Below are 46833 nucleotides of genomic sequence, written 5' to 3'. Positions count from 1 at the left end.
GCGGGTACCCCATCGCTGCGCGATGGGCAAGCGAACCACCGGGCTGCGTCCGGTGGTTGCGCTCCCGCTCCGCGGTTCGCGCTGCACCTCGCTGCGCGAGGTGCTCACCACCCGGACTGCGTCCGGGTGGTGACGGCCTGTCCGCTGCGCTCCCAGGCCGGGCCTTGCTGCGCAAGGCCTGACCGTTTCTCCGCTTCGCTCCGCACCGGGTTGGGCCGGTCCGCTGCGCTCCCCCGCCCAACGGCCCTTCCGGCTTCGCCTCCAGGGCCAACGGCCCGCTGGCGCGGGCCGGGCTGGCTACGAGAATCCGGGGTCGCTCGTTCGTGTCGGGTTCTAGTGTAGTGGCTGTCTCAGATAGATGCAGCATGTATCGTTAGCAGAAATCTGAGACACCCTCCAGTCACTCGGGAATCTCCCAAGTTCCGAGAGGATGGTCAGATGACCGGTCACCGCCAATCTGCCGGACCAGATTCCGCGCTGAGCAGCGATTTGATGCGTCGGGTGACACAGTATCCGGCGGGTGCGAGCGCCCGGTTGGGACTGTTCGCACTCCTGGAGCGCCGGGTGGGTGCCCGCGAGCGAGGCGGACGACCTGGTGGCCGGGGCGCAGTGCGAGGTTGTGGAGCTGGACGGCATGGTGCCGGCTTCTCGGGTGGGGCCAGCGTGAACGGGCGGACCTGGGGCGGCTGGAGGGGTTCGTCCGGGAGTCCGTGCTGCCGCGCGCCCATCCACACACCACGGCGCGGCGCCGGGTGCTGGGCGAGGCCAGTGGAAAGCCCGGCCGGCGCAGGGCGGGTGCGTCGATCTGGAACGGTTCGGGTGCGGCCTGCGTTCCGCACGCGGCCATCGAAGGACCACAGGAATAGGAATCGGGGAGGGCTTAGAAATGATTTTGATTCCGCTCAAGGAGCACCAGGTCGACCAGAAGTCGAGCTTTCGTAACTGGGCCGGATTTCCTGCAAGATCTTTTGTGCCTCCGGAGGGTGCGCGTGCGATGGGGGTGTCCGCGACCGGGTCCGGCAAGACGATCACCAGCGCTTCGTGCGCTCTGGAGTACTTCCCGGGCGGGCGGATTCTGGTGATGGTGCCCACGCTGGACCTGATCGTGCAGAGTGCCCAGTCCTGGCGGCGGGTCGGGCATCGCGCGCCGATGGTCGCGGTCTGCTCGGTGGACAGAGACGAGGTCCTGGAGCAGCTCGGAGTACGCACCACCACCAACCCGATCCAGCTCGCGCTGTGGGCGGGGTCCGGGCCGGTCGTCGTGTTCGCCACGTACGCCTCTCTCGTGGACCGTGAAGACCCCGCCGATGTCTCTGGGCGTGGGACTGTCCCGGGGCCGTTGGAATCGGCTCTGGCGGGCGGGGAGCGGCTATACGGGCAGCGGATGGCTCCGTTTGACCTGGCCATTCTGGACGAGGGGCACATGACGGCTGGGGACATGGGGCGGCCGTGGGCGGCGATCCATGACAACAGCCGGATCCCTGTCGACTTCCGGCTCTACCTGACCGCGACCCCGCGGATCCTCGCAGCGCCCCGGCCGCAGCGTGGCCGGGACGGCCGGGAGCTGGTGATCGCTTCGATGGAGGACGACTCCAGCACCTACGGCACCCGGATTTTCGATCTCGGTCTGGCGGAGGCGGTGGAACGCTCGATCCTTGCGGGGTTCGAGATCGACGTGCTGGAGATCCGCGACCCGGACCCGATCCTGGGCCTGTCCGAGGACGCCCTGCGTGGCCGGCGCATGGCCCTGCTCCAGGCGGCGCTGCTGGAGCACGCGGCGCAGCAGAATCTGCACACCACCATGGTGTTCCACCAGCGGGTCGAGGAAGCCGAGGCGTTCGCCGGGCAGATGCCGCGCACCGCCGCCGAGCTGTATGCCGCTGAGGCATCCGCGGCGGCGCTGGCCGGGGCGGAGGCGCTGCCCGCGTCGTCGATCGACGCTGAGCTGTACGAGCTGGAGGAGGGCCGTCATGTGCCTGCGGACCGGGTGTGGGCGGACTGGCTGTGCGGGGACCATCCCATCGCGCACCGGCGTGCGGTGATCCAGCGGTTCGCCAACGGCATCGACGCCCACAACCGGCGGGTCCACCGCGCGTTTCTCTCGTCCGTACGCGCCCTCGGGGTCGGGGTCGACATCACCGGCCTGCGCGGCGTGGAAGCCGTGTGTATCGTCGGCTCGCGCAGCTCCCAGGTCGACGTCGTCCAGAACATCGGACGTGCCCTGCGCCCCAACCCCGACGGCACGGCCAAGACCGCACGGATCATCATCCCCGTCTTCCTCCAGCCCGGGGAGGACCCGAAAGACATGATCGCCTCGGCCAGCTACCAGCCCTTGGTCGACATCCTCCAAGCCCTGCGCTCGCACTCGGAACGCATGGTCGACCAGCTCGCCTCCCGCGCCCTGACCCGCGGCACCGAACGGCGGCGCGTCCACGTCCGCCCCGCCCCCGCGGCCGGGCCGGGGGACGAGGACATGCCCGGGGAGACCAGCGAGGCGCAGCAGGAGGTCGACCGGGTCACCTCCATCGTGGTCAACTTCGCCTCCCCCCGCGAGGCCGCCGACATCGCCGCCCTCACCCGCTGCCGCGTCATCCGCCCCCAGTCCCTCGTCTGGCTGGAGGGCTACCAGGCCCTGGTCCGGTGGCGTGCCGAGAACGGGATCACCGGCCTGTACGCCGTGCCTTATGACGTCGAGACCAAGGCCGGCACGACGAAGGCGTTTCCGCTGGGGCGATGGGTGCACCAGCAGCGGAAATCATTGCGGGCCGGAGAGCTCGATCCTCACCGCAAAGACCTCCTCGACGACGCCGGGATGGTGTGGGAGCCCGGCGACGAAGCATGGGAGAAGAAGCTCGCCGCACTCCGGTCCTACCAGCGGGCCACTGGGCACCTCGCGCCGCGTCAGGACGCTGTCTGGGGCGAAGGCGAAGGGGACGGCGAGCAACTGGCCATCGGACAGCTCCTCGCCAACCTCCGCCGCAAAAACGGCCTCGGCAAAGACCCGCAGCGCGCGGAAACCCGGGCCGTGCAACTCGCCGAGATCGACCCCGACTGGAACTGTCCCTGGCCCCTCGACTGGCAACGCCACTACAAGGTGCTCGCCGACCTCGCCGCCGACGAGGCCGGCGGAGTACTGCCCCACATCCAACCCGGGGTGCTGTTCGAGGACGATGACATCGGACGATGGCTGGAGCGCCAGAAGAACCCGGGCACCTGGAAACAGCTCTCCGAGGAGCAGCAGCAGCGGCTGTTGAAGCTGGGCCTACAGCCCGACCAGGCCCCGGCCCCCGCCCCGACGGCAAGCCACACGGCGAAGGGGCCAAGCAAGGCGCAGCAAGCCTTTCAACGCGGCCTCGCGGCCCTCACCCAGTGGGTCGAGCGGGAAGGCAATCGGCCGGTCCCACGCGGCGCAGTCGTCGAGATCGAGGTCGATGGCCAGGACGAGCCGGTGCCGGTGAAGCTTGGCGTGTGGGTCTCGAACACCAAGTCGAGGCGGGACAAGCTCACTCAGGAGCAACTCGTTGCCCTACGGGAGCTCGGTATCGCTTGGGCATGACTCTGGCACCGACCCATCGGTGCGCTAACCAGACAGCGCCGAGCCCGCAGTCCCCAAGGGAACGTCTGCCGGGACTGCGGGTTGCAGATTCGACTGGTGTCTCAGCTGCTGTCGCCACTCTGATCTATTTTTGTGTCCGGGGCCCCTTGCCCGGCGGTCGCTTCTGGGACGAGGCGATCGGTGTCCGACAGTTTTAGCGCGCGGTGAACTCCCGAGATGGGCGGGGGATCGTTGTCCGCCACGATGATCTGCAGGTCATCGATATGCTGGAGGGCAGCGCTGAGCAGGGTGGTGTACATCTTGCGTAGCCGCTCGAGATCGATACCTTCGTGGCCGACGTTGTTGCTTAGGCCGTCGATGATCAGGATGTTCGGGAGCGGAATGCTGTTGTCGCGCAGGGCAACAAGTTGGTGTGCGAGGACGTGCGCCACGTTGACGAGGACTTCCACTCCCTGAGAGCCGAGGTCTGAGAAGGACCGGCCGTCGACGATGGGCAGGTACGTCTTGCGACTGATGTACGTGCCTGCCGGTTCTTCGAATCGTGGGGTGTCGAAGGCGCGGAGGATCGTCTCGAAGGCTTCGTCGAGTTTCCGCAGTCGTTCTTGGACGGCAGGGTTGCTGTGCCTGGAAGCGTCGATGCTCGCGTTGAGAGATTCTTGTTCCTGCTCAAGCTCGGCGATGCGGCGTGCCTGCTTCTGGGAACGCTCGTACAACGAAAGGGCTTGTTCCAGGCTGATCAAGCGTTCTTCAAGCCGGGCTTGTTCGGCGGCGGTGGCGCGGATGCGGTCGGTCTGATCACTGACGAAGGCTGACGTGGCTCGGTCTAGCTGTGCTCCGAGGTCGCTGCGGAGACGGGCGTGGCCTGCGCGTGCGGCCTGGAGTTCTTCGATCCTTTTCGTGCTGCGCTCTATGAGTTGCTTGGTTTCCGAAACCTGCTCAATCACCCGGTCCTGCTCGCTGGCGAGGGATGACGGTGCCGCGGTCTGCGGAGGGGTCTGCAGGCACAGTCGGCAGGTGTGGTCGTCACCGCGCTCTGGGATGCCGGACCCGCAACGGGGACAGGTGTGGAACTCGAAGTCGTTGAGAAGCCGTTCCGCGACGAGTGCGCGGGTGAGGCGACGGCTTTGGGCGATGAGCTGGTCGTGTAGCTCGCGCAGGTTGGCTACCGCTGCAGATTCTGCGGCGGTAGCCATGTCGATGCGCGCGAGTTCGCTTTCAGCATCAGCAATCCGAGAGCGCAGGGTCACCGTGGAAGGGTCGGTGAGCTCACTCGTTAGTTGCTGATCCGCTGTGCGTGCCGCCCGAAGCTTGGTCTCAGTGGCTGTGCGCTGCACCTCCAGCTGGGCTTGTGAGCCGAAGGCTGTCTCAGCCAAGAGTCGTTCCAGGGTGACGGAGTCCGCAGTGAGGGCCTTGAGCTCCGTGGACACTTCGCGAAGCCGTTCCCGAAGTCCGGTGGATTCAGGGTCATGGATGCCGTACAGAATCTCGAAGACGTAGCGGCGTTTGATGTTCTTCGCGTGGTTGTCAGCGGTGCCGAAGACAGAAGCGTCGATCTCCTTCTGTCTCAGGACGCAGTACATGAGGTAGTCGCTTGCCGTCACGGGGACAAGCGGGCTCGTTTGGTCGGTTGGGGCTCGCGGCACCTTGATGCGAGGCAGGCCGAGGCGGTCGAGGAGCCAGTCGCGGAAGGTGTGGTCGTAGCCGGCTTGGAGTTCGCTGGCTGGCAACCGCCAGGCTTCCTCTTGGCCTCCGATCTCGGCGATATCGACCTTGGCGGTCGTCGTGGTGACAAGGGGGCGGACGATGCGGAAGCGGCGGTCGCCGATGAGTACGGTACCGGCCATGGTGCGCCCTCGGAGCTCGGGGACGACGCTTACATCGGCGCCGAGCAAGGCCCGAAGGCAGCTGATCGTCGCCGTCTTACCGCCGCTCATGGCGCCAGTAATGGCGTTCATCCCACGCTCGAACCGGATGCGGCGGCTGGTTCCGACCAGGTGCAGTTCTTCGATCCGGATTCTCACAGTTGTGTCCCCCAGTCCGCCTCGACGATGTCGGGGAACGCTCGATAGATCATGTCTTTAAGAGTGGTGCCGGTGAGGTTGAAGTGCCGGCGCAGGAGCCGGGCCCTCTCGCGTACGGGGCGCCAGCTTTCGGATTCGGCAAGGGCCTGCGCGGCCCTTCTTCCGGCTGGCGTGGTGCGGTAGGTCGCGACCGCGTTCTCGTGCTTGGGCTCGATGAGGCCCTTGCCTGTCAGAGCACCAAGGAGGGCGTAGTAAGCGGGGTCCCAGGGGCCATAGCGATAGCGGATCATGCTCTGCTCGATGGCTCCTGTCAGCCACGGATCGTCGCCTGGGTCGGCGTCGGGTCGGCGCTCGGCCATCAGATGGTTGAAGTGCTCGGGGTAGCGCAGGAGAAAGTCAAGTTTGGCGAGCTTCATCCTGCCTTCGATGCCTTTGGACGCTGCTGTCTCGGAGAAGGCGTCGATGAGGACAAGAAGCCTGGCTTGGGCGTCAGCGGAAGGAGGGAGTCCGTCTGGATACTCCGGGGGCACGGTGGGGGGCGGGGCGATATCAGGCAGGAGACTCATGGCCAGTCCCCCAGTCGAAACGGCATTCGTCGGAGATGGCGCACGCCCGGCCCATGAGCAGCACGCTGTCCCGGGCATAGAGGGGCCAGCGGTCGTGGGTAACGGCGCTGGTTTCGAGAGTGGTCTGGAGGCCGTCGAAGATGGCGTTCGCTGGGTGAGGATCTGCCGCGTGCCTGCGGATGGTACGGCGCGCGACCAGCAGCAGCCGCTCGTCCAGGTCCACCTCGATGGCCGGGTCAGCCGGCCACGTGCCCAGGGACTGCTGCTTCATACGGTGGATGTCGGCATGTGCGCGGACCATCTGAGCTTCCTGGATTACATCGTCCGTCGCCGCGCCCCGGCGCAGCTTGCGGACCAACGCTGTCTCGACTCCGCTGAGACGCTGCGATACATCAGTCAGCAGTACGTGGTCAGGGCGCATCAGACGCTGTCGGAGGTCTGCGACGGTGCCGGGGCCGATGCGCTTCCTCAGCAGTTTCGCAGGCAGGTCCTGCACCGCTAGCTGCTCGGCCCACCGCGGGCCCAAACGGCCCTGCATTGCCTCCCGAGTACGGCGTACGAGTTCGGTGTAGAGGCCGGTGATCTCCGCACCGGTCAAGGACGGGCCGAGCTCGTGGAGGAAGGCGGTGTTGCGCAGCTCGATGTCCTCGCGTCTGGGCAGTTCCCGGATGCGGACCAGGCCCAGGAAGGCTGAGACCTCCTTGACGTCGGCCTTCAGGTGGGCTGTCACCCGCTCCAGGCACCGCTCGTTATCCGTCCCTCCCCCATGTGCGAGAGCGGTGACGAGTGCGTCGGCGGGATCGAGGTAGCCCTCCAGCCCAGCTGTGAGCCCGTATGAGAGCGTCTGGTCCTTCACCGCCCGGTACGTGCGCCACAAGCTCTTCAACGGTCCTTTGGCGAGAACGTCCGTAAGCGCCCAGGGCGTGGTCGTGTCCCGTGTCTTGATCTGCTGAAAATCCCAGAAGAGGCCGCCCTTGGTCTGCTCCTCGCTGCCGCGGGCAACGATGACGTCCTCGATGTGCTCGCAGGTCACATGGCGTACCGGCTCGTCAGCGAGCATTTCCAGGATGGCCTGCGCAGCCACATGAACCTGATACTCGTACCGCCGCAGCGTGACCGAACCAGAATCGTCCGGAGCAACGGTCTCAATCGGATCAGCCATATGCCCCCCAGCCCACTCTCCCCAAGCACGCAGCGTAAGCGGTACAACACTGGCCAGTCGATCACTTCGACGGAACTCGCGGAGCCACTGTTCCCTCACTGAGGACGGTTCCCTCTTCGGCGGACGCCTACGGCTCGGGCCTCCAGCTCATCACCACCGACAACGACACCGCCCCCTGGCCGGACGAAGCCCTCAGCACCATCGAAGTCGACTACGCCTGCCCATGGTTCCCAGCGTCACTCGACCCGGCCCAGCCACACCGGGGCGCGCTGAAGACGAGGTACCGGGCATAGTCGCGCCGCCCCCTACGTTGACCCGGCGGTGCCGGTCGCGCCCGGCGGAGGTGGTGAGACTGCCGAGCGGATCCGGTGATCGACTCGCATTTCGTTGGCCAGTGAGAAGAAGTGGCGTGCGCAATCGGGGTGGTCGCGCAGCGCTCCTGCGACTGAGCCGGCGGCATCCCCTGTCAGGGTGCGCAGCCAGGGCCTGATCTCATCCTGCGGCCTCCACTGGTCCCACAAGGCGTCCCAGGTGAAGGCGCCGTTGCAGCAAACTTCCAGGAGATCCAACTGCGCAGCATTAGCGGCGTGGCGTGCGACGGTGAACAGCCACAGGATGACGGCGTCGACTTCACCACGCTCTATTGAGCGGTGTGTGCCCAGAAGGTCGGGCATCGCCCGGACAATCTCAAGGGCTCGGGGAGGGTCAGCCAGCAACGCCGGCATGAGCGCCACAGGATCAACATTGAGAAGTACGTCGCAGTACAGAGCAGCGTCGTCGGGGTGAGTAGCCGCCAGGGCCACCAACTCCTCTGAGGCATTCGCTGCTCCATCGTTCAAGGCATCACGGAGCGTTTCGGCATGTACTACGGGCGGCGTGGGGGGTGTGTCGATCTCCTGGGCGATGAGGTCAAGGAACGCCTGCACCGTTGCCGGCCGTCTCCCGGGGTCCGTACGCGTTGCTCCTCGGACGACCGCGCGCCAGGGCCCAGAGTCCGGTATGAGTGGAATATTCTGCTGCGGGTTCCTGCGTGTGATCGCCCAGCCGATCAACTGCCCCAAGCTGTAGACGTCAGTCGGCGGACCGGCACTGTGGGCATCGAAGCTCAACTCCGGAGCGGCAAAGCCCTCAGATCCCATGCTCGCCCCAAGCCGAGTGCGCTGCGCATGCGTGGTCTGGCCAGGCGGACGACGCACAATGCCCCAGTCGGCAAGAACCCATCGCCCATCAAGCCGAAGTACGTTAGACGGCTTGATGTCTCGATGTATCCACCCGTGGGGGGAGCCCGGTGCCTGCATCCCATGCGCAGCGATCAGCACCGAACACAGGCTCTCAATCAGGTCCCGTAGTACGGCCGGATCCTTGAGGTCATCGAGGCATTCCGTTGCGACAGCCTGCGCCTTGGGCATGACGAACCACGTGCCGTCGGCGCTGGCGTCCCAGACCGGCATCGCATTCGGATGGTCGCTCAGAAGACGGCCGACCTCGATCTCACGGGTCATCCGGGCTTTCTTGTCGAGGTGCGGGTACTGGCCGCGTAGCTTCTTGAGGACGACGGGCGTGCCGGTCGGCTTGTGCGTCGCGTAGAAGACGTCAGCCATGCCGTCCTCTTGACGGTGGAAGGGGAACTTCTCGCAGTCATAGTCCTTGCGCAGACCGCGAGCCTCGTACGGGGCTGCTGCGCCACTCCGCACTTCACTGATCTGCGCTGTGTCGACTCCTCCGCGCTGTGAGAAGCCGGTCAACAGCATGTGATCAGGTAGTTGCAGGCGCTGACGGATATCGGCAACCGCGCTGGGCCCGATGCGCTTCCCCAGCAGCCCCGCAGGCAGGTCCTGCACTCCTGACTGCTCAGTCCACCGAGAATCCAGGCGGCCTTGCATCGCCTTCCTGACACGGTGCACTAGCTCGGCGTAGAGACCGTTAATTTCAGTACCGGTCAAAGGCGAGCCCAGTTCGTGAAGGAACGCGACGCTACGTTCCTCGATGTCTTCGCTCCTGGGAAGTTCCTGGATACGGATCAGGCCCAGGAAGGCAGAGACCTCCTTGGCGTCAGCTTTCAGGTGGGCAGTCACCCGCTCCATACAGTGCTCGTTGTCGGCCCCTTCTCCGTGCGCAAGAGCAGTAACGAGCGCGTCGGCAGGATCGAGGAATCCCTCAACGGCAGCCGTTAGCCTGTAGGAGAGCCCCTGGTCTTTCAACGTTCCATACGTACGCCACAGGCTTTGCAACGGCCTCTTTGCGAGCACGTCTCTGAATGCCCAGGGAGTGGCCGCTTCCCGCATCTTGATCTGTTGAAACTCCCACAACAGACCGCCCTCGGCCTGTTCCTCACTGCGGGCGATGATGACGTCCTCAATGTGCTCGCATGTCACATGCCGTACTGCCTCATCAGCGAGCATCTCCAGGACGGCCTGTGCAGCCACATGAGTCTGGTACTCGTAGCCTCGCAGTGTCACCGAACCCGAATCGTTCAGGGCAGCAGTCGCAATCGGATCAACCATGTACCCCCCAGCCCACTCTCCCCAAGCACGCAGCGTAAGCGGTACTCGACTGGCGAGTCGATCACTTCGGCGGAACTCGTGAAGCCAGCATGTCCTTCCCTCACCGAGGTCTCCCTCATCGGCAGCGGATTGCGTTCACCCGTTCGGGGTGGGAGCAGCCGGATCACGTACCCGGCCGCCCGGCATGCATTTGGCTGTCAGACGTGAGGCGACAAGGCGGCGAGGCAAGCGGAGAGTTCGCGGAGGTAGCCGGCGATCACCTGATGGCGCGCTTCGTCGATCCTGCGGGCGGTGACCGGCTGATGTGCTGGCGAGACGTCGCACGGGAGGTCGCGTTGGAGGACTGCGGTCCGGTGCGGCCCTTTCCCGTGCGTTCTGGCCGTCGTTTTGCGCCGGGTTGGTGGTGGTCGGCAACGACCGGGCGGCTGGTGCACTACGAGTCTGGTGTCATACGGAACCAGGTGATGCAACTGGACCGGGATCCTTCGGTCGTGGCCATTGCATGCCGCCCGGTGGAATTCACCTGGCGTAGGCGTGACGGAACCTGGGTCCGGCACGCACCGCATCTGATGGCCCGGCTCGCGGAAGGCAGAAGTCTGCTGGCGGACTGCGCCGGGCACGGGGACATCTCACCGCGCCTGGCCTGTCGGGCGGCGGTGATGGAGGCCGCGGCCGCGGCAGCGGGGTGGCAGTACAGGGTTCTGCGCCCTCCGGATCCGGTTCTGGCGGCCAATCTGCGCTGGCTGGCCGGGTACCGGCACCCCCGCTACAGGGGCGGTGAACTTGCCGGGAGCGCGGCCGAGGTCTTTCGGCGACCGCGGCCTCTGATCGAGGGCGTGCGTGAACTCGGCGATCCGGTGCAGGTCTTCCCGGTGGTCTTCCACGCGCTGTGGCACGGCAAGTTGTCGGCCCCCCTCGAGGTGCCCTTGCACGAGCGGGTGACCGTGACGGCGGACCGCCCCAGACGGGGGCAGGCGTGAGCGGCACAGTGCTAGAGCCCGGAACACAGGTGCGTTTCGCGAAGCGGACCTGGACAGTGGTCATGCTGGAAGGGTCATGCGTACGGCTGGTCGACGCGGACAACTCCGTGGCCACTGTCCTGGCGAACTTCCTGTTCACCGAACCCGACTTCGAAGTGGTAGGCGCCCCGCAGCGCGGCGTGCCTCCGTTCGGGCTCCTGGAGGAGCTGCCTGAACAGGTGCGCGCGCGTGCGTACGCCTGGGAGCGGCATGTGCGTGAGGTGGAGACCGGGTGCCCCGTTCCGGGTCAGGACCAGCCGCCTCGGGCCGAGTTCGATCCGGCCCTGCGCACCATGGCGGAGCGGGAGGAGGCCAAGGCCGCCGAGCTGACGGCGGCCGGGCAGCCGACCAGTGCGGTGACGGTGCGGCGGATGCGGGCCCGCTATCGGGAGCAGGGCCTGTGGGGGCTGGTGGACGGCCGGGCCGCCCGGCGGCGCTCGCCGGTAGGGCGCGCGGACGAGCGGGTGGTCGCCGCGATCGAGCAGGCACTCCAGGCGCAGCGGGAGCGGTCGACCGGGACGCTGAGCCAGCTCCGGCGCACCGTCGGCTGGATCCTGGAGGACGCCCACGGGGCGGGGGCGGTGAAGGTGCCGCCGGCCTCGACGTTCAACCGGCTGGTGCACGCCCTCGCCGACCGCCAGGGACTGCTGGGGACAGCGGCGCAGCGGCGCCGTCACTCCTCACGGCCGGCTCCGCCGTTCACCCCGACGGTGGCGCTGCGGCCCGGTGAGCTGGTGATGCTGGACAGCACCCCTTTGGACGTGATGGTGGTCCTGGCCGACGGGGTGGTGGGCAAGGCCGAGCTGACGATCGCCCTGGATGTGGCGACGCGCAGTATCTGTGCGACCGTGCTGCGGCCGATGGGCACCGGGTCGGTGGACGCGGCGGTTCTGCTGGCGCAGATGGTGACGCCCATGCGGATGCGCCGAGGGTGGGAAAAGGCGCTGGCAATGTCGCGCTCGGTCATCCCCTACGAGCGGCTGGTGTCTCTGGACGCGCGGCTGGAGGGTGCGGCAGCCCGGCCGGTGATCACGCCGGAGACGGTCGTCGTCGACCAGGGCCGGGTGTTCATCTCCGCCTCGTTCACCGCGGCGTGCGACAGCCTGGGGGTGTCGGTGCAGCCGGCGCCTCCGGCCAACGGCCCGGCCAAGGGAAATGTCGAGCGGATGTTCCGCACCATCGGCGACCGGTTCTCCCAGTACGTGGCCGGTTACACCGGCTCCGACATCACTCAGCGCGGCTCTCACGTCGAGGACGAGGCGTGCTGGACGCTGCCGCAGGTGCAGGATCTGCTGGACGAGTGGCTGGTCGCAGACTGGCAGCACCGTCGGCACACATCCCTGCGTCATCCTCTGGCCCCGAAGCTCGCGGTGTCGCCGAACGAGATGTGGGCCGCGCTGGTCGGCGTGACCGGCTATGTGCCGGTGCTGCTCAGCGAAGACGACTATGTCGAGCTCATGCCGGTCAAGCGGGTGGGCATCAACGATTACGGCATCCGCTTCGACTACCGCACCTACGACCACGAGGTCCTCAACCCGCACCGCGGGTTCCAGTCGACGGCCCCGGACGGGATGTGGGAGGTGCACCACAACCCTTATGACCCCCAGCAGATCTGGGTGCGGCTGCCTGGCGGCTGGGAGGAGGTGCCCTGGATCCACAAGGAGCGGGTAAGCCTGCCCTTCACCGACTTCACCTGGCGGCACATCCGCGCGACCGTCGAGCGCCGCGGCGACCGCGACGAGCACGAGCAACAGCTCGCCCAGGCCCTGGACCGCCTCCTGCGGCGGGCCGGCAACGGGGAAGGCACCCGCCGCGAGCGGACTGTCGCGGCACGTGCCAGCGCCGCAGCCTCCCTCGCCGGGCCCGCCCCAAACCAGCAGGAGCCGCCCGACCCCCTCACCGCCCCGACCCTCTCCTACGGCCTGGTCGGCGCCTTCACCCCAGCAAGCCTGGATGAGCCCGACGACGAAGAGTTCGAGGACGGCTGGGACGAGGACGAAGACCCGCTCGGCACATCAGACGATGCCGGCGGCGGCCCCGCCGGAGACGAGCAGCCATCCGGGCGGGCCGCAGTCCCCCGCCCGTCGCGGATCTACGACGCCCGCCAGGAGGCAACCCAGTGGTAGCAGTCCCCGAAGCCGGTCCCGTCCCGGACGAGGAGCAGCAGATGGCGGCCTATGCGCCACCGACCACGCGGGAGGGCTGGCAGCAGTTCGTCGGCACTCCCCCACTGCAGCCCCCGCCAGACGCCGGCGCGGACTGGTCGCTTGAGGAACGCCTGGACTACCACTCCCGGTTCGTCGTCCTGACCACCCCGGCTATGGAGCGCATCTCACTGTCGGTGCGGCGGCTGATGCTCCTCAACCGCCGCCAGCAGGGCACCGCGCGCCGCGGGCTGATCGTGTCCGGGCCGCCCACCACCGGCAAGACCACCACCCTGCTGGAGATGGGCCGCACCTTCGAGCTCGCCGAGCAGCGCCGCCACCCCGGCCGCACCGACCGGCTGCCTGTGGTGTTTCTGGCGGTGCCGCCCGCCTCCACTCCCAAGATGCTGGTATCGGAGTTCGCCCGGTTCCTCGGTATCCCCATCGCGGTCCGGATGAACCAGGCGCAGATCACCGACGCCGTCTGCCACCTTTTGTGCCAGCTGGGCACCGCGCTGGTCCTCGTCGACGACGTCCACCTGCTCGACACCCGCACCCGGGCCGGCTCGGAGACCTCCGACCAGATGAAGCACCTAGGCGAGAGGATTCCGGCGACGTTCGTCTACGCAGGCGTCGACGTCGAGGCATCCCCCCTGCTCAACGGGCCGCGCGGCGCACAGTTGGCAGGCCGCTTCACCCTGGTCCGCAACACCGCCCTGTCCCGCGGCACCGCCGAACAGCGCGCCGTCTGGCTGGACCTGGTCACCGACATGGAAAACGCCCTGCACCTGCGCCGCCACACTGGGGGCACTCTGGCCCGGCACGCCGACTACCTCCACCAGCGCACCGGAGGCGTCATGGGCAGCCTCTCCCACCTCATCCGTGAAGCCGCCCTCACCGCCCTCCTCGACGGCAGCGAAAAGATCACCAAACGGCTCCTGGCCGGCATCCAGCTCGACATCCGCGCGGAGCAGCAAGCCCGTCCGCCCCGAAAACGCCTCCCGCGCCCCCGCAACAACGGCACTGGATCCTGACGAGGCGGACCAGCGGTGAAGAAGACCACCAGCCCTCTAATGGAACCTGCCGTCAGGGATCATTCGCAGCCACCACAGCGCGAGCAGAACGAACTGCCCCTGCACAGACCGCCTTCGGGCGCGGTGCGTGTCGCTCCACTGATCGGCGAGACGACGCTGTCGTTCATGAGGAGAGTCGCCTCCCGGTACAAGCTCACGGCCAAAGAACTCATCGGCGCGCTCGTGGACGTGGGGCGGCGGCCCAATCTGTTCACGGTGCGGCCCGACGGAGAAGTGGTCTTCAACGCCGGGGCCCGGGCGGTGGTCGCCGCTTTCTGCCGCATACCCGAGGAACACCTGCACCGTGCCCTGCCGGCCTGGGGCAGGGACGTCCCTTCGAGCAGGCTCGGCAGCGGGCCGGCCGCCTGGGTCCGCACCGCAGCCACGATCCCGCCGACCGGCCCCGGATGCCGGGCCTGCACCGCGACCGCCACACGAGGCCGGGAGGAAGCACGCCGCTACCTGCTGCCGCACGGCCGGGTATGCGTCAAGCACCAGTGCTGGATGCTGGAAACACCCGTCGTCGACGGGGCAGCGGCCGTCCTCGGGCAGTTGGACCTGCGGTATGTGCCGCAGAACGGGGCGGCCCAGCGCCGTCATGTACGACTGCTGCGGCGCTCTGCACACGCCGGTGAAGCGTTCACCGTGGCGCAGGCAATCATGGCTTCGTGGTGGGACGAGCCCTGGCCGGAAGAGATCCTCTGGCCCGACCGGCTGCGGCTGATGGCACCCGGCAACGACCTCGCTTGGCGTGCAGCGGCGCGGGATGCGGTGACCTATCCCGAAGCCGTCACGCTGGCCGCGGCCCTCGCCGACCCGATCCTGCAGCAGCGGCTACTCGATGACGCGGGGCGGCATCAGCCGCACGCGCTCGCCGATGTCCCCAGCCTCGTGGACGAACTGGCTCGGCGCCTTGAGCGGCCATGGATGGCCGGTCGCCTCAGCGCCCTCACGACAGGCCCGCTGAACGCCTGGGTACGCGCCTGCGTACGCACCCGCGCCGGGCACAAGCCGAAGACACGCAGCATGTGGCACGTCTCCCCGCCCCACCGGCCCGCACCGATCACCCGGCTCCTGGCCGAAACCCGGCCCGTCGACGAAACGCCCGGAAAAACGGAGTCGGCAGGGGCGTCGGCCCCAGACGTGGTCGAGACCGCCAAGGGGTTCGCGCGGGGTCTGCGCCGCGCCCGCATCTACGCCACCGAACACGGCCACCTCTGCATTCCTTACCGGTACGAAGAGGACGGGTTCCAACTCGGCCTGTGGCTGTCCAACCAGCGCGCCGCAGGCCCCCAGCTCTCCCCCGAGCGCAGCCAGGCCCTGGCCGCTCTTGACCCGTGGTGGAATCCTGCGTGGAGCACGCTGTGGCAGCGCATCTACCTGCGCGCACGACGGCTGCTGGACTCAGGCACTGACATCAGACCCGAGCAGGGCTTCCCGGGCACCAGCGAGAATCTCGGCACCTGGCTGTACCGGCAGTGCCAGGTCTACAGCAGCCTCCACCCCCAGCAGCGCAGACTACTGGCACAGATCGGCATCAGTGCCGAAGCCGCCCGCCACGCACTGCCGCGGCGTCGCAACCTCGCCGAGGCCCGTGACCAGGGCCTGACCAACGCACGCGCCTACTGGAAGCAGCACGGGCACCTTTGTGCGAGCGCTGCCGATACGCACGCCGGCTTCCCCATCGGCCAATGGCTGACCAACCACCGCGTACGCGCCCGACGCGGCATTCTCGATCCCGCCCTCACACAGCAGCTGGACGCAATGGATCCGTGGTGGGCACCACCCTGGCCCTCCGACTGGCAGCGAGCCTGCTACACGGTGACCGAACTCGTCCGCTCCGGCCACCCCTCGCCCCCGAAAGCGCCTTTGCAGCCTTCGACGACGAACTCGGTCAATGGCTATACACCCAATGTGTGTCCTACCCCGGCTTGGCAGTGGAACAGCGCCGACAGCTCGCGGCCGTCGGACTGACTGAGCAGACTGTCCAAACCGCCCGCCCCAACCCCGCCACCCACAGGCCGTCCCTGGAGACCGGTCTCCACTACGCCCGCTCCTACGCGGCACTGCACGGCGACCTCAACGCATCACCCTCCGACCGGCACGAGGGATTCCCCATCGGAAAGTGGCTGGCCCGCCAAAAGCACCAGGCCGACCTTCACACCGCCAGGTCCGCCGCGCCCTACCCGGCCGGCCCACTGCTGGCAGCCGTCGACCCATGGTGGAACCCACCGTGGAACGGGGACTGGCAGATCAACCACCGCGCCGCCCGCAAACTCGTCGAGAACGGGATCAGACTCCTCCCCGACCAAGGCTTCCCCGGCACCCCCGACTGGACTGGGCAGTGGCTCTACACCCAGTGCGTCGCCTACCAGAACCTCCACCCGGGGCAGCAACACAGGCTCACTCAACTCGGCATCACCGCCACCAATGCCCCCACCGCACGGCCCCGCCGCGTCACCCAGCAATCCTCATTCGACACCGGCCTGGGCCACGCCCGCACCTACGCCGCCCAACACGGACACCTCGCCGCGCCCAGAAGCGCGAACCACCACGGCTACCGGCTGGGGACATGGCTCGCCCACCAACGCAAACGGGCTGCCAACGGCCGACTGCCCCACCACCGCGCCGAGGCCCTCGACGTCCTTGACTCATGGTGGAACCCACCCTGGGGCCTACCATGGCAAATCACCTACCATGCCGTCAGAAACGAGATCCACGGCCACGCTCTGAACGCGGCCGCAGGCTTCCCCGGACTCCCTCCAGCCGCCACCAGATGGCTGCTCACCCAGTGCACCAACTATGGCGACCTCCACCCTGGCCAGCAGGAACTCCTGACCGGACTCGGCATAACGCCCCAGGACGCACACGCCGCCCGCCCCCAACAGGAAACACGCACGCACCGCAGAACCGGCGCCAGCCGGGCGCGCCCCACAACCGTCTCCTCATCCATCGACGGCGGCCTGCCCTACGCCCGCTCCTACGCACACACTCACGGCGGACTCGGCACCGCCCACTACACCACCGAACACAACGGATTCCCCCTGGGTTGGTGGCTATACGAGCAGCGCAAACGCGCCGTCGCCCACCTACGCCGCACCGGTCGGCCCTGGCCCCACGACACACAGCTCACCGCACTCGACCCGTGGTGGAACCCACCCTGGCGGGCCTCCTGGAACCACAGCTACCACCAAGCCCACATCCACCACACCGCCGGCCGCCCATTCCCAGGCACCACGACCAAGTGGATCCGCACCCAGCAGCACGCCTGGAACCAGCTCCACCCCCACCAACAACACCTCATGACCATCATCGGCATCCACGGCCCCACACCCCTGTGCCGGTACAAGCCCGTCCCAGCGAACAATCAGCCGCTCGTGATGCCCAGGAAAGTCGGCACCTGCAAGATCACAGTTTGTCGCATGAAGTAGACAGATCCTGTCGCATCGAGTAGCCTAGCCGGGTGCAGAAACGAGTACTGCTCCGGGAACTGCGGCGAATCGCCGCCGGCAAGGGGGCGGATCTCGTACTCGCGAGACAGGGAGCACGTCATGAGATCTACACCCTGCAGGGTGTGTCTCTTCCCGTCCCGCGACACCGAGAGATCGCCGAAGGGACCGCCGAGACTCTGATCAAGGCGGCGGAGGGAGCGTGATCGACGGGGGGCCGAGTCCAAGTCGGCCCCCCCACCGATCAGGATCCCACCACTTCGGCGAGGCGTACAAGAAGGGAAGGAGAAATGGGCGACACAACGACATACAACGCGATTGCGAAGCACGATGGCTCCCACTGGGCTGTGACGATCCCCGACCTACCGCAAGGCTTCGTCGGGGTCACTCAGGGGCGCACTTGGAGCGAGGCGAGCAGGATGGCCGCCGACGTGGTGGCGATGCTGCTAGAGATCCCCGAAGAGTCATTCAAAGTCGTGATGCGACCGGCCGATCCCGAAATGGCCGAAGCGATCATCACGGCCGAGGAGGCTAGGGAAAAAGCCGAAGAAGCCGCCAAAGCGGCCACTGAGGCTCTCATGGCCGCCGCACGAACTCTGACCGCGAAGGCCACGGTCAGAGACGCAGGAGCCATGCTCGGTGTCTCACACCAATACATCGCCAAACTCGCACCCAAGAAGGGCTGACGCTGCTCCACTCAAGGTCACGGCGCCCCCGCAGGTTTGTGCACCTGCGGGGGCGCCGCAGTCACCCCACTAGTGAGCAAAACGTCCGACGACCACCGCCGCTCCGACCACCGCAAAAGCCACCGAGCGATCATGAGCACTCACCCAACTAGCTGATCAAGCACACCATCAGCCGCTCCCCCGCAAAGAGCCCCAGCTCAGAGCCCACCTCAGGCATCACTCCCCAGAACGGCACCCCAAATACTCGGCAGACACAGCAAATGAGACACCAACCAGCCAACCGATCAGCCCAGCTCCACAGCTCGTGAACCGATCAGAAAGAACGGACGGCGACACCGCGACCCCTCCCCCGCCCTCGGGGAATCGGAGGAAGCGCAGCGAGGCCGGCGCCTGGCCCTGCTGCAGACCGCGCTCCTGGAGCACGCCGCCGCGCACAACCTGCGCACCGTGATGACGTTCCACCAGAAGGTGGAGGAGGCCGCCGCGTTCGCGGACAAGCTGCCCCAGACGGCCGCGGCGCTGTACGTCAACGACGCCTCCGACGACGACCTTGCCAAGGCGGGCCGGCTGCCGAAGTCGTCCATCGACGCGGCCTTCTACGAGCTGGAGGCCGGCCGCCACCTTCCCCCGGACCGCGTCTGGTCCGCGTGGCTGTGTGGCGACCACCTCGTCACCGAACGCCGCGAGGTGCTCCGGCAATTCGCCAACGGGATCGACGCCATGGGCCGGCGCGTCCACCGGGCGTTCCTCGCCAGCTGTCGCGTGCTCGGGGAAGGCGTCGACATCACCGGCGAACGAGGCGTGGAAGCCATCTGCTTCGCCGACACCCGCGGCTCCCAGGTAGAAATCGTGCAGAACATCGGCCGAGCCCTCCGGCTCAACCGCGACGGCACCACCAAGATCGCCCGCATCCTCGTGCCCATCTTCCTCCAGTCCGGCGAGGATCCGACCGACATGGTCGCCTCCTCCTCGTATGCGGGACTGGTCGCTGTGCTCCAAGGCCTCCGCTCGCACGATGAACGACTCGTTGAGCAACTCGCCTCCCGCGCCCTCACCAGCGGCAAGCGCAAGGTGCACGTCCGGCGTGATGAGGAAGGGCGGATCATCGGCGCCGACGGTGACGGGCAGGACCAGAAAAAGGACGGCACCGAGGCCGCTGCCGAGTCGGCGCTGCTGCACTTCTCCAGCCCGCGCGACGCCGCCACCATCGCAGCGTTCCTGCGCACCCGGGTGTACCGGCCCGAGTCACTGGTCTGGCTGGAGGGCTACCAGGCCCTCCTGCGCTGGCGGAAGGAGAACGAGATCACCGGCCTCTACGCCGTCCCCTACGACACGGAGACCGAGGCCGGCGTCACGAAGGACTTCCCCCTCGGGCGCTGGGTGCACCAGCAGCGGAAGGCACTGCGGGCCGGGGAGCTCGAGGAGCGACGCAAGGAACTGCTGGACGCTCCGGAAGCCGGGATGGTGTGGGAACCCGGCGAAGAGGCGTGGGAAGCCAAGCTCGCCGCGCTCCGGACCTACCGAAGGGCCACCGGACACCTCGCACCCCGCCAGGACGCCGTCTGGGACGACCCCGCTGGCGTTCAGCCCGTGCCCATCGGGCAGCACATGGCCAACCTCCGCCGCAAAGACGGCCTCGGCAAAGAACCGGAACGGGCCGCCGTGCGCGCCAAGCAACTGGCCGCGATCGACGAGGACTGGAACTGCCCCTGGCCACTCGACTGGCAACGCCACTACCGCGTCCTCGCCGACCTGGTCGACGCCGACGGCCACCTGCCCGACATCGCACCCGGCGTGACCTTCGACGGCGACGACATCGGACGGTGGCTTCAGCGGCAGAAGCAGCCCGGCACCTGGAAGCTGCTGTCCACCGAGCAGCAGGAGCGGCTGACCCAGCTGGGCGTGCAGCCGCTTCAGGCGCCGTCTGGCGCCCCAGCGACCAAGCATGCGACGAAGGGCCCGAGCAAGGCACAGCAGGCGTTCCAGCGCGGACTCGTGGCCCTCGCGCAATGGGTCGAGCGGGAAGGAGCCCACCGGCCTGTACCGCGCGGCCACAGCGAACAAATCACGGTCAACGGCGAGGCGGAACTGGTGGTCGTAAAGCTGGGCGTGTGGGTCTCCAACACGAAGTCGAGGCGCGACAAGCTCACCCAGGAGCAGCTGGACGCGCTTGCCGAACTCGGCATCCGATGGGCATGACGTCATCCCGGCCGGTGTGCTGACCGGACACGCCAGCGCCCGCAGCGTGGGTTCAACCCGGCCCGCACCGGGGGCGGGTCGGGGAATCGCCACCGTTCAACGGCTCTTGTTCTCTGCTCGGATCATTCGTCGGAGGCTGGTGCGTGCTGCGCCCAGGTCGGCCTCAAGGCTCGTCATCCGGCTGCGGAGCGCGTGGTTGTCTTCGGTGACCTGCCGAAGCGTGTCTTGGAGTTGTTGGTTGTTTCGGGTGAGCTCGTCGACGCGTTCGGTCAGGTCCGCGGTGCTGAGGGCGTCGAGTCGCTGTCCGAGCTGGCGCTGGATGGCCTGCCGCATCCGGTCTCCGTCTCCCCGTAGGGTCCGGATCTCCTGCCTGGCCAGCTCGAGCTCGGTGCGCAGCGTGGCTGTGGCGTTCCGGGTGTCCGCGGGCCGGGGACTGGTGGGCTGATGGCGTTGCTGAGCGGCTTCGATGTGCTCGCGGATGCCTTCGGCATAGGTGAGCCAGGTGGAGACGCCGGCTGTTCGGGCGACCGCGGCGTGAGTGATCTTCTTGCCCTGTTGTTGCAGGGCGGTGAGCGCGGTGAGGACACGCTGGCGTTTGTCGAGGCTGTCGCGGCGGCGGGCCTCGGCGAGGGTGTGCGGGTTGCCGTGTGGGTTCATGCGGGGCCTGTGCTGGAGATGACGGTGAGTGGCAGGAGGGAGTGTGCGTTGCCGGCACGGGCTCTGCGCAGGACGGTGCTGGCTTCCTCGATCTCCTGGCGTTCTGCGGCGGGGAGAGAGGCGAGGTGGCGTCGCATGCGGTCGGTGACTTGCTCGAATGCGGTGATCTGGGCCGTGAGGTTGGTGATGACGAATTCGGCGGCGTCCATGGCTTGGGCTGTTTCGCGGTCGGTGCGTAGTTCGTTGAGGTGCTGCTCGATTGCCGGGAGGTAGGAGGGGTCGGGGCGGTAGAAGCCGCAGCCGGGGCACTGGAAACGGATCGGGCAGGAGCTGCCTCCGGCTTTGACGTTGCTGGGTTCGGTGCAGCCGCTGTAGGGGACGGCCACGGAGCGGAGTTCGTAGGCGGCCTCGGAGCAGGGGCTGGGGCGGCCGTGGTTGTCGACGACGTGGGCCGGGAGTTTGGTGACGGCGTCGCGTTTTCGCTTGAGGGAGACGGTGTAGTAGCGCTGGGTGGTGCTGACCGACTTGTGGTCCATCAGCTCGCGCAGGACGTCGAGGGGGTGCCGGCGTCGGCGTGGCGCTGGGCGTAGGAGTGGCGGAAGGCGTAGGCGTAGATCAGTGAGCGGTCGAAAGGCAGCGGGTGGCCCTGTGATTCCGTGCCCTCGTCGTACAGGTGGGGGATGGAGTCGGTCCAGTGGCGCAGGGTCTCGCTGAGGTAGCTGGTGCAGGTAGGGGCGGGTGGCGAGGTGAGTCAGGGCGGGGAAGAGGTAGTCGGCGCCGGCGGGCGGGAGACTGGGCTGGAGCTGGTCTCGGCGGGTTCGCCAGGCGCGGATGGCCTGAGCGGTGGGTGCGGTGATGGGCAGGCGGTGGCGGCGGGCCTTGTGGTTGTTCCAGACCAGGGATGTCTGGTCGTTGCGGCTCTCCAGGCAGTCACGGGGCAGGGAGAGGACTTCCAGGGGCCGCCGTCCGGTGTCTCTGAGCAGGATGTACAGCGTGCGGTACATCAGCTGCAGGTCCGCGGGGGCGAGGGTGCGCTGCCCGCGGGCGCGTCCCTGTCCGAGGAGGTCGAGGTGGGCGTCGAGCTGGCGGATCACCGGTTCGGGGATCGCCTTGCCGATCTCGTCCTCGCCTGCTTCTTCCTGGGGGATCCGGTGGGCGGCGGGGTCGCGGACGAAGGCAGCGGAAAGGTTGTTCGCCGCTCCGGAACGGCGGCCGTAGTCGATCAGGGCGAAGAAGTGGCTCGCGATGGACATCCGGTAGTTCCAGCCGGCTCGCTCGCCGTCCAGCTTGAGCGCGGTGCGGAGCGCCTCGACCATGGCGGTGACGTAGTCATAGCGCAGCCGTGCGGGGTCGTCGGTTCCGGGGCGGAGCGCGAGGGCCCAGGATGCGAGCTCGACACCACGCCAAGTGCGGCCGAACTCGTCCGCGCCGGGGCGCTGCTGGATCGTCCAGGTCCGCAGCAGATCGCGCAGCCACCGCTGCTTGATCGTGCGCAGATCGACGGTCTTGGGGGTCCTGATGCCCGCCGGGGTGCGGGACCGCTGGCCCAGCGCACGCAAATCCAGGACGTCGTCCTTCGCCGGCGCTGTTCCGATGTGCTCTGCGTGAGCGGCCCGCACCGCGGTACGGACACGGCCGAGCATCCGCAGCACATCGCTGGTGGAACGCGGGCACATCTGCTGGTCCGTGATGTCACTGATGAGCGTGGTGACGCCGTTCAGATCGCGCACCATACGGCGAACGTGCGGAGGGTTGAGGGTACGTAGCCAGGGGTCCGCCTGCTGCAGGCCGTAAAGAACCTCGTAGCGCAGCGGCTCGGGCAGGGGAAGAAGGCTGAACTGGTGCGGGGCCAGATACGGGGGCTGCTGCGCCGCCCACGGCGCCACGGTGGCGTCCGGGTGGGTGCGGCGGTGCTGACGGAGGCGCTGCGCGTGGTGCCGGCACAGGCCACGGATCTGCAGGCTCGGCAGCGGACAGGCCGGAACCGGGCAGGCGGGGGTGTCGGCGTAGGGGACGGCGGTGTCCTCCCACTGGCCGGCGAGCTTGCGGGTGGTGTGGGTCTTCCACTGGGTGTAGTGCATGACGCACAGCCCCCTGCAGTGGCGGGGCCGGACACAGCGCTGCCCGCCTTTCGTGAAGCGGCACTGCTCCGGAACACTGCCGAAGGCAACCCGGTTGCGCACCGGCACGAAGGTCCGCGCGAACTCTGCCACGGGCAGCGGCGACCTCTTCTGCCCCTCCTTGCAGAAAGGGCAGAAGATGTTGGCCGGCGACACCACTGTGTCGCACGCAGCCGTACGGCACAGCGACACCGAGCTGCGCGGCTCCTGCACGCTCCCGGTGAACAGCCAGCAGTCCGACCGCCACTCACTCGGCCGCCAGGCGGGATCGAGATGGCCTTGCAGCCACGCAGCCCATCCCCCGTTGTTGAGATCCCCCCGCGTTCTCAGTGCGCGGTGCGGGCAGCCGCGAGAGTGCGGACGAGATGCTCATGGGCGCTCCGTCAGAGAACCGACGCGCTTGACCGCTGCCCGTGCTTCGGCATCGTCGACGTGCCGGTAGCGCTCCATCGACAACGGGGAGACGTGGCCCAGGAGCCGCTGGACCACGTCGCGGTCAACGCCGTCGCGCAGCCAGCGGGTTGCCGCCGAGTGGCGCAGCATGTGCGGCCGGCACGCATGCCCCATGGTGCGGGCCAGCCGGTCGAACCGCTCCTTGGCGTTCGGGTACGACATCGCCCGGCCCAGCGGCGGACGGAACAGATTCACAAACACCATCTCCGACTCCGCCGCCTCAGCTACGTGGTCGCGTTCGTACTGGTAGTCGGTGTAGAGGGCGACCAGGTCAGCGGTGACCGGCACAAAGCGGTGATGCCGGGACTTCGCCAGGGCACGGTTGGGGTTGTCGGTGCGGCGGCGGACGTGCACGTGCGGACCCTCAATCCCGCAGCCCACAGCACGGGAGGAAGCCGGCAGGTGCATGTCGCTGCGGTGCAGGCCCAGCGCCTCACCGATCCGCAGACCGGTACAGGCCAGCAACGCGATCAGGAAACGGTCCCGGGCACTCGGGACGAGGGCGATCATGCGGCGGATCTGCTCGTCACTGAGGTCCTCATAGCCAGGCTCGGTGACCTTGAAGCGGAACGCGGCGGCCTCGACCTGGTGCTGCTGTCCCGACTCCTCGCTGTCAAAGCCGGGCGGAGTGAAGCGCAGGAGCTTCGGCTGCGACAGCAACGCCGTCGTGCCGGCCGGCACCCAGCCGTGCGCGGCACCGAACCGCAGGAACTCCCCCAGCACCGTCATCACCGCGTTCGCCGTCCCTCGCGACCGGTAGCGGACAGGACTCGGACGCACCCGGCCAGCCCCGGGCGGGACAGGTGTCTCGACCAGCCACCGCTGCAGCCCGGCCAGATCCGGGAAGCCGGGAGTCCGCCAGTCCAGCCGCCGCATCCGGCAGTAACTCAAGTACAGAGCGACCCGCCCGGCATACGTGCGCTCGGTATTCGGCGAACACCCCCGCGCCCGCAACGAAGCCAGAAAAGCCACCGCCTCCGGCTGCAGATCAAACGAGTCGGCGTCGACCACCACCCACCGCACCAGACCAGTCACCGGAGAAACAGCACGCTCCGTCATAAAGTCGGCATCCACGTGACAAACGCAACCACCACGCCCAGCGCCGCGTAGGGCACTCCGCTCACAGGCCATCCCCGCAGGCGACAACCCAAACAAACATCCCTCATCCCTGGCCCTCCCCCGAGATAATCTCCAGGAGCACGGCCACGAGCGGCTTGAGGCTGGCGGAGGCGACCATGTCGGTCGGGTCCTCGTTCGGCTCCAGGAACACCGGCACGATGATCTGCGCGACCTTCGTGCTGCCGTCCTTGTTGAGCCGGAGTGCCCGGCCGATGTACTGCACGATCTCCACCTGGGAGCCGCGGGTGTCCGCGAAGCAGACGGCCTCGACTCCCCGTTCGCCGGTGATGTCGATCCTGGCGCTCGCGTTCGTCGGCTTCGGCCTGCTGCTGGGCCGCGTCGGCCCGGCTCTGGCAGTCCTCACACAGGTGCGGTGCTCCGGCCGCGGCCGCCGGTCTTCGCCGGCACCCAGCCGGACGCGACGCTCGTAAAGGCGGGCAGTGACGGTCTGAGCACCCGACGACTGTGATGGGCGGCGCCTCGGGCGGGGTGTCCACCACGGCTACTGCGCCTCCTGACCCTCGCCATCCCTGCGGCCTGCGTGGCCGGACCTCCGAGGTACGGGCTCGGCACCATTCTCGCCGGGCGCGGCGGCTCGGGCTTGCCCCGGTCCCGGGGCAAGCCCTGCGTGGCTCGTGGCGAACGGACAGCCGCTGCGGACCACGCATGCGACTCTGCCGGTCGCGTCGGCACGCCGTACGTCAGCGCCGTGTGTCCTTCGAGGCGTCCAGGAGTGGCAGGCCGGCCGCGTACCGGCGGAGGTATCCGGCGGTGGGAGTGTCGGCGCCGGCGACGGTGTCGGGGGTGCCCTGCGCGACCACTGCGCCTCCGTTGGGGCCGGCTCCCGGTCCGAGGTCGATCACCCAGTCCGCGGAGGCGGCGACGGGGATGTCGTGTTCGGCCACGACGACGGTGTTGCCGGAGTCGAGCAGCATGTCGAGCGCGTCGACGACCCGCTGGACGTCGGACGGGTGCAGGCCGGAGACGGGTTCGTCGAGGATGACGAGGCCGGCCTTGCGGCTCGCCGCGCCGCGCTGGATCGCGGACGCGAGTTTGAGGCGCTGGGCCTCGCCGCCGGACAGCTCGGTGGCGCTCTGGCCGAGTCGGAGGTAGCCGAGGCCGACCCGGTCGAGCGCAGTGAGGGTCTCCGCGAGCTGCCGGGGTTCGGTGAAGACCTCCCCGGCCTCGGCGACGGTCAGGTCCAGCACCTGGTCGACGGACAGCCCCCGGTAGGTGACCTCCAGGGCCTCGGGCCCGTAGCGCCGGCCGTCGCACGTGTCGCACACCACCCACATGTCGGGGAGGAAGTGCATGTCGACGAGCCTGCGGCCGTAGCCGGTGCAGGTCTCGCAGCGGCCGCCGCCAGCGGTGTTGAAGCTGAACCAGGAGGCGTCGACGCCGCGCGCGTGTGCCGCGTCGGTGGCGGCGAACAGTTTGCGGACGATGTCGAACGCCTTGCTGTACGTGGCCGGGTTGGACCGCGGCGTGCGCCCGAGGGGTTCCTGGTCGACCACGGCGACCCAGCCGAATCCGTCGAGTCCGGTCACCTCGCGCACGGTGTCGGCGGCCGTGCCTTTGAGGGCGGCCGCCGCGCCCGCGGCGAGTGCGCCCAGGACGCTGCTCTTGCCGCTGCCGCTGACGCCGGTCAGGCAGGTGAGCCGCCCGGCAGGGAGGCGCAGCAGCTCCGCGGCCGTGTTGTGGGCGCGCAGGCCGTGCAGTTCCACCCAGTCGGCGTCATCGCGGACCGGGCGGGGGGTACGGCGCAGCCGCGGCCCGTTGCCGGCCAGGTAGCGGCCAGTGGCCGAGGCGAGGTCGGCGGCCAGGGCGGGCGGTCCGGAGACCAGGACCTCGCCGCCGAGGCGGCCCGCGCCGGGTCCCATATCGACGATCCAGTCGGCGCGGGCGATCAGTTCGGGGTCGTGTTCGACGAGGAGGACGGTGTTGCCGGCTTCGCGCAACTCCAGGGCGATGTCGAGGAGGTGCTTCTTGTCCGCCGGGTGCAGCCCGGCGCCGGGTTCGTCCAGGACGAAGATGACGTCGCTCAGCTCGGTGCCGAGCTGAGCGACGAGCCGGGTGCGCTGCAACTCGCCGCCGGACAGTGTGGCGGCGCTGCGGGACAGCTGCAGGTGGGCCAGGCCGAGCCGGTCCAGGAGGCGGAGCCGGCGTCCGAGGTCCTGCAGCAGGGGATCGCCGACGGTGCGCTGCCGGGGCTCGAGGGCGTCGGCGACGTGCCCGGCCCAGCGGCGGACCTCGCGTACGTCCACGTCCAGCAGATCGGGGTAGGTCAGGCCACCGAGACGTACGGACCGGGCGACCCGATCGAATCCGCTGCCGTGGCAGGTGCCGCAGGGCTGCTTGCGCATATACGGCAGATAGCGCTGCTTGGCGTCGGCCGTCCGGGCGTTGACGAACACCCGTTCCACCTCGGCGAGCGCGCCGCGCAGCGGTTGGCTGGAGGTGTAGGTCATACGAGCCGTCTCGTTCTTGTTCGGGATGTCAACGGTGGCCTCGACTGCCTCCTCGCCGGTGCCGTACAGGACCTCGTGCCGGAACGCCGCGGGCAGCGACTGCCAGGGGCGGTCGAGGTCCACGCCGCGTTTGGCGGCGAGCGCGGGGACGAACATGTGCTCTCCGGACCGCCATTTGGCGTACCAGGGGGAGGCACCTTCGAAGAGGGGGAGGTCCGGGCGGGTGATGACGAGGTCTTCCTGGGCCTGCCAGTGTCCGCCGGCGCCATGGCAGTCCGGGCAGCTGCCTTCGGGGGTGTGGCGGTCGAAGTGCGCGGTGGTCAGGGGACCGGCGCCGGCGTCCGCGGCCGGGTCCGTGTCCGTGTCCGGGCCGATCCGCGGGAGGCGCGAGTAGAGCAGTCCGAGGTGTCCGTCGATCCCTGTGATGGTGGCGACCGTGGAGCGGGGGTTGCGGTTCAGGCGGCGCTGGTCGACCGCGAGCGTGGCGCCGAGGCCGAGGATGCGGTCGACCTTGGGGCGGTTGCGCTGGGTGATGTACTGGCGTACGAACGGCGAAAGGCCCTCCAGGTACCGCAGTTGGGCCTCGCTGTGCAGGGTGTCGATGGCGAGTGAGGTTTTGCCGCTGCCGCTGACGCCGGTGAAGGCGACGAGGCGGCCTTTGGGGATGCTGACGGACACGTCGCGCAGGTTGTTGGTGCGGGCGCCCACGACGTCGATGGTGTCGCGCGTCTTGCCGGCCCCGGCAGCGTGTGGGGCCGGCATGCACGGGTCCGGTACGAGCGAGGTCACGCCTCGTCCGCCTTCCCGCCGAGCTTGGCGAGGTCGGGGGCGAACACGGCCATCCACTGCGGGTGAAGCCGGTAGAAGACCACGTCGTTGTCCCAGTCGAAGGCGTCGTCGCCGTAGAAGTCCCGGAAGTACGCGAGCAGGTCCGGCCAGTCGGCGGCCGGCTCGCCGCGGTGGGGGTTGAGGACCTCCGCGGTGCCGTGCGTGAACACGCCCAGGTCCTCCCCGCGCATGTGCGCGGCGCTGACGGCGGGCCGGGCAGCGAGGTGCCGGGCTTTGGCGGCGCCGCGCGCGGTGCCGAAGTGCCACTTTCCGTGCAGGAAGTGCCCGTCCACGCCGCTGATCCGCGGCTCGCCCTTCGCCGTCACGGTGGACAGCGCAAGCGTGCACATGCCGGTGAGCACACGGGTGAGCTGCTCGGCGGTGAGCGTGCGCTCACTGCTGATGATCGACCGCAGGTGCGCCGTGGAGCGGGAGAGCGAGGCGTCGAGGAGGGCTTGGAGCCGGTGGAGATCGTCGGGTGTTTCGCGCATGAGGGTCCTTGTCTGTCCGTCGTCCCGGCCCGCGCCACCACGACACCGACCGGCGCCCCCACTGTCTCCACAAAGCCCGACATCTTCTGTCGTATTTCTTTGCGGCGTCCTCTGCACCCTGCCGCCGGGGTGCGCAGGCGTACAAGCGACGACCGGCTGCGGACCCCGCGTACCGCGCTCCAGCCACCACCATCACCGCAGGCGACAACAAGAACAAACGTCCCTCGCCCTCCCCCGCCATCCAGATAAAGGGCCTGCGCTCGTATGATGAGCGCCTGGTCGAGCAGCTCGCCTCCCGCGCGCTCACCAGCGGCAAGCGCAAGGTCCACCTCCAGCGCGATGAGGACGGGCGGATCGTCGGGGCCGGCGGCGAGGACCAGGAGCAGGAGCAGGACGACACCGACGCCGTTGCCGAGTCCGCCCTGCTGCACTTCTCCACCCCGCGCGACGCGGCGACGATCGCGGCGTTCCTGCGCACCCGGATCTACCGGCCGGAGTCGCTGGTGTGGCTGGAGGGCTACCAGGCCCTGATCGCTGGCGGAAGGAGAATGAGATCACCGGTCTCTATGCCGTTCCGTTTGACGTTGAGGTCGAGGTCGGCGTCACCAAGGACTTTCCGCTTGGGCGGTGGGTGCACCAGCAGCGCAAGGCCCTGCGGGCCGGGGAGCTGGAGGAGCGGCGCAAGGTCCTCCTGGACGCGGCGGAGGCCGGGATGGTCTGGGAGCCGGGCGAGGAAGCGTGGGAGGCCAAGCTCGCCGCGCTCCGGTCCTACCGGCGGGCCACCGGGCACCTCGCGCCGCGTCAGGACGCGGTATGGGGCGAGGGCGAGGCGATGGTGCCCGCCGGGCAGCACATGGCCAACCTCCGGCGGAAGGGTGCGAAGAACGGCCTGGGCAAGGACCCGGAGCGGGCCACCATGCGCGCGGCGCAGCTGACGGAGATCGACCCGGACTGGGACTGCCCGTGGCCGCTGAACTGGCAGCGCCACTACCGCGTCCTGGCGGACCTGGTCGACGCCGACGGCCAGCTGCCCGACATCGCACCCGGCGTGCTGATGGACGGCGACGACATCGGACGATGGCTCGCACGGCAACGCGAGGCGAGCACCTGGGCGCAGCTGTCCACCGAGCAGCGGGAACGGCTGACCAAGCTGGGCGTCAAGCCCGTCGAACGGCCAGCTAAAGCCGAGGGCAGTCCCGCGTTCAACGGAGGGGCCGAGCAAGGCGGAACAGGCCTTCCAGCGCGGACTGGCGGCCCTTGCGCAGTGGGGCGAGCGAGAAGGTGCCCACCGGCCTGTTCCGCGTGGCCACAGTGAACAGCTAGCGGTCGACGGCGAGACCGAGCCGGTGACCGTCAAGCTAGGCGTATGGACTTCGAACACCCGGACGAGGTGGGACAAGCTCACCCCCGAACAGCAGGCCGCCCTCGCCACCTTGGGCGTGCCCTGGGCGAAGGCGGCGGTGCCGGCCCCGTCCTGCCCGGCATCGGTGGACGACGGTTCCGTCCGGCCCGCGCCGTCGGACGCGCAGGCGCAGGAGGAGGACGACCAGGGCGACACCGTGACGGAGGGCGAGGCTCAGGCAGCGCGGGCAGGGCGCGGATGTCGCGCATGAACGAGCTGATGCGCAAGCACACCGAGGCCGAACTGCTGCGCATGGCCTACGCGGGCGGCCTGGTGAACCACAACTCCCCCGAGCAGTGGCGCAAGGAGGAGATCGCCTCGGCCGTCGTGGACATCGAGTTCCGCGCATCCGACCAGACTGCCCCGGGCCGGCCCGCCGCAGTCAGCTCGCGGCCCGTTCCGGCGAAGCCGCTGCTGGAGCGGGACCACCATGACGAGTGCGAGAAGGAGTCGTACGAGGGCGGCACCTGCACCTGCGACCTCATCGGGCAGTACGGACCGCCCTCCGAACGGGACGACTACTGAGACAGTCACCCGATCGGGGAGGCACGTCGCGGCGCCACGGCTCAGGCGAGGCGCCGCGACGCGATCAGCCGGTTGGTCAGCTCTACCGTGGCGAGGTACCACCAGAAGATCCAGTCGAGGAATGCTTCGTCGTACTCGCCGCGCTGGTCGGCCCGGCGGTGGCGCAGGTCGAAGCGGTTGGCGATCTCGAACAGCGCGCCTTCGTCCTTCCCGAGGTGCTGCTTGATCAGGGCACGGCGTTCCTCAAGGATGCGGGCGAGGTTGAAGATGGCCGATCGCTTGCTCTCGGCTGACGTGTCACGCCCTCGGAAGAGGGCGATGGCGTGGCGGACACCGGCGGTGGTGTCGGGTGGGCTGTCGTTAAGGGCGCGGTGCACCAGCTGGCTTCGGGCGTCGTCGGTGACGGCGACCAGGCGCCCGAGGTCCTCGCCCTCGGCGGCCAGTTCGTAATCGATGCCAGCCTCGCGCAACAGCTGGTTGACTTTCCACCGGTACAGGACGCGTGCCGGGCCGTTGTGAAACTCCGAGTGGTGCCATCCGCAGCCGCTGTAGGAGTGGAAGCGCCGCGTCCGGGGGCGGCTCACCAGGTCGTGGAACACCTCGATCAGCCCGTAGAAGGTGTCTTCGCCCCACGCCTCCGGCGCCAGCGGCCACAGATCAGGGATGCCAAGTCGCCTGTCGATCACGTCGGAGGGGTCAGGCAGCTCGCTGTGATCGTCGATGCATTCCTCGCCGAAGACTTCGACCAGGTAGCCGTTGCCGGCGAACTCGCTGATGAGCCGCGCGAAGTCCCGTCGGGTGTCCCGCACAGTACTGCCATCGTGAGCGAGTCCATTGCCGCGGCGCTGCGGCCAGTACGGCCGGGGCGCGGCCGCATGCCTGAGCTCGGGCGCTCGGCGGATGAGTTCGGTGAACCAGTCGTGCTGGTCCGTCACGGCCCGTTTGGTGCCCCAGCCGGTGGCGGTGGTCGCCCAGGGATCGGATGTCGGCGCGGTGTGGTTGGGCAGATACTCGAAGTCGGCGACTGCGGTTGTGCCGGCCAGGGCCTCCGTCATGAGCCAGATAGCCCGGTCCTGCCAGGAGCCCGCGGACCGGAGCACGCGCTCGCCCTCGGATATGAACAGCGATGCGGGCCAGAGGAGTTCGTAATTGCTCAGGTCCAGGCTCACCACAACATCATCACCCATAGGAGATGTGTCCCGACCGTGGGCGATGAATTCCCGTCTCAGTCCGGGATGAGTTCCTGGAACTGCGGACGACCCACCGCATGCCACTCCCTGACGAGAACTTCCCCGGCAACGACCACGACCTCCGCGTACCACTGCAGACAGTCGTGGCACGCACGGATCTCGTACGAGTTGCCGTCTTCGTCGAACGCCTTGAGATCGACGGAGCCGACCGGCGCCCGGTAGGTGACGTCCTGCTGCGGATCGGAGCCTTCTGCCATGGCGGCCAGTATCTACCAGCGCTCAGATGGCCTCCGGGGCAAGGAACGTGACCCGTCCGTCACGATCGTCAGCGGACCCGCCCAGGACTGCCCGCCTTGCCGCCACACCTGCAGGAACGCTGCGGGAAGCGGCGAGGGGCGTTGTCAGTGGGTGGCCATAGCCTGCGAGACGGGAACCGCAGAGAGGCACGCCCATGAACGCCAGTTACTACCGGAGCCAGCTGGACAGAAAGAACAAGGCTCGCGCTGACGCGGAAAAGAAGGCCGGCGAGTTCCGCAAGAAGGAAGCCGACAAGCGCGCGAAGGCCACGAAGGAGAAAGCCGCAGCCGCCAAGGCGAGCAGCCAGGTCACCGTCAACAGCAAGCAGCGTGCTGCCCAGCGGTACGAGAACGAGGCCAACAAAGCTGGCCAGGACGCCAGCACGTGGAGCGCCAAGGTCGGCAAGCTCTCCAAGGAGGTGGCTGACCTGTCGGCCAAGCTGGCGAAGGCGGAACAGACTGAGGGGGCGGCCGCGGAGAAGGCTCGCCAGCGTGAACAGCAGAAGACGGAGCGGCGTGCCGCGGCTGAGCAGCAGAAGCTCGAGAGCCGCCTGTCGACGACGGAGGGTCAGGTGCGCACGGTGATGAGGGAACTGCGGGCCCCGAAGCCGGAGAACCTGCGGGTGCTGCTGCTGGCGGCCGCCTCCGCCGGTGACCTGCGAGTCGGCCAGGAACAGCAGAGAATTCGCGCGGCCGTGCAGAGTGCCACCCATCGGGACCTGGTCGACCTGGATCTCCACCCGGCCGCGACGGCGGACGTCTTCCTGGACGCGCTGACCCGGTTCCGTCCCCACGTCGTGCACTTCTCCGGTCACTGCACGCGGGACCTGATCGCATTCGAGAAAGGCGAGGACGGCTTCCACGAAGGTGCCATCGTCAGCGCCGGCGCCTTCGCCCGGGCCATCGCCGCCGTGGACGACAAGCCGCTGCTGGTCCTGCTCAACTCCTGCCACTCCGCAGCCCAGACCGGGAAGCTGGTCGACACCGTGCCGTTCGCCATCGGCATGTCCGACAGCATCGGCGATGTCGACGCCATTGCCTACGCCGCCCGGTTCTACGCCGCCGTCGCCGACGGCCAGTCCGTCCAAGCCGCCCACCTGCTCAGCCGGGCGGCCATCGAAATGAACGGCCTGCTCGACCGCGACCTGCCGACCCTGGCCTGTGCAGCGGACGTCGACCCGAGCGCTACGAAGCTGGTGACGCCGCCTCCGGAGTAGGACGTGGGCCTCTCGTGCATGAGCATCCGATCCCCTGCTGTGGATACGTCTGCCAGCCCGGACCGACCGGTCTGTGTGACTGAGTGCTCCAGTTGGCCACTGAACTTCATGGCCGGCCTCGGGGTATGGGTCGCTTCGGCGTGGTGAGGTCGTGTTCCGCGAAGTCGCATTGGCCGCCTGGTCCGGTCGTTGTTCTGGCGCTGCGGAATCGGCTTCGGGTACCTACCGCCCTGGCAGGACCTCGGCCGGGGGCGCCCTGCTCAGCATCGCGGGTACTACGCGGGGGCCCGCGGAGTCAGCGACTCGGGGTGGAACTGCTCGACGCGGTCGCGCTTGGTGTACATGTCCCAGTAGTGCTCTGCGAGGTCGTCCGGGTCGGCGATCGGGAAGTGCGGGCCGTCGGCCGACTCGAAGGCGGCCTGGGCCGCCGCGGACACCTCACTGCGGGCGATCAGGGACGCGATGGTCAGAGCGCCGGCGTAGATGCCCGTGTCCGCCAGCTCGGCGTTGAGGGAGTACAGGTAGTTGCGGGTGGCGGCCATCACCGGGCCCAGGCCGCTGAGGTGGGGCATCGGCTGCGCCGCCGAGTAGCCCTGAGCCAGCAGGAAGGTGCCCTCGCCGCGCTCGGTCCACTCCGGCAGCACGGCCCGGACCACCTCGACCGGGGTGAGCAGCAGCAGCGGGGTCAGGGCCTCCAGGGTCGACGCGTCCAGCTCGGCTGCGGGGGTGAAGCCCTGGTCGCCGCCGATCGGCCCGTACGCGACCACGTCGATCCGGCCGAAGCGGTCACGGATCGCCTCGACGAGAGCGGGCACCTCGGCGGGCTTGGAAAGATCGGCGGAGAACGCGACCGCCTCAATGCCTTCGCCGGCGAGCACCTCGACGAGGGTGTCCAGCCGGTCCTTGCGGCGGGCCACCAGGGCGACCCGGAAGCCTTCGCGCCCGAAGCGGCGGGCCACGGACACACCCAGGCCGGCACCGAGGACGGCGATCACTTTGGACATGGGACTGCTCCTTGCCGCAACAGTTCTTGACCCTTGGGTCAACTTACTTGTCAACGGCAACACTCAACATGACCCATGGGTCAAGTTAATCTGCTGGGGGATGCGACCACGGAAGCCCCAATGTCACAGCCAGGAGGAACGACCGGATGCGGGCCGACGCGCAACGGAACGCGGAGAAGCTGCGAGCAGCCGCCGCCGAGCTCTTCCAGGAACGCGGCCTGAAGGTGCCCCTGAAAGAAATCGCCCGCCGGGCCGGTGTCAGTCACGGCACGCTCTACAACCTCTTCGGCACCCGCGAGGCGCTCATTGACGAAGTGGTGACCGGACTGGCCGCCGACCGTCTCGACGAAGCCGCCGAGCACGCCCTGTCCTTCGAAGACCCCCGGGAGGGGTTCGCGTACTACATCGAGAAGGTCTGTGAACTGCAGGCCACCGATCCCGCGGTCGCCGACGTCGTCAGCGGACGCTATCCGGCCGCCGAATGCCTGATGGCCATCTGCGGCCGGGCGCAGGAGGCCGCCACACGGATCATCGAACGAGCCCAGCTGGCCGGCGCCATCCGCCCAGACTTCACCAGCGAGGACCTCCTGCTCTTCTTCGTCACCAACGCCCTGCTCGCCCGCGCGGCCGCGGACACCGCGCCCGACGCCTGGCGCCGCCAAGTCGCCTTCCTGCTCGAGGGGCTGGACACGGGACCAGCTCAAGGAGCGCTTGCCGTAGCCCCGCTGACTCCGCAGCAGGTGTACGACGTGATGGGCAGGCTCGCCGGCACGCCGTAGCAGGTGCGGACGCCGCCAGGGAAGTACTCGACACCGCAACCAGAAGCGCCGCAGCGGCTCGGCGTTGAGTACCAGAGCGGCCAACCGAAACGCTCAGTGGCCAACTGAAGTGCTCAGTCACATACGGGGCTCGCAGCGTTCGGGGCCGGGCGCGGCTACAGCTCGAACTCGAGGTGCTCGACATCGAGCATGCGAACTTCCTCCAGGCTGCCGGCGTGGCGGCCGTTGTCCTGGAAGTACACCTCCTTGAGAGCTTCAGCGGCGATCTCCCGCAGGCGGTCGTCGCCGGCCCCCTGCTCCTGGGCGTCGAAGAGGCGGGCGGCGTAGACGGGTGGCAGGGCGACGGTCAGGTGCCGGATGCGGCCCTGGTCCGTCGACCCGATCGGCACGGTGCAGCCCATGCGGGCGCGGGCGTCGATGACGATGCCGCCCGTGGACGCCGCCTTCTCGCGGGCCTTGGCCCGGATCTGCGGCTGCCACCGGGCCTTCACCTCGCGCTCCAGGCGCGCGGCGAGCTCTGGGCGGGGCTTCTTGGCCTTGCCCGCCACGTACCGCTCCACCTGCCGCCGGGAGATGCCGGGCAGCCCAGCGACCGCCTTGGTGCCCTTGAGCTGCTTGACCAAGTACCGCATCTGCGGGCCCGCGGTCTTGGGAGCCGGGCGGGTGAACGCCTTCTGCACGGCGGCGTCCAGGCCGTCCCCGAACATGCTCATCGCCCTCTCCCACTCTCCGTCGCCGACGTCGGTGACGGTGCCGTCCTTGATGTACCGGGCGAGGTTGAGCTCCGGGGCGTTGAAGCGGTCGCGGACTTCCTCTCCCCACAAAACGGTCGTCGTGCCCTCCCACTTGACCAGGCCGGGGTTGATGCCGAGCTTGAAGCCGCCGGGCAGCTGCTTGCCCTCCCGGTAGGGCAGGAAGTCCAGCGGCGAGGGCCCGTCGGCGGCGTACACGACGCAGTCGGACAGGATCGCGATCGGGTACTGGTCGGTGAACGCCGCGTGCTTGACGATCTCGCGGTGCAGGTTGATACGGGTGCGGGAGATGACCGCCGCCCGGATGTCCGGCCGCCACGTCGGCCGGGACAGGGCCCGCCACGGCTCGCCCGGCCGCCGGCCCTCCCCGCGCGGGCGCTCGCGGAGCTTGCCCAGACCGCCCTTCACCGTCGCCTTGACCGCCGGCACGACGATCGCCAGCTCCGGGTCACGGGCCTTGTAGCCGTCCATCGCCGCGAGGAAGCCGGCCGGAGCGAGGTCGGCGTCGACGCCGAGGTCGGCCATCGTGGCGAGGGAGGCGTCGCGCAGCCGGTTGTACCAGCCGTCCAGGTAGCGGCCGTTGTCATAGCGCACCCACGCTTCCAGCGGGCGCACCTCGTAGCCGAGCTCCACCGCGTACGCCACGGTCGGCGTCGCGTACCAGGCCGGCCCCTCGGGGCGCTCGCCCTCCGGCGTGAACGGGCTGGGCAGCAGCGAGCCGTCCAGCTCCGCCCACTTGTCCTCGGCGACCTTCACCTTCGACAGATCGACGTGGGAGAGGTCGACCAGCCACGAGCCGGGCAGCTTCGGGTCGAAGACCGGGTTCGTGACGTGTGTCGGCGGCGCGGCGAGGCCGACGAGCAGCCCGTTGGCGCCCGCTGCGAAGGCCATGTTCACGTCGATGCCGACCAGGTGACGGCGCAGGCATTCGTCGTCCGTCATCGGCCGCGCCCAGTCGTACGCCTCCTCGAACAGCTTCTCCGCCGGGCCGCGTACGTGGAAGCGCGGCAGGTCCTTGAGTACCGGGTGCCCGTCGGGGACCTCGCACGGCGGCCAGGCCATCAGGTCGATCGGGTCCTTCCCCAGCGAGCCGGGGTTGTGCTCGGAGTGACGCTTGCCGTTCTCGTCGGGCTCGGAGGCGCGGGTCGGCGGGTGCAGCGCGGTCATCAGCCCCAGGCCGGTCACGGCGGTGGAGCCACGCGGCGTCATCACCCGCGAGGCGTACGCGCCCAGGACGCGGGCGAGTTCGGCCGGCGCCAGCTGCCCGGCCTCGCCCCAGTGCCGGGTGCCCAGCGCGTGCCACGACGGGACGCACAGCTGCACGCAGGCCCGCTCCGAGCCCCGCGCGGGGCGGTAGATCCGCGCCCACGGGCCGAATCCGCGCTTGGTCAGCTTCCATTCCGCGCGGACCAGCTGCTTGATGACCTTGTGGCCCTCCGGCAGGCGTCCGGCGAGCTGCTCTTCCCGCGTGAGCGCGGCCGGGAGACCGTAGCGCTCCAGCGCGGCCCCGGTGAGTACGAGCAGCGGGTCGGCGTCCTTGCCGGGACCGGAGAGCTTCGGCTGACCGAGCCTGGCCTCCTTGAGCGTCCACTCCACCAACGACGACAAGGACCTGGCGGGCACGTCCAGGACCAGGCCGCCGGTGCAGTACGCCAGCACCTGGCCGCCCTCGACGTCGACGACCGCCAGCGGGCCGTTCTCGAACTGCGGGTCAGTGCCGCCCGCCGGGGCGCCGACCGGGGCTGCCTTCTTCGCGCCCGGACGGCGCGACGTCGACGTCGGCCTGGTGGTGCGCGCCGGACGCGGCACGGCCGCCGGCGCCGTGGCGACGGGAGCGGGGGTCTGGGTGTTCTCGTGATCAGTCAGGGCCGCAGCCTCGGGCGCTGGATCCGTGGACAGAGACTCGGCTTCCGCAGGGGCGGGTGCGCCGGTGAACGTGGCGGGCACGGCGCGGCCTGCTCCTCCGGCCTGGGGTAGAGCTCCGCGAGCTGCTTGAGCAGCCGCGCGTACGCCTCGCGCTCCGGGCCGCGCGGCTCGGTCGGCTTCTTCGCCGACTCCCAGCCGGACACCGTGGCCCGGCGCACCTTCAGCGCGGCCGCCACTTCGTCCAGCGTCAGGCCGTGCGCAACGCGCAGCCGCTTGCGCTCCTCCGCCGACGGCAGCGGAGAGCGGGACGCGACCAGCGCGTCGACCGCGTCGAACAACTCGGACACCGCCTGACCGACACTCCACACCATGAACCGTACGACTCGCGTCCTTTCGGCGCATGAATCGCGTACGCGGGTCACGCAGGGGTGCCCGCAGGCATTGCCGCAGCCGGTCTCTCCACACGCGGACCTTCGCGGCCCCCTACAAGACCTTGTGGATCAAGGGGGTGGAGGCGGATGGACAAGGCACGCCTGTTTGAGAACGAGACGATCGGCCCGAAGGCCTGCGTCCCAGATCGACGACGAACCCTGGTGGCGCCGTCAGAAGACCCCACTGATCTGCGCGTTCTACATGACGCCGGTGGTGTCCCAGCGCAGATCACACAGGACTGGCCGATATATTTCGTAGCTCGATATATACTCGACGTATGACCATACGGAAGCCGTCCCTGACGGAACCGCAATACTTCATCCTCGCTGCGCTCATGGATGGTCCGTTGCACGGTTACGGCATCATCAAGGCCGCCGAGCAGGCCACCGACGGGCGGCTCCGGATCGCTGTCGGCACTCTCTACGGCGCGCTGGAGCGGTTGGAGCGGGCCGGACTGGTGGCCCCCGGCGACGAGGAGATCGTGGACGGACGGGCGCGGCGCTACTACCGAGTCACCGAGGACGGCACCCAGGCACTCGGCCGGGAGGCGCTCAGGATGCAGCAGGCGGCGGCCGTCGTCATCGGACGCTCACGGAACACCGGGGCGGCCCCCGCATGAACCGTCTGCTGCTCGCGGCCTATCCCAAGTCCTACCGTTCCCGGCAGGGCAAGGAGTTGCTGACCTGCCTGGCCGAGGCGTATCCCGGCCGCGCCTGGCCCCCACCGCGGGAGGTCGTCGCCCTGGCGCGTGCCGGGGTGCAGGCCCGCGCCCGTGCCACCGTCGACGACACCACGGGGCCGTGGTGGCTGGACGGCATCCATCTGACCGCCCTCGTCCTCGCCGCGCTGGCGCTGGTCCCGTACCTGCAGGACGTGTGGCACTGGGCACTGCGCATCGACCCCGGGCAGCATGCCATCGCCTTCCACTTCTCCGGCTGGTACCCGTGGGCGGGCGGGCCCGGGCCGACACGGCTCCTGCCCTACGGGCTGCTCCCGCTGGTCGGCCTGATCGCCCTGCTGCGCGGCAAGCCCTTAATCGCCCTGCCGGCCGCGGCAGCCATGATCTGGGCCGGCGCCACGTCCCACGGCCGCACCCTCTTCGGCGACGAGGGCAAGAGAGGCCTGAGCTACTACGGGCTGGGCGCGCCGATAACGGCCCGTGACCTGGCCCTCTCGGGGGCACTGTGTGCCGCGTGCGCCGTGCTGGCGCTCTGCCCTCCCAGTCGGCTACGGCGCCGCTCCTACCGCTGGCTGGCCCCCGTCGTACTCGCCATGTTCGTGGCCGGGGGCCTGCACATCATCTCCGTCAGCCCGGCCTTCCAACGCGGCCTGTTCGCCCTCGAGGCCGCCGCGCTGATCGCCGCGTGGGTGGCGACGGCCGCCACCGGCGACCACCGGTGGCTGATCCCCGTCGCAGCGGTCGCGATCGTCCGCACGCAGGCGATCGTCGTCCAGCCGGACGCGTTCATGCAGTCCTTTCCGGACCTGGTCGTCCTCATCCTGCTTGTGGCACCCCTCCCCGCCCTGGCGATCACCGCCCAGCGCCGACAGGCGCAGGCACTCCCCGAATAGGAGCGGCCCCCCGGTGGCCGAGCCCGGCGGCCCACGTCGTGCCACAAGACGTGCGCGACCTAACTCCCCTCAACGGAAGAAACAGAGCGATGACTCAGCACGATTCTCCGACCCTGCCCGCGCACCGTCCGGGGGCCTCAAGGCAGGCCCCCGACGCCCCCAGCCTGTCGCGTACGACACGGCCGTGGATGCCGGCTCTGCTGTACACCCTGGGGTTCCTGACGGTCTACCTGCTCGCCATCTGCACCCCGTGGGGGCAACGAGCTGAGAACGCCCTGTTCGGTCTCGGTAAAGGGGACCCCGAAGCTGTATGGATCTACCCCCTGTCAGGAGCGGCCTACGGCTCGACGCCCCTGCCGCCGCTGGAATTGAGCGCCAAGCCCACCCTGATGGTGGGCCTGGCCGTCATCGTGGTCCTCACCCTGGTGCGGCGGTGCTGGTGGCAGGGGTGCGCGGCACTCGGGGTCGTCATTCTCACGACCGGAGGCAAGGAGGTGCTCAAATCGACCATCCTGCCCCGCCCCGATCTGGTGGGCGCGCCCGAGAATCTCCTTGATCAGGGTTTCCCCAGCGGGCACACGGCCATCCCCGCCGCGCTGACCCTCGCCGCCGTCCTCGTGGTTTCCTCCCGCATCCGCCCCTATGCCGCCACGGCCGGTGTGCTGTGGCTCGCCTGCATCGCCGCCTACAGCGCGACCAACGGCGGCCACCGGCCCAGCGAAGTGCTGGGGGCCACACTATTGGCCTGTGCCTGTTACGGCCTCGCAACCTGGCTGCTGCCGCCAGCCGCCGCGCCGGGTGCCACGCGGAGCCCCCGAGCGCTGCCCGTCATCACCCTGACGCTGGCACTGGCCGTCGCCCTCGTTTCCGGCGCACGGAACGACACCCTCACAAGGTCACTGGTCTCCGCGGCGACGGGCTTCATATGTGCGGCCCTGGTCTGGTACGCCGCAGTCGGGCGGCCCGCACACACCGCACGCCGCACACGCCCCGCGCTGGGCTGACCACCCGGCCGGCTCCGGGCGGGAACCGGCGCATCCTGGCAAAGCGCCTGTCCGATGCCACCGCCTCGTAGAAGCCGTCGACGCCCGGGCCGGGATGCGCTCCCGCCCGACGTGTCCCCCATAGTCCGGTCAACAGGTCTGTGCCCGCCGCCTGCGCATCCGATGGCGATGCGGCGGTGGCCGGCGGGCAGGTCGGCGCAGTCGGCCAGGTCGGCGAGCAGCTCGCGGGCGCCGGGGGTGTTCAGGACGACGTCCTGGACGCGGGGGTTGAGGCCGTCGAGGTCGAGGAGGTCGCGGGCGGCGGCCGGGTCGCGGAGCCGGTCGCGGACGTCTTCGATCCGGTCGGCGGCGGGCGGGACGGGGGAGCCGTCCGGGCCGGTGGGCAGGTGCAGGTAGCCGAAGGAGATGAGACGGACCGGGCGCAAGGGTGCCTCCTGCTCGGAGTGAATGGGCGGGAACGTGCGGAGCGCCGCGCCCGGCCGGGAAGGGCGGGGCGCGGCGCTCCGGGGCGGTGCTACTGGGTGATGGTGTCGGTGACCACGAGGAACTGGTCGGTGCGCAGGTCCATGACGACCTGAGCGTTGGTGCCCTGGGCGCGCCGGGCGGCGGCGTACTCTCCGGCCGGCCAGGAGCCGCGGGGACCTCCGGCGGGGAACCGCTCCAGGACCGTGCGGGCCTGCGGGCTGGTGCCGGCCATCAGGCGTCACCGCCGTTCACCCGCTCGTGGATGTCGATGAGGGTGGCGATGGCGTCGGGGTTGTCCGCCTCGCCGGCCCACTGCCCGAGCCTGGTGAAGACCGGCACCTTCTCGCGGTCGGCGTCGGAGATGACGCAGTAGTCGCCGTAGCGGTCCATCACCATGTCCCGCAGGACCGGGATGAGTCCGGTGTCCAGGACCTCCAGGGCGTCGACGGTGCGCCGGGCGGGCTCGCCGGGTGCCGGCCGGCTGGACCAGGGTGCCGGTGACGCGCAGCAGGTCGCCGGGCTGGATGCCGTTCAGCAGCTCGTGCGTGATGCGGGGGTCGCCGCTGGTGCAGGTGACGACCGTGTCGGGGGCGTCGTCGTCGACGGCGTCCGGGCTGGCGGGTCGGACGACCAGGCCGAACGTCGCGGTGCCGCGCGGGCCGGGCACGGGCCTGCCGTCGACCCAGCCGTCGATGACGCAGTGCTTGGTGTCCATCAGCAGGGTCGGGGACTGGCGCGGTGGCTTCCGCTCCGTTTCCAGCCCCCGCCGCTTCAAGTGAAGTAGGCCGCCGACGAGGTGCCCGTGGCTCGGGTCCTTTTCCGACGGCCCCTTCCCGAACGGGACAGGCGGGTTTCCCAGCCTCCCGTTCTCCAGTGATCACTTCCGAGAGCCCACAGTGGGCCGCCCGGCATGGATGTCCTCATGGCAGCGTCGACAGATGACCAGGGTCTTCCGTTTCCGTTTGGCCATGAGATGGACCCATGACGGTTTCTCGCGTCGGCCAGGCCGGTTGAGATCAGCGAGTTTCCGGATGTGATGGACTTCCAACCTCGTCCTCGACTCGCACATCTCGCAGCATTCGGCACGGAGTCGATGGATCAACTCGTTGCGTTTGCCGCTGGCCATGACCGGCCTGCGATCGGTGAGGACTGCCGTGCGTTGTCGTTTGAGCGGGATCCCGCCGAAGCGGGCGACCAGCGGTTTCCTCCCCCGGTCGCGTTCGACAGTGACCTGGACGCATGAACGGAGCCCCTCGGACGTCTCGATGATTCGCTTGTACTTCCGAGACATCTTCGTGACCGACGTCCGGTGCTTCCCCGCCAGTGTCTTCAGCATCGAGGTCTCCATAACCCACTGGAGCTTGCCGAACCGGAACACATCCTGGGCAAGAAGGTAGTACTGGACGAGCCCCCGGAACTCTGACTGGTACTTCGCGACGATGGTGAAATCCTCGTCGTGAAGCAGCATGCCGCGTTGAGCCGGTTGCCCCCTGCTCATGTAGAGCGCGCATCTCTGCCTGATCACCTGCTTCGGCACGAACAGGCCAACCGCTCCATTGACCGCCCGCCGGTTCCGGGTGATCTTCGTGTCGGAGTGCTGGACCCGAATGTCATAACCGAGGAATCGCGCCGCCTGGCTGGCGGCGTGAGTGATCAGCGTCTTGGGCTCGGACAGCTCCAGCTTGAGTTCTTCACGCAGGAATGCCCGAACCTTGGACTTGATCTCCTCGGCCTCGCGCTTCGGCCCGGCGAATCCCAGCAGCCAGTCGTCGGCGTAACGGACATACCGACGCCGCCGGTAGTCCGGATCGTTCGGGTCCTGGCTCGGCAGGGAACGACGCTGAAGCTGGACCTTCCGCACCGCCTCCCGGCCGCCGCGCCGCTTGGCCCGTTGGATCGCGAACTCCACGCTCCTGTATGCCGCGTTCGGCCGACGCCGTTCGCCGCGATTGTATTCAGGCAGCAGAGACTGCTCGACGAACTGGTCCAGCCGGTCAAGGTAGATATTCGAGAGAATCGGCGACGCGACTCCTCCCTGCGGTGCTCCGCTGAGGGTGTCGTTCCATCGCCAGTCCTCCAGATATCCAGCCCTGAGCATGTGGCTGATCAGCCGTAAGAACCGGCCATCATCGATCTTCTCCGAGAGAATCGAGAGCATGACCTCGTGGTCAAGACTCCCGAAACAGTCGGAGATGTCACCTTCGATGAACCAGTGTGTCCCTTTCCAGACCCGCACCACCTCGCCCAAGGCAGTGTGACAGCCCCGATTGGGACGGAAACCGTGTGAGCGGTCGGAGAACTGGACGTCGTAGTACGCCTCAAGCAGCAGGCGAACCACCTCCGCCACCAGCTTGTCCGACCAGGTCGGCAGACCCAGCGGGCGCGTCTTCCCGTTCTTCTTCGGGATGTGCACCCTCTTGACCGGAGACCACCGATAGCGTTCAACCCGTAAGGCGCTGATAATCGCTTCGATCTTCTCCAAGGACATGCCGTCCGCAGTCTCCTCGGTGACCCCCGGTGTCATCGCACCCGCGTTTGCATAGATGCGCCCGTAGGCCACCAAATACAGCTGAGGGTTGAACAGTTGCCGATGCAGCCTCTCCAGAGGCAGTCCCCTTTCACCGCGCTTACGGATGACGTCCAGCACCGCTTCGGCGCTCTGCATTACGCATGCCTCACTTCACTGGACATCTCAATCACCTGGTGCCCTTCGCCCTGCGGTCCGGCTTCCCGGCCTCCCCGGCAGGTCGTTACTCCTGCGACTACTACGACACCTCCGTCGCCATAGGGCTCGCGCCCCGTAGGCGATCCCGTGGTACGTCTTCGTTGTACGTATCGAGCACGACGTAGGCCGCCCACTCATCTCCTTGACCACCCTCGCTGGGTGACGCTCCGCGCCACGGAGGTTGCCCGGTCCCACGGTTCACGCCCGGACACAGCGCGGCATCGGTTACAGGTGTCGTTCCGACGGGTGCGCACTCTCACCACTGGAGATCGGGCTTCAAGCAATCCAGCCTCGGCCATATCGCGCGGGTCTCGCGGCACCCCGTCCTGGACACCTCCAGCCGGCCACCGCTTCCCTGGCATGCTCTTGTCCCCTCGCGCTTTCACGTCCAGGTGAGCCAGGCGGCCCAAGAACCTCCCTCCGAGTTCCTCCCGACTGCGTCGGGGATACAACGAAGCGCCTCACGGCGCACACCGTGCGTGCGGTTCTCCCGCACACGGCTTTCCGACATCATTCACCGACTGGCATGCGCCGTCGCCCTGTGCACGTTTCCGGTGAGGCGGTAGACCCCGAGCCGGGTGATCCATCCGTAGGTGAATCGGGTGGTCCAGTTCCGGCCTCGGAGTCTGTGTTTCCGGCTGGCGAAGATGGCCAGCCGTTCGTGAACGTAGCCGCCGACCGCGTTGAACTTCCGCCCGGAGTTCCCGTTGCGGAAGTACGCCGCCCAGCCCCGCAGCACGGGGTTGAGGTCGGCGACCACGGCGGACACCGGTCGTTCGGTCTTCGAGCGGGCGGCGGCCGCGCGGATCTTGTCCCGCAGCACCCGCATCGCTCGGACCGAGGGCCAGCGTTGCAGGTAGAACCTGCCTCGCCATTTCCACGATTCCATCTTCCGGTGGTGGAATCGGCCAGTGGCCGGCCTGTCGCGCGGTCAGGGCTGGCTCAGCGCCCGCTCGATCGCGAGGCGGGCCCGGCCCGCGGCCGACCGGTCACGCTGGAGCTGCATGGCCGCGTTCAGTGCCAGTCCGGCGGCGATGATCTCGAACAGGGCCTGGTCGATGTCGAACCTGTCCGGTAGTTCAGCGTTCTCCACCGCTGCGGTCAGGTCCGCCCGCAGCTGCTCCTGCCAGCACGACCACACTTCGGCCACCGCGTCGCGGACCCGGCCGGGGCGGCCGTCGTACTCGGTCAGCGCTGCGGTCATCAGGCAGCCGCCGGGCAGCAGCGGACCGGCACACCGGCACCAAGCGCACCGGCCCCGGAGGCTTCACCCTCGGCCCGTACCCGGAGATCGCGGGCGAGCGGCGCACCGGCGAGCGCATCGGCTGGGGCGCCCGCCAAGAGGTCGACTACACCCACCCCGCCTTCCTCTTCCACGCCGAACGCGTCATCCGCCGCATCCTCGCCCGCTACGCCCGGCACCCGGCGGTGATCGGCTTCCAGGTGGACAACGAGCCCGGACTGGAGCTCTTCCACAACCACGGCGCCTTCCAGCGCTTCGCCGACCACCTCCGCCACAAGTACGGCGACGTGGAGACCCTCAACCGCGAGTGGGGCCTGGTCTACTGGTCGCACCGCCTGACCACCTGGGCCGACCTGTGGAGGCCGGACGGCAACACGCAGCCGCAGCACGACGTCGCCTGGCGAGAGTTCCAGACCAGGCAGACCACCGACTTCGTCGCCTGGCAGGCCGGTATCGTCCGCGAGTTCGCCCGCCCCGGACAGTTTGTCACCACCTGCGTCTCCTATCCCCGCCCGGGTATCGAGGACCACGAGCTGAACGAGTCGCTGGACATCGCCGCGGGCAACCCCTACTACGGCATGCAGGACGCCCTGGGGCACGGCGAACGTGCCTGGTCCGTCTCGCAGATCGGGGACTGGATGTACTCCTCCCGGCAGGCGCCGTTCCTGGTCACCGAGACCAACGCCGGCACCATCGGCCCGCCCTGGGACAACCGCCCCGCCTACGACGGCCAGTGGCGGCAAGCGGCGTGGGCGCTGGTCGCGCGCGGGGCGCGGATGATCGAGTACTGGCACTGGCACACCCTGCACTTCGGGGCCGAGACCTATGTGGGCGGAATCCTCCCGCACAGCGGCAGGCCAGGCCGCGCCAATCACGAACTGACCCTCCTGGGAACAGAGTTCGAGACCCCCGGCCCATTGGTCACCGGTCTCGAACCGGACGCGGACCTCACTCTGGTCTACTCGACCCCGAGCAAGTGGCTGATGCAGAAGTACCCGCCGCTCGCCGGCCCCGACGGCGGGCCCGACCCGAACGCCTACCACGGAATCCTCGACCCCTTCTACCGCGGAGCCTTCGACGCGGGCCGCCAGGTCCGCACCGTGCACAGCCGCCAGCTGCACGATCCGAGCGGTGAACGCCCCGGCCCCAGCCCCGAAGAAGCGTCGCGTGACCATCCTGTCCTCATCGTCCCGACCCTCTACCTGGCCGCCGACACGACCCTGGACTGGCTCGCCGCCTACGCACGGGCGGGTGGCCACCTGGTCCTCGGCCCGCGCACCGGCTACGCCGACCACGAGGCCCGGGCCCGCCAGGAGCCGGCACCCGGACGCCTCGTCGAGGCCGCCGGAGCGAGCTACGAAGAGTTCAGCAACCTGACGGCCGACATCCCGTTGCGCCCGGTGACCGGCAGCCCGCTTCAGCTACCGGAACAGACGACGGCCACCCGCTCGATCGAGGGACTCACCGCCCTGGACACGGAGGTCCTCGTCGGGTACGACCACCCGCACTTCGGCCGCTGGCCCGCCGTCACCACACGCCGCCACAGCGCGGGCCGGGTCACCTGCGTCGGCACGGTTCCCGGCCGCGGCCTCGCCCGCGCGCTGGCCGGCCGGCTCGCACCCGTCCCGCGCAGCGGCTGGCGGGACCTGCCGCCGTCGGCCACAGCCTCCACCGGCACCTCCCCTGACGGGCGCCGCGTCCACATCGTCCACAACTGGAACTGGGACCCCGCGCACATCACGGCGCCGGTGACACTGCCCGACGCGCTGGACCGCACCGCAGTACCCGCCGGCACGGCACTGCGCCTGAGCGCCTGGGACGTACAGGTCTTCGTCGCCGGCGGAGA

33 protein-coding genes and 6 pseudogenes are annotated in these 46833 nt (G+C 68.8%); 18 read left to right on the top strand and 21 right to left on the bottom strand.

Annotated elements, in window-relative coordinates; genetic code table 11:
• Positions 1 to 886 precede the first annotated feature (886 nt).
• Entirely contained in the window at positions 887 to 3556 is a 2670-nt protein-coding gene (locus IG02_RS0134855; protein WP_030757479.1) for a DEAD/DEAH box helicase, read from the top strand.
• A 101-nt stretch (positions 3557 to 3657) separates the two neighbouring features.
• On the opposite strand, the gene IG02_RS0134850 is transcribed toward IG02_RS0134855, so the two are convergent.
• From IG02_RS0134850 to IG02_RS38095, 4 genes are all read right to left on the bottom strand, one after another.
• Positions 3658 to 5577, bottom strand: coding sequence for a hypothetical protein (locus tag IG02_RS0134850; RefSeq protein ID WP_030757475.1), 1920 nt, complete (start codon positions 5575 to 5577; stop codon positions 3658 to 3660).
• Complete coding sequence (locus IG02_RS0134845) at positions 5574 to 6143, bottom strand: hypothetical protein (RefSeq protein WP_051766142.1); 570 nt, start codon at positions 6141 to 6143, stop codon at positions 5574 to 5576. The genes IG02_RS0134850 and IG02_RS0134845 overlap by 4 nt, the downstream gene beginning before the upstream one ends.
• Entirely contained in the window at positions 6127 to 7305 is a 1179-nt protein-coding gene (locus IG02_RS0134840) for a dsDNA nuclease domain-containing protein (protein WP_030757469.1), read from the bottom strand. Before IG02_RS0134840 ends, IG02_RS0134845 begins: the two co-directional genes overlap by 17 nt.
• Before the next feature lie 305 nt (positions 7306 to 7610).
• Positions 7611 to 9809, bottom strand: coding sequence for a dsDNA nuclease domain-containing protein (locus IG02_RS38095; RefSeq protein WP_078855060.1), 2199 nt, complete (start codon positions 9807 to 9809; stop codon positions 7611 to 7613).
• 263 nt (positions 9810 to 10072) lie between these two features.
• Between IG02_RS38095 and IG02_RS0134830 the strand changes: the two genes are divergently transcribed.
• From IG02_RS0134830 to IG02_RS0134790, 8 genes are all read left to right on the top strand, one after another.
• On the top strand, positions 10073 to 10789 hold the full coding sequence (locus tag IG02_RS0134830; protein WP_078855059.1) for a TnsA-like heteromeric transposase endonuclease subunit: 717 nt from the start codon (positions 10073 to 10075) through the stop codon (positions 10787 to 10789).
• Positions 10790 to 10851: 62 nt separating this feature from the next.
• The gene (locus IG02_RS0134825) at positions 10852 to 12954 is read left to right on the top strand and encodes a transposase (protein ID WP_234315021.1); all 2103 of its coding nucleotides are present in this window, start codon (positions 10852 to 10854) and stop codon (positions 12952 to 12954) included.
• A gap of 41 nt (positions 12955 to 12995) precedes the next feature.
• Positions 12996 to 14006 carry a TniB family NTP-binding protein gene (locus IG02_RS0134820; protein WP_037805127.1) on the top strand — a complete coding sequence of 337 codons (1011 nt, stop codon included), beginning with the start codon at positions 12996 to 12998 and terminating at the stop codon, positions 14004 to 14006.
• A 15-nt stretch (positions 14007 to 14021) separates the two neighbouring features.
• Positions 14022 to 16019: a helicase associated domain-containing protein gene (locus IG02_RS0134815; RefSeq protein ID WP_158712449.1), complete on the top strand. Its 1998-nt coding sequence runs from the start codon at positions 14022 to 14024 to the stop codon at positions 16017 to 16019.
• Entirely contained in the window at positions 15983 to 17476 is a 1494-nt protein-coding gene (locus IG02_RS0134810; RefSeq protein ID WP_030757454.1) for a helicase associated domain-containing protein, read from the top strand. The genes IG02_RS0134815 and IG02_RS0134810 overlap by 37 nt, the downstream gene beginning before the upstream one ends.
• Before the next feature lie 32 nt (positions 17477 to 17508).
• Positions 17509 to 17700, top strand: coding sequence for a hypothetical protein (locus IG02_RS0134805; protein WP_030757452.1), 192 nt, complete (start codon positions 17509 to 17511; stop codon positions 17698 to 17700).
• Positions 17701 to 17784: 84 nt separating this feature from the next.
• The gene (locus IG02_RS0134800; protein WP_030757448.1) at positions 17785 to 18180 is read left to right on the top strand and encodes a type II toxin-antitoxin system HicB family antitoxin; all 396 of its coding nucleotides are present in this window, start codon (positions 17785 to 17787) and stop codon (positions 18178 to 18180) included.
• A gap of 450 nt (positions 18181 to 18630) precedes the next feature.
• On the top strand, positions 18631 to 20379 hold the full coding sequence (locus tag IG02_RS0134790) for a helicase associated domain-containing protein (RefSeq protein WP_234315022.1): 1749 nt from the start codon (positions 18631 to 18633) through the stop codon (positions 20377 to 20379).
• Between the two features lie 96 nt (positions 20380 to 20475).
• On the opposite strand, the gene IG02_RS0134785 is transcribed toward IG02_RS0134790, so the two are convergent.
• The 6 genes and pseudogenes from IG02_RS0134785 to IG02_RS0134755 all read right to left on the bottom strand — a co-directional run bounded on the left by IG02_RS0134785 (position 20476) and on the right by IG02_RS0134755 (position 28515).
• Complete coding sequence (locus tag IG02_RS0134785; RefSeq protein ID WP_030757442.1) at positions 20476 to 21036, bottom strand: DUF6262 family protein; 561 nt, start codon at positions 21034 to 21036, stop codon at positions 20476 to 20478.
• Positions 21033 to 23117, bottom strand: a complete 2085-nt coding sequence (locus IG02_RS37310; RefSeq protein WP_234315020.1) for a site-specific integrase — start codon at positions 23115 to 23117, stop codon at positions 21033 to 21035. The genes IG02_RS0134785 and IG02_RS37310 overlap by 4 nt, the downstream gene beginning before the upstream one ends.
• Before the next feature lie 408 nt (positions 23118 to 23525).
• Positions 23526 to 24683 (bottom strand): tyrosine-type recombinase/integrase, encoded by a 1158-nt coding sequence (locus IG02_RS0134775; RefSeq protein WP_324604769.1) that lies wholly within the window; start codon positions 24681 to 24683, stop codon positions 23526 to 23528.
• Positions 24684 to 24804: 121 nt separating this feature from the next.
• Positions 24805 to 25023: pseudogene (locus IG02_RS0134770) on the bottom strand (hypothetical protein); the annotation flags it as partial.
• 406 nt (positions 25024 to 25429) lie between these two features.
• Entirely contained in the window at positions 25430 to 27958 is a 2529-nt protein-coding gene (locus tag IG02_RS0134760; protein ID WP_030757432.1) for an excinuclease ABC subunit A, read from the bottom strand.
• 23 nt (positions 27959 to 27981) lie between these two features.
• Positions 27982 to 28515 (bottom strand): pyridoxamine 5'-phosphate oxidase family protein, encoded by a 534-nt coding sequence (locus IG02_RS0134755; protein ID WP_030757430.1) that lies wholly within the window; start codon positions 28513 to 28515, stop codon positions 27982 to 27984.
• A gap of 245 nt (positions 28516 to 28760) precedes the next feature.
• Between IG02_RS0134755 and IG02_RS41240 the strand changes: the two are divergent.
• Together IG02_RS41240 and IG02_RS41235 are read left to right on the top strand one after the other, a co-directional pair.
• Positions 28761 to 29966, top strand: a pseudogene (locus IG02_RS41240) (helicase associated domain-containing protein); the annotation flags it as partial.
• 158 nt (positions 29967 to 30124) lie between these two features.
• Complete coding sequence (locus IG02_RS41235) at positions 30125 to 30442, top strand: hypothetical protein (protein ID WP_158712447.1); 318 nt, start codon at positions 30125 to 30127, stop codon at positions 30440 to 30442.
• A 41-nt stretch (positions 30443 to 30483) separates the two neighbouring features.
• Here the strand turns inward: IG02_RS41235 and IG02_RS0134740 are convergent, their stop codons facing one another.
• Both IG02_RS0134740 and IG02_RS0134735 read right to left on the bottom strand, forming a co-directional pair.
• On the bottom strand, positions 30484 to 31629 hold the full coding sequence (locus IG02_RS0134740; RefSeq protein ID WP_030757426.1) for a hypothetical protein: 1146 nt from the start codon (positions 31627 to 31629) through the stop codon (positions 30484 to 30486).
• A gap of 38 nt (positions 31630 to 31667) precedes the next feature.
• The gene (locus tag IG02_RS0134735; protein WP_030757423.1) at positions 31668 to 31889 is read right to left on the bottom strand and encodes a hypothetical protein; all 222 of its coding nucleotides are present in this window, start codon (positions 31887 to 31889) and stop codon (positions 31668 to 31670) included.
• A gap of 194 nt (positions 31890 to 32083) precedes the next feature.
• On the opposite strand from IG02_RS0134735, the gene IG02_RS0134730 reads away from it, so the two are divergent.
• Positions 32084 to 33145, top strand: a complete 1062-nt coding sequence (locus IG02_RS0134730) for a hypothetical protein (protein ID WP_030757420.1) — start codon at positions 32084 to 32086, stop codon at positions 33143 to 33145.
• A 275-nt stretch (positions 33146 to 33420) separates the two neighbouring features.
• Here the strand turns inward: IG02_RS0134730 and IG02_RS0134725 are convergent, their stop codons facing one another.
• Positions 33421 to 34149, bottom strand: coding sequence for an SDR family NAD(P)-dependent oxidoreductase (locus tag IG02_RS0134725; RefSeq protein WP_030757417.1), 729 nt, complete (start codon positions 34147 to 34149; stop codon positions 33421 to 33423).
• 146 nt (positions 34150 to 34295) lie between these two features.
• Between IG02_RS0134725 and IG02_RS0134720 the strand changes: the two genes are divergently transcribed.
• On the top strand, positions 34296 to 34928 hold the full coding sequence (locus IG02_RS0134720) for a TetR/AcrR family transcriptional regulator (RefSeq protein ID WP_030757414.1): 633 nt from the start codon (positions 34296 to 34298) through the stop codon (positions 34926 to 34928).
• A gap of 155 nt (positions 34929 to 35083) precedes the next feature.
• Here the strand turns inward: IG02_RS0134720 and tpg are convergent, their stop codons facing one another.
• Together tpg and tap are read right to left on the bottom strand one after the other, a co-directional pair.
• Complete coding sequence (tpg, locus tag IG02_RS44050) at positions 35084 to 35641, bottom strand: telomere-protecting terminal protein Tpg (RefSeq protein ID WP_420707822.1); 558 nt, start codon at positions 35639 to 35641, stop codon at positions 35084 to 35086.
• A gap of 12 nt (positions 35642 to 35653) precedes the next feature.
• Positions 35654 to 37893 (bottom strand): annotated as a pseudogene (tap, locus tag IG02_RS37295) (telomere-associated protein Tap); the annotation flags it as partial.
• A 362-nt stretch (positions 37894 to 38255) separates the two neighbouring features.
• Here tap and IG02_RS0134710 point away from each other — a divergent pair.
• The 3 genes from IG02_RS0134710 (at position 38256) to IG02_RS37290 (ending at position 40554) form a co-directional block, all read left to right on the top strand.
• Complete coding sequence (locus tag IG02_RS0134710) at positions 38256 to 38597, top strand: PadR family transcriptional regulator (RefSeq protein ID WP_030757411.1); 342 nt, start codon at positions 38256 to 38258, stop codon at positions 38595 to 38597.
• Positions 38594 to 39550, top strand: coding sequence for a hypothetical protein (locus IG02_RS0134705; protein ID WP_030757408.1), 957 nt, complete (start codon positions 38594 to 38596; stop codon positions 39548 to 39550). The genes IG02_RS0134710 and IG02_RS0134705 overlap by 4 nt, the downstream gene beginning before the upstream one ends.
• An 89-nt stretch (positions 39551 to 39639) precedes the next feature.
• Positions 39640 to 40554, top strand: coding sequence for a phosphatase PAP2 family protein (locus tag IG02_RS37290; protein WP_051766135.1), 915 nt, complete (start codon positions 39640 to 39642; stop codon positions 40552 to 40554).
• Between the two features lie 191 nt (positions 40555 to 40745).
• On the opposite strand, the pseudogene IG02_RS44045 reads toward IG02_RS37290, so the two are convergent.
• The 3 genes and pseudogenes from IG02_RS44045 to IG02_RS41940 form a co-directional block, all read right to left on the bottom strand.
• Positions 40746 to 40979: pseudogene (locus tag IG02_RS44045) on the bottom strand (RapZ C-terminal domain-containing protein); the annotation flags it as partial.
• Positions 40980 to 41068: 89 nt separating this feature from the next.
• Entirely contained in the window at positions 41069 to 41251 is a 183-nt protein-coding gene (locus IG02_RS0134695; protein WP_030757402.1) for a hypothetical protein, read from the bottom strand.
• Positions 41251 to 41415, bottom strand: coding sequence for a hypothetical protein (locus IG02_RS41940; RefSeq protein WP_158712446.1), 165 nt, complete (start codon positions 41413 to 41415; stop codon positions 41251 to 41253). Before IG02_RS41940 ends, IG02_RS0134695 begins: the two co-directional genes overlap by 1 nt.
• Before the next feature lie 101 nt (positions 41416 to 41516).
• Between IG02_RS41940 and IG02_RS41935 the strand changes: the two genes are divergently transcribed.
• Positions 41517 to 41798: a hypothetical protein gene (locus IG02_RS41935; RefSeq protein WP_158712445.1), complete on the top strand. Its 282-nt coding sequence runs from the start codon at positions 41517 to 41519 to the stop codon at positions 41796 to 41798.
• Positions 41799 to 41896: 98 nt separating this feature from the next.
• Here IG02_RS41935 and IG02_RS0134680 read toward each other — a convergent pair whose 3' ends face one another.
• The 3 genes and pseudogenes from IG02_RS0134680 to IG02_RS0134670 form a co-directional block, all read right to left on the bottom strand.
• Positions 41897 to 43684: a reverse transcriptase/maturase family protein gene (locus IG02_RS0134680; protein WP_030757396.1), complete on the bottom strand. Its 1788-nt coding sequence runs from the start codon at positions 43682 to 43684 to the stop codon at positions 41897 to 41899.
• Between the two features lie 574 nt (positions 43685 to 44258).
• Positions 44259 to 44633, bottom strand: a complete 375-nt coding sequence (locus IG02_RS0134675) for a group II intron maturase-specific domain-containing protein (RefSeq protein WP_199814135.1) — start codon at positions 44631 to 44633, stop codon at positions 44259 to 44261.
• 42 nt (positions 44634 to 44675) lie between these two features.
• A pseudogene (locus tag IG02_RS0134670) lies at positions 44676 to 44972 on the bottom strand (TetR family transcriptional regulator C-terminal domain-containing protein); the annotation flags it as partial.
• Positions 44973 to 45025: 53 nt separating this feature from the next.
• Between IG02_RS0134670 and IG02_RS0134665 the strand changes: the two are divergent.
• Positions 45026 to 46833, top strand: a pseudogene (locus IG02_RS0134665) (beta-galactosidase); the annotation flags it as partial.

This window comes from Streptomyces sp. NRRL F-5135 (genome assembly GCF_000719775.1).
GTDB lineage: Bacteria > Actinomycetota > Actinomycetes > Streptomycetales > Streptomycetaceae > Streptomyces > Streptomyces hebeiensis.
This window is presented reverse-complemented; position numbering and strand designations above follow the sequence as displayed.

Bases quoted from the DNA above. Each gene is read 5' to 3' on its own strand.
- IG02_RS0134855 (WP_030757479.1), top strand. From the start codon at position 887: ATGATTTTGATTCCGCTCAAGGAGCACCAGGTCGACCAGAAGTCGAGC.
- IG02_RS0134845 (WP_051766142.1), bottom strand. From the start codon at position 6,143: ATGAGTCTCCTGCCTGATATCGCCCCGCCCCCCACCGTGCCCCCGGAG.
- IG02_RS0134840 (WP_030757469.1), bottom strand. From the start codon at position 7,305: ATGGCTGATCCGATTGAGACCGTTGCTCCGGACGATTCTGGTTCGGTC.
- IG02_RS38095 (WP_078855060.1), bottom strand. From the start codon at position 9,809: ATGGTTGATCCGATTGCGACTGCTGCCCTGAACGATTCGGGTTCGGTG.
- IG02_RS0134830 (WP_078855059.1), top strand. From the start codon at position 10,073: ATGGCGCGCTTCGTCGATCCTGCGGGCGGTGACCGGCTGATGTGCTGG.
- IG02_RS0134825 (WP_234315021.1), top strand. From the start codon at position 10,852: ATGCTGGAAGGGTCATGCGTACGGCTGGTCGACGCGGACAACTCCGTG.
- IG02_RS0134820 (WP_037805127.1), top strand. From the start codon at position 12,996: ATGGCGGCCTATGCGCCACCGACCACGCGGGAGGGCTGGCAGCAGTTC.
- IG02_RS0134800 (WP_030757448.1), top strand. From the start codon at position 17,785: ATGGGCGACACAACGACATACAACGCGATTGCGAAGCACGATGGCTCC.
- IG02_RS0134790 (WP_234315022.1), top strand. From the start codon at position 18,631: ATGACGTTCCACCAGAAGGTGGAGGAGGCCGCCGCGTTCGCGGACAAG.
- IG02_RS0134785 (WP_030757442.1), bottom strand. From the start codon at position 21,036: ATGAACCCACACGGCAACCCGCACACCCTCGCCGAGGCCCGCCGCCGC.
- IG02_RS37310 (WP_234315020.1), bottom strand. From the start codon at position 23,117: ATGCACTACACCCAGTGGAAGACCCACACCACCCGCAAGCTCGCCGGC.
- IG02_RS0134760 (WP_030757432.1), bottom strand. From the start codon at position 27,958: ATGCCGGCCCCACACGCTGCCGGGGCCGGCAAGACGCGCGACACCATC.
- IG02_RS0134755 (WP_030757430.1), bottom strand. From the start codon at position 28,515: ATGCGCGAAACACCCGACGATCTCCACCGGCTCCAAGCCCTCCTCGAC.
- IG02_RS41235 (WP_158712447.1), top strand. From the start codon at position 30,125: ATGAACGAGCTGATGCGCAAGCACACCGAGGCCGAACTGCTGCGCATG.
- IG02_RS0134740 (WP_030757426.1), bottom strand. From the start codon at position 31,629: ATGGGTGATGATGTTGTGGTGAGCCTGGACCTGAGCAATTACGAACTC.
- IG02_RS0134735 (WP_030757423.1), bottom strand. From the start codon at position 31,889: ATGGCAGAAGGCTCCGATCCGCAGCAGGACGTCACCTACCGGGCGCCG.
- IG02_RS0134730 (WP_030757420.1), top strand. From the start codon at position 32,084: ATGAACGCCAGTTACTACCGGAGCCAGCTGGACAGAAAGAACAAGGCT.
- IG02_RS0134725 (WP_030757417.1), bottom strand. From the start codon at position 34,149: ATGTCCAAAGTGATCGCCGTCCTCGGTGCCGGCCTGGGTGTGTCCGTG.
- IG02_RS0134720 (WP_030757414.1), top strand. From the start codon at position 34,296: ATGCGGGCCGACGCGCAACGGAACGCGGAGAAGCTGCGAGCAGCCGCC.
- tpg (WP_420707822.1), bottom strand. From the start codon at position 35,641: ATGAGCATGTTCGGGGACGGCCTGGACGCCGCCGTGCAGAAGGCGTTC.
- IG02_RS0134710 (WP_030757411.1), top strand. From the start codon at position 38,256: ATGACCATACGGAAGCCGTCCCTGACGGAACCGCAATACTTCATCCTC.
- IG02_RS0134705 (WP_030757408.1), top strand. From the start codon at position 38,594: ATGAACCGTCTGCTGCTCGCGGCCTATCCCAAGTCCTACCGTTCCCGG.
- IG02_RS37290 (WP_051766135.1), top strand. From the start codon at position 39,640: ATGACTCAGCACGATTCTCCGACCCTGCCCGCGCACCGTCCGGGGGCC.
- IG02_RS0134695 (WP_030757402.1), bottom strand. From the start codon at position 41,251: ATGGCCGGCACCAGCCCGCAGGCCCGCACGGTCCTGGAGCGGTTCCCC.
- IG02_RS41940 (WP_158712446.1), bottom strand. From the start codon at position 41,415: ATGGTGATGGACCGCTACGGCGACTACTGCGTCATCTCCGACGCCGAC.
- IG02_RS0134680 (WP_030757396.1), bottom strand. From the start codon at position 43,684: ATGCAGAGCGCCGAAGCGGTGCTGGACGTCATCCGTAAGCGCGGTGAA.
- IG02_RS0134675 (WP_199814135.1), bottom strand. From the start codon at position 44,633: ATGGAATCGTGGAAATGGCGAGGCAGGTTCTACCTGCAACGCTGGCCC.